This is a genomic window from Butyricimonas sp. DFI.6.44 (genome assembly GCF_022132345.1).
Taxonomy (GTDB): Bacteria; Bacteroidota; Bacteroidia; order Bacteroidales; family Marinifilaceae; genus Butyricimonas; species Butyricimonas muris.
Window position 1 is genome coordinate 288,357 of record NZ_JAKNJD010000004.1, and the last position, 57,671, is coordinate 346,027.

Here is a 57,671-nt window from a genome sequence, read left to right on the forward strand (position 1 = left end):
TAAATAATGGTTTTGATAGTTATAAATTATTTTTGAATGACGGGCAGAAGATACCGGAGAACACGGGTATTCTGATTATTGCAGATGTGAGGCAACCCTTCGAGCAAGAGGAGTTAGATGAGATCCAGCGTTATATCGATAGGGGTGGAAATTTGATTATAGCCGGGGAGCCTGATAAACAGGAAATAATGAATCCTTTATTAGCTTCTTTGGGAGTACGGTTCATGCCGGGGCGGTTGGTACAGGAGAGCGAGGATTTCACTCAGAATCTGGTTTTCGGGAAAATTACTCGGGAAGCGGCGGATATATATTCTCGGTTTCGTTGGATGTTGCGCTGGAATTATCGGGTGCCGATGCCTGATGTCGTGGGTTTGGAATACTCTACGGATGCTGGTTTTGACGTGATGCCGATATTGGAAACGGATTCAACCGGGTGTTGGAATGAGTTGGAAACGACTGATTTCACGGAAGGTAAAGCGGTTCTCCATGCAGAAGCGGGAGAGAAAGAGCAAACGTATGCTTTGGCTCTTGCGTTGAGCCGGAAAGTAGGAGAAAAGGAACAACGGATATTCGTTATGGGAGATGCAGATTGCTTTAGTAACGGAGAATTTTTCATGAAGCGGAGAGGTGTGAACACAGAGAATCAAATTTTACCGAATTATGTGTTCTTTTGGTTATCCGGTGGAGAATATCCGATAGATACAGCTCGTCCCAATTCTCCAGATACGAAAATTTATATGGGATTGGAGGGAATCACTTGGATGAATATCGGACTCATGGGATTGTTCCCGCTTGCGTTGGCAGTTTGTGGTATTGTAATATGGGCAAAAAGAAGGAGAAAATAATATGAAAACAATCTATAAAATAGCGAAGAACGAGCTGAGTATGCTGTTCTGTTCGCCGATAGCCTGGTTAATACTTGTGATCTTTATTTTTCAAGTCGGCATGGAGTATGCGGATGTGTTGACCTCGGACTTGCAGGCTAAGGCTACCGGGTATAGTTTGATGGATGAAACAGCCAGTGTATTTTCTGGTATATGGGGGTTGTATTCTAGGGTACAAGGCTATCTTTACTTGTATATTCCTTTACTGACGATGGGTATTATGAGCCGGGAATTCAGCACGGGGTCAATAAAATTGTTGTTTTCTTCGCCTATCACGAATAAACAGATTGTATTGGGAAAGTTTTATGCCTTGATGGTTTATGCTTTATTTTTGATCGGGGGATTGATATTAACGGTACTTTTCAGTTGTATTATTATAAAATCGATTGATTTTCCGTTGGTATTATCCGGGTTGTTAGGATTGTATTTGTTGACTTGTGCCTATATTGCCATTGGGCTTTTCATGTCGAGCTTGACATCTTATCAGGTTGTTGCGGCGATGGGAACGCTTGCCGTGCTCGCTGTGTTGAATTTTATAGGTGGGGTAGGACAGGATATTGCATTGGTGCGGGATATTACCTATTGGTTGTCTATTTCCGGACGTTCAAGGGAAATGATTAACGGTTTGATATGTAGTGAGGATGTTTTATATTTTCTGATCGTGATCGTATTGTTTATCATGTTGACAATTCTACGATTGCGTTTTGACCGGAAAAAAGGTTCTCACGCCATGCGTGTCGGATGGTATACATTGGTGGTCGGTGGTGCTATGTTACTGGGATACGTGAGTTCTCGTCCGGCTTGTATGACATACTATGATACAACGGCGATGAAGTCGCAGACTTTGACCCCGAATAGTCAGGCGGTTATGGAGAAAATGAAAGGGGGATTAACGATCACGACTTACGTGAATTTGTTAGATGATAATTATTGGAATGCTTTGCCCCGTTCCGTGAATGACGATTTCAAGCGATTTAAGCAATACGTGCGGTTTAAGCCGGAGATAAAGATGAAATACGTTTATTATTACGATAAGACGGATAATCCGACTTTAGATAAACGTTTTCCGGGATTAAGCGATAAGGAACGGGCACAGGAGATTGCCAAAGGAATTAGAATGAAGTTTGATAGATTGTTATCACCGGAAGAGGTACGGAAACAGGTGGATTTGTCTTCAGAAGAAAACCGTTTCGTGAGGTTGATAGAAAGAGAGAACGGGCAAAAGACCTTCTTGCGGATTTTTAATGATATGTCAAAACATCCTTCCGAAAGCGAGATTACTGCCGCCTTAAAAAGGTTAGTTGAAGTTTCTCCCAAGGTTGCTTTTTTGATTGGTCATGGCGAACGGGATATTTACCGGGGGGGAGATGCCGATTATTCTACTTTCACGAAAAATCCGGCATTCCGTCATGCGTTGATCAATCAAGGGTTTGACACGGAATCTCTTTCTTTAGCAGATGGCAGAACGATACCCGAGGAGATCAGTATATTGGTTATAGCTGATCCACGGGAAAAATTGACCGAATGGGAAAAGAGCGAAATTAACCGTTATATTGCTTCTGGACGGCATTTGTTAATTGCGGCTAAACCGGGTAGACAAGCGATACTGAATGAAATAACGGAATCGTTTGGTGTTCATTTTACGGACGGCATTTTGGTTCATCCCAGTGAAGATTTTGCACCGGATTTAATACAGGGACGTTTTACTCTTGATGCAGAGAGTTTTTCCGGTAATTTAGCTTATTTGAGCCGGAATAATTATAAAATTACCGCTCCGGGGACGGTGGGGATTGTTTGTCGTCTGCCAGAAGGTTTCGGAATGCTTCCTTTGGTTGCAACTGATAGTGTCGGGAGTTGGAATGAAAAAGAAACAACCGATTTCGTGAATGAGGTTCTTGAATTCAATCCGGAAAAGGGAGATGAGGAATGGAATGGACAACCCATTGTGTTAGCCATGGGGCGCCATATCGGAGGAAAGGAACAGAAAATCATGATATTGGGGAATGCGGATTGTTTGAGTAATGGGGAACTGGTAAGAGCAAGAAAAGACGTGAAGTCTGCTAATTTTAATTTGATTCTTGAAACGTTCCGGTGGTTCACGAACGGGGAGTACCCTGTTAATACGAACCGTTCTTACGGAGCGGACAATGATCTTCGCATGGAATACAAGGATTTGATCTGGGTAAAGGTCGGTTTTATGGGAGTATTGCCTTTGTTGCTGGTAGCGGCGGGGATTGTCGTTTGGCTCAGACGTCGGGAAAAATAAAGAAGTATAAGGGATGTATCATATAAATCATGTAAATTTATGAAAGAACCAATCGTGAAAGTCGAGAATCTATCTCATCGCTACAGTATTCAGTGGGCTATACGAGATATAAATTTTGAGATAAATCACCACGGGGTATATGGTTTGCTTGGGTCAAACGGGGCGGGTAAATCAACCACCATGAATATCATGTGTGGTGTGTTGAAACAGACTAGCGGAAATGTTTTCATCAAAGGTATCGATTTGCGGAAAGATCCCGTGAAAGCTAAAATGCACGTGGGATTCCTTCCGCAACAACCGCCTTTGCACACCGATCTAACCGTGGAAGAATATCTGGTGCATTGTGCTTTCTTGCGTCGTCTGTCGGGAAAAGAGGTTGATCATGCCGTGCGGGAGGTCATGGGGAAATGTGGTATCTCCCACTTTAGACGTCGTTTGGTGCGTAACCTTTCCGGGGGATATCAGCAACGTCTTGGAATAGCTCAGGCAATCATTCATAATCCGGATTTTGTCGTGTTGGATGAGCCTACGAATGGGTTGGACCCGAACCAGATTGTGGAGATCCGTCACTTGGTGAAGGAGATTGCGCAAGATCGAACTGTGGTACTGTCGACACATATCTTGCCGGAAGTGCAGGCGACCTGTGATTATATTCAGATGATCGAGGAGGGGCAGATGGTATTTAGCGGAACGGTTGACGATTTTGATAACTATATTACTCCGAATTCTTTGATTGTGTCTTTGGTTGCTCCTCCGGTTTTGGATGAATTGAAGAATATTCCGGGTATTTGTGGGGCGGAAGAGTTAGGAGGACATCGTTTCCGGCTTCAGTTTATTGATGCGCAGGATATTACTGAACGAGTCGTAGAAACCAGTATGGCAAGAGGATGGCGATTGACGGAGATCAATATCGAACGTAGTTCCTTGAATGCCATATTTGCCGAGTTATCCAAAAAGTAGAACTTATAAGAAAAAAATATGAAGATGATATATAGGATTGCCCGGACGGAGATGCAAACTTTGTTTTATTCGCCCGTGGCGTGGTTGATTATTGTGATTTTCACGTTTCAAGTGGGAATGTATTTTTCCGATATATTCGGGGGAATGGTTCGGAATCAGGAATTAGGATATACATTACGGAGTGTAACGTTGAACGTGTTCTCCGGTCGGTTCGGGCTGTTCACGGAAGTGCAGCAATATCTCTATTTCTATATTCCTTTGTTGACCATGGGGTTGATGAGCCGGGAGTTGGGGAGTGGTTCCATTAAATTACTGTATTCTTCTCCGGTGACGAATATACAAATCATTTTGGGTAAGTTTTTGTCCATGATGTTTTATGGTTTGATATTGATGTTCGTCCTGTTTATTTTTGGTATTTATGGCGTTTTCACGATTAAGATGATAGATTTCCCGGTAGTTCTATCCGGATTACTGGGATTATATTTGTTGACGTGTGCTTATGCTGCTATCGGGCTTTTTATGTCGAGTTTAACTTCTTATCAAGTCGTTGCGGCAATGGGGACGTTAGCGGTATTAGCTGTGTTGAATTTTGTCGGGGGAATGTGGCAGGAGATGGAGTTCGTGCGTGATATTACTTATTGGCTGTCTATTAACGGTCGTGCGGCGGAATTTATCAATGGGTTGATTTGTAGTGAAGATGTTCTTTACTTTTTAATTGTAATCGCTCTTTTTCTCTCGTTGGCTGTATTGAGATTGAAATCCATTCGTCAAAAAAGTTCTGCAGTTATTTCTTTCGGGAAATATATGGGGGTAATTTGTCTTGCCATGTTTTTTGGGTATTTGAGTTCTCGTCCGAACTTGATGGGATTTTATGATACGACCCGTACTAAGGTGAGAACATTGACGCCTAACAGTCAGGAGATCGTGAATAAAATGGAAGGTGGGTTGACGATCACGACTTATACCAATTTGTTGGATGAGTATTACACGGTTGCTTTACCTCGTTATGTGAATCAAGATCTGGATCGTTTCAAGCAATACCGGAGATTTAAGCCTGAAATTAGAATGAAATACGTGTATTATTACGATAAGGCGAATAACCCGCAATTGGACAGGCGCTTCCCGGAACTGAACGATCGGGAACGGATGGTAAAGACGGCTAATTCATGGGATCTGGATACGAATATGTTTTTAACGCCGGAGCAGATTCGGGAACAAATAGATTTGAGTCCCGAGGGGAATCGGTTCGTGCGTCAGTTGAAGCGGGATAACGGGCAGCAAACTTTCTTGCGGATATTTGATGATATGTATCGCCATCCTTTCGAGAGTGAAATCACGGCTGCTTTCAAGCGGCTAGTGATGCAACTTCCGGTTGTCGGGTTCATTAAGGGACACGGGGAACGGGATTGTGTTCGGGAAGGTGACAGGGATTATAATCGTTTTGCCCAAGATAAACCGTTCCGGTATTCACTGATTAATCAAGGATTTGATTTTGAGGAAATAACTCTTGATAAAGATATTCCGGAACATTTGGCGATATTGGTGCTTGCCGATGTAAGGACTCCTTTCTCCGGGGAAGAAATGCAGCGACTGAACCGGTATATCGAGAAAGGTGGTAATATTTTGATTGCAGGGGAACCCCGCAGGCAGGAAATCATGAATCCGATTATCCGGTCACTAGGGGTGCAATTTATGCCGGGACGATTGGTTCACCCGAGTGAAAATTTCCAAGCTGATTTTATTATCGCCAGACCGACTTCCGAGGCGGGAGAGTTGTCTTATATTTTTAAAGATATGATCGATCGGGAAAGAGTGTTGACAATGCCCGGTTGCACGGGCTTGGAATACATGGAGGACAAAGGGTTTCATGTAACACCGCTTTTTGCCAGCGATACCGTGGGGTGTTGGAATGAAGTGGAAACAACGGATTTTGTTGATGACACGGTACGGCTTAATCCTGCTGTTGGAGAAGTGGAACGGACGTACGTCACTGCTTTGGCTCTTTCCCGGAAAGTGGGAGATAAAGAGCAAAAGATTGTCATTCTAGGCGATGCGGATTGTATCAGTAACGGGGAGATCAGTATCAGTCGTAAAAACGTCAGGGCGGCAAATTACTCGTTGGTCAGCGGGTCATTCTTCTGGATGTCCGATGAAGAAGTGCCTATTGATGTCCGGCGCCCGACGGCACCCGATAATGCTGTGAATATCGGGGATACGGGAATGTATATTTCTAAGATTGGTTTCATGGGATGTTTACCGGTAGCCTTGGCGATCTGGGCTATTTTTATCTGGGTGAGAAGACGGGGACGCTAGAGTAAACAGAAGCGAAATATTATTGTAGTGTGTTATTAAGTCTAGTGTTGCGTATAGACTTGCTTCTTGATAAGAATCGTATAAATATAAATTATTTATGCGATTCTTTTTTTGCTTATTATCACTTGATGATTTTTTCTATCTTTGTAAGCATATTAGTATTTTATAAAAGGAACATTATGGAGAAATCCTTGAGAGCATTGCAGAATGGTGACGAGAAAGCCTTTCGATTGCTATTCGATGAATTCTATACTGCACTTTGTTTGTTTGCCGAACGTTATCTTGGAGAACGGGAGGCGGCGGCTGATGTGGTACAGGAAGCTTTTGTAAAATACTGGGACCGTCACGCTGATTTTGACAATTACTATAAAATAAAGTCGTTCCTTTATGTGGTCGTTCGTCATGCTTGTTTAAATCAACTTCGAGATAGGCTCGAGAGAGTTGAGATAGAAGAGGGGATGGCTATTGAATCGGATGAATTTTTTCAAGAGCAAATGATGGAGGAAGAGGCGTATAGAGTATTTTATCGTTCTATAGAGGAATTGCCCCCGCAAATGCGGAGTGTCATTCATTATGCTCTGGAAGGATTGAAGAATTCTGAGATTGCTGAAAAAATGGGCGTATCCGGTCATGCCGTTCATGCGTATAAAAAGGAAGCGTATAAAAAACTGAAGGAGAGCATGAAAGGGCATTATTACTTGTTGGAAACCATTTTCTTTATTCTCCTGAATAGTTAATAAATAATAAAATTTCAAAGACCGACATACCCTATATCCTGTTTCTTGTGTTGTAAGGGAAAGAGTGAGATAAAAATCTTTACACGAGAAATGGATAAAATTTATTTTGATATCGCGATTTTAGTTGGGAAGTATCTGGCAGGAAATTTGACAGAGGAGGAACACGTGCGTTTGAATGATTGGCTGGTTGCTTCCGAGCGGCATAGGGAATGGTTCAGGAAAGTGACTTCAGAGGCTTACAAGCGGGAGAAAGGAAAAGTTTCCCGTGCTATAGACATAGATGCCGGATGGAAAGGTTTACAGGTAAAACGTCTTTCCGGGCGGCGTAGGATGCGATGGATTCGCTTGGGGAAATATGCCGCTGTATTGTTGCTTCCTCTACTTGTGATTGGGGTGATGTACTTGCAGCTGCACGAGAGTGGTTCTGGAATGGAGAGTGTGGAAACAATCGCATCCGGAACTCGCAAAGCTTATTTGATAATGGGCGACGGTACTTCCGTGTCCATGGAGAATCAGCAACAGCGCCTGTTGGAAGAGAAAGACGGAACTAAAATTAATGTGCAGAAAGAGCATATCACGTATGAAAACGCGATTGATAATAAAAAGAGTGCTCTAATCTATAATGAATTGGTTATCCCGCGGGGAGGGGAGTTTTCATTGACACTGTCTGACGGTACCGTCGTTTATTTAAATGCGGAATCAAAACTTCGTTTCCCCGTGCAATTTGATGGTAATAATCGAATCGTGGAACTCGAGGGAGAAGGGTACTTTCAAGTAGTTCATGACGAGAATGCCCCGTTTGTCGTGAAAACTGCCGGTATGAATATACAGGTATTAGGAACGGAATTTAATGTTTCCGCTTATACTGAAGATACTGTAATTCAAACTACTCTAGTGAGTGGTTCTGTGCGGGTTTCCTCGAATGATAGTGATAAAACAGTCGTGCTGAAACCGGGAGAACAAGTTGAATGTAGTCGTCAGGGAAATGGTTTACAAGTGAGAGATGTCGACGTGAGTAGCGTGATTGCATGGAAAGACGGGCGGCTTCGTTTTGAAGAAAAACCTTTGTGCGAGGTGATGAAGAGCGTGGCTCGTTGGTATGATGTGGAGGTCGTGTATTTGGATGAAGAGGTAAAATGGTATCCTTTCGGGTGTAATTTTAATCGTCATTCTACCATAGAGCCTTTGCTGAAAGTGTTTGAAGCCACGGGAACGGTGGAAACCCGTGTCGAGGGACGAAAGATATTCATAAAGAAACAAAAATAAAACGGAAGGTGGTGGCACACCTTCCGCTCACGGCACTTCATGTTGAAGTACTGTAATTTAAATAATAAACGTTCAAAGCTATGAAAAAAAATCATTGGTTTCCCTATCCTTGGGGAATAAAAATGAAGTATGTGTTACTGTTTTGTCGAGTAACCTTATTTCTATGTTTGTTTTGTCCCGGATTGATAATGGCACAAGAGCAGAAAAGTGTTATTAATCTCTCCATGAAGGATGCGACTTTGAAAGAGGTCATCTGGAATATCGAGAAGCAATCCGGTTTCGTGTTCGCTTACAATGCCAATGATTTGGCAAAAGTGGGCAAAGTGAGTGTGGACATTAAAGAAAAAACTGTACCGGAAGCATTGGATATTTGTTTGAAAGGTACGGGACTATCTTATGTCGTGCAAGAAAACATCATCGTGATTAAGCAAAAGGAAACGAAGGCTGCCAAGATTGAAAAAGTTACGGTTCGAGGAAAGGTCGTGGATAAGGACGGTGCGCCTCTACCCGGGGTGACTATTTTAATCAAGGGTACTACCGTGGGTGTTTCCACGAACGGGGACGGACAATACGCTATAAGTGTCGCGAAACAGGATAGCCTTGTCTTTGTGTTCTCGTTTATCGGGCTGAAGACCAAAGAAGTCAAGTGGAACGGACAGGAAACATTGAATGTGGTGTTGGAGGAAGATTCCCATGTTATGGATGAGGTGGTGGTATCGACGGGGTACAATACTGTCAACCGCAGGGATATGGTCGGTTCCTACACGAGCGTGAAAGCCGCTGATGTCATGATGCCGGCGTATAACTCGATAGACCAGATGTTGCAGGGGCAGGTCGCCGGTATGGTGGTGATGAACACGAGCTCCCGGGTGGGAACAACCCCGAAAATCAAATTGAGGGGAACAACGACTATTTTTGGAAACCAAGCCCCGTTATGGGTGGTAGACGGTATCGTACAGGAAGACCCTCTGGAGTTGGAAACCGCGGACGTTATGACTCAAGACCTGAAAGACATTGTGGGTAGTCAGATTTCTTGGTTGAACCCGATGGATATAGAAACGATTACCGTGCTGAAAGATGCTTCAGCCACGGCTGTTTACGGTTCAAAGGCTTCTAACGGGGTAATCGTGATTACCACCAAGAAAGGAAAAGCAGGCAGGTTGACCGTGAACTACACGGGCAACATGACTATTAACACTCGCCCTAATTACGGGATGTTCAATTACATGAACTCCAAGGAGCGGGTGCAGTTCTCGCAAGACGTGTATAATGCCGGAGTGTATTACATGGAAGAACCGATAACTCAGCCGTATACTTACGAGGGAGCCATGAAAATGTATTTGGCGGGTGATTTAAGTTATGATGAATTCATGAAAAGAAAGACTTTTTTGTCGACGGTGAATACGGATTGGTTCGATTTGTTAACCCGTTCGGCTGTCAGTCATAGTCATAACGTGAGTTTGGCAGGAGGTACTGAGGCGGTAACTTACAATGTTTCTTTAGGGTATAACAACACGTTGGGACAGGAAATCGGAAACTCCAACGAGAGAATGACCGGTCGGGTAGCGGTGAATATACGCTTACACGAGAAAGTGCGTTTGGATGCTAGTCTAAATGCAACTTCCAGTACAACAAAGGCTTTTGGCGAGGAAGTGAATCCGATGTCGTATGCCACGACAACGAGTCGTTCCATCCCGGCTTATGATGAAGAGGGGAATCCGGTATATTATCAAAAACGGGCAACTTATCTATACAATAGAAGTGTACAGAGTTTGAGTTACAATTTTATCAATGAACGGGATAATAGCGGCTCTACCAACAAAAATTTGCATGTATCTGCCGCCCTTAACTTCAGGTGGAATATATTGGATTGGTTGAGTTATGAATTTACCGGGGGATATACGGCCTCGAACACGAACGGGGAAACTTATAACACGGAGAGAACGTTCCGTGTGGCTTGGAGGTATCGCGGGTATGATTATGGAGCGGCGGAACCGAACAGTTCATTATTTAAAGCGGCACTTTTACCTTTCGGGGGTGTGTTGTTTACCACGGATGCCACGCAACGTGCTTATAATATCCAGAACAAAGTGTTAATATCCAAATCCTTTAACGAGGACCATCGTCTGAATGCCATGCTGGCAATGGAACTTCGTTCCTCTGCTGTTACCAACAATGCTAATAAAGTATGGGGATATATGCCCGACCGGGGAGAAACTCTGGTAAGACCCACGCCGCCGGATGAATTGCGTCCCTTGAGTAATGCTGTTTCCGGTTGGGGAATACTGGATGAAATTTATGGGACAGGATGGACGCGTACCAAGAATACGGATAATTACCTTTCTTTCTTCGCGACAGTGGCTTACTCGTTGAAAAATCGTTACGTCTTTAATTTCTCGATGCGAAATGACGAGTCCAATCGTTTCGGGCAGGACGTGAACAATCGGTTTGACCCGACATATTCTTTCGGTTTGTCTTGGAGAGTGATGGATGAGCCGTGGTTAGCGGGAATAAAGAATTGGTTAAACAACTTTAACGTTCGTGCCACCTATGGAATACAGGGAAACGCGATGACTAAATTGGGACCGGATTTGACATTAAGACAATATGGCATTCTTTCGGTTTATAACCAGCATTATTCTAAAATCTCCGGTTTGCCGAACCCGAATCTTTCTTGGGAAAAAACAAAGTCTTGGGATTGGGGTGTGGATATGACCTTGCTTAATATATTTGATGTTGTGGTTGATTATTATAGAAGAAATTCGAACGTTATTGTCACCCAAGATTTGCCTTCCGAATACGGAATGTCGAATATGAAAATGAACGGGGGAAAAATAACGAACGAAGGAGTTGAGTTCACGGTTAGCTTCACCCCGGTAAGGACTAAAGATTGGGCTTTAAGTATCGCGTTGAACTCTTCAAAAAACTGGAATAAAACAGGAAAAGAAGAATACGAAGCCACAAGAGATGAGTTACTTGCCGGTAATAGCGAGAAAATCTTGAAAAAAGGCTATCCGGTGGGAGGTTTTTGGTCTTATTCTTTTGCCGGGTTAAGCAGTGAGGATGGTCGCCCCTTGTTTAATTATCTTGATGTGCCGGAATCCGAAAGACATTCCGGGGTAGACCCGACTACTTACTTGGTGTATTCCGGTACGAAAGAACCGAATTTCACCGGGGGATTGAATTTCAGTTTACGTTGGAAGACGTTGACACTTTCATCCGGTTTCTCCCTGTTGTTAGGATGCAAAAAACGTTTGCCTTCTCCATACGCCAATATACCTAATGGAGCGAAAATCCCGGATTCGGATGTGAATTTGAGTAAGGATTTAACCAAACGTTGGAAGAAACCGGGAGATGAAAACTACACGAAAATCCCCGGATTGGTGACAACGCTGAGTAGTAATGTTGTTTTACCGAATGGTTCGGAGGAACAATGGATGAGAGTGTGGGAACAATCTGATGCTTTGGTGGCGGATGCTTCATTCTTGCGTTGCAGGCAATTGTCATTGTCTTGGCGGATTGGCGAAGATTGGTGCAAACGGATGGGGTTGAAGACGCTTTCCTTGAACGCCACGGTTTCAAATTTATTTGTTATAGCAAGCAAGCGCTTTAACGGTTTTGACCCGGAATTGGGGGATAGTGTGCATCCGAAGAATTATTCCGTGGGAATTAATATTGGATTTTAAAAATGTAGGATGATGAAAAAGTTATTGATAATATTATGCGCGGGTTTATTAGCCGCTTGTTCGGATTTCTTGGAACCCAAATCGCAAAGTGAATATATCCCGAGAGAAGCTGCCGCCTTGAATGAAATGTTATTGGGGAATGCTTATATACAAGCGGCAGGAGGGGACGAGGTCATGAATCTGTTGTTGATGTTCGACGATGATATCATGTGTTCGGATTCGGCAGGTGCGATAAACACGATGGTGATGACGGGAGATGATTTTCTGTTATTGGAGAAACTTTACGCGTGGCAGCCGGACATTTTTATACAGGAAGGTACTTTGATGTATCAATCCCCTTGGGACTGGTTCTATTCTTATATCTTGGGAGCGAATGCGGCGTTGGATTACATTGATGGAGTTTCGGGAACCGATGATGAAAAAAATATCGTGAAAGCTCAGGCTTTCGCTTTGCGCGGTTACTATTATTTCCAGTTGGTAAACATGTGGGGAGCTCCCTATAACTATGACAAGAAAGCATTGGGGGTACCTTTGAAAGTGACCAGTGCGTTGGAAGCGAAAGAACTTCCACGAAACACGGTTGAAGAAGTGTACGCTCAGATTTTGGCGGATTTGAATGAAGCCGAGAAATCATACGAGAAATTGCCCAAGGAACAACAATACCGGAAAGATTACAGAACCAGTTTACCCATGGTGCAATTATTGAAATCCAGAGTTTACCTGTACATGGAGGATTGGAAAAATGCGGCTATTTACGCGCAGAAAGTGATTGATGATTGGGATTTCATGTTGACAGACCTCAACTCTTTGCCCCAGAAAACGACGGCACAACCGTATTATAATTTTATTTCGCAAGATTGTTCGGAAGTGATTTGGGTGTTCGGGAAGATAGATAAATTTGTGAATTTAGTGAAGCAGACAATGATATTTCCCGACCCTTATAAACCGGGACAGAACTTAGAAACTAATTTCTTTAATGCTTCTTCCGGGTTGCTTGACGCTTTCAAAGCCGGGGACCTTCGGAAAGAGAATTATATCGTGCGTTCTCCTTACACCGATTCCAAAGATAACCAGCATCTTGGCGGATACGCCCCTTACGGGAAATTTGCGGTGAACTATGCCCATGAACCTATTAGCAACACGAACTTCGCTCACGCATTTCGGTTGGCGGAAGCCTATTTGAATTTGGCAGAGGCTGCTGCGTTGGATAAGGATGAGAAAACAGCTAAACAAGCATTGGAAACATTGTTGGAGAAGCGTTTTGTGCCGGGCACAGTTTCGGTGACGGAAACGGGAAACGCATTGATTGAACGTGTCCGTTTGGAAAGACGGTTGGAATTATGTTTCGAGGGACATCGTTGGTTTGACCTGCGTCGCTACGGGATGCCGGCCATCACCCACGAGTGGAAGAGTAACGGACAGGTTATCAAGCGTTACACGTTGAAAGAAAAAGACCCGTTCTACACGTGGCCTATCCCGCAGGATGTGATGGAAGATAACAGAAAGTTGGTACAAAATCCGTTACCGGAAGTAAGAAATTAAAGAGAATATGCTATGAAATGGAGATATTATTTATATAGTTTGTTAGGCAGCGTCTTGTTTTTTTCCTGCTATAATGAAGATACATTGACAGACGACGCGAATGGCGAAGATTTAGTTCGATTTGAATTCCCTCAAGGCACGAATTCGTGGGATGATGACGTGGTGGCAATCAAAGAGAAATTCAACGTGTGTATTATTTACAAGGATTTTCAAGCGTCTGATTTGAATCGGACGTGGACGGGAACTATTGGAAGCCAGACCTATTTTGGCGAGGGATTAAAGAGTGATGAACAGGCGGAGTTCATGATTAGTTTCATGAAAAACCATGTTTTTGCCTATCTGAACCCGGCGATTACTCAAAAGGTGTTTCCGATGTATTATTACATGGTTTATGATTGTCATGCTCCATTCGTGTTTGGACCTTACAATTTGAAAGCACCCATGAAAAATATTTTTGACGGGATGGATTACTGGTCGCTTTGTATGTTTTACGGGGAATCGGACCCCACGTCGGATATGTTCTATGGCAGACTTGAAACTCCGGAAACCCCGGAAGATTTTTGGGAGTGGAGAGGAGTTATCTTGTATAAAATTTTAGAGAAAGCCTATGAAAAGGGGAATATAATTATGCCGGAAGAATTTCAAGCAGGGATAGACTATAAAACAGAGGTTGAATCCGACCCGGGAACAGAGGGAAATCCCAATTATTACGCTAAACGAGGTTTCCCCGGTTCATCGGTTTCTTTCTTAAGGCTGGATGCGTTGAAGAAGATTGAATACACCAACCCGAGTAAGAACTTTTTCGCTTACATACATTTGGGTATGAGGTACACTTCGGAAGAACTGGAAGCAAAGCATCCGAAAGCAAATAATCCCTTGTTGTGGGAGAAACGTCAATATGTTCTTAATTACATGAAGACTAAATACGATTTGGATTTGGAGGCGATAGCTAAAATTCCGGCTATGAATTAATTATCAAAAAAATATTTCAAATAATGGAACTGTCTAACGTTTCTCTTGTTAGACAGTTTCCACTCTAGTATTGATTAAAAAATGTATTGTATGAATTATTGGTATGTAAATTTACTGGGACTACTCTTTTTTATTTTCCCGTGCAGCGGGAATGCTCAATCCCGGACTTCATTGCAAGATGAGGTAATCAAAGAATGGAACAACTACAGTCTTGAGGGAGCCACCGTAGAATCGATTTTAAAGCAGAGAGCGGCTGTGGAGAAAACGATTCTTGCCCGAGACAAGAAAGATGAAATGGCACGTCTTGCCAATCAAGTGAAGGCAATAAATCTGGTTGCCGATTATTATAGACAACACAGGGACGCCGGTGTGAATAAAAGTGCGTTACGGAAAGTATTGAAAGGCGTACGTTTTGATTCGCGGGAGTTTTTGGCACTTCCCAATCTTGAAAGAAACATAAATACTTATTTCAACGTGAAAGCCTTGGCGGACGGTTACGAGGCATCCCGGATTTTAGGCGATAAACGGGATGAATTGGAGTACGAAAAATACAAACAAATACTGGAATCCCGAAATTCCGATTTGATATTGTCTTATTTCGCGGGGATTAGGAGTGATTTTATTCTCAACTACACGGAAGCATTGAAAAAAGCCCGCCCCCTATTCGAGCAATATATGCCGGAGGGAGAATTAAGGCGCTTGGTGATGGATTTGTATGCCGCGAAGGAACGTTTGAGTTCGGGAAAGGATGCTCCTCTCTTTACTTTAATAGACTATAAAAGACAAGAGCACTCTCTTCAAGATTTCAGGGGTAAAATATTGATAATCGACGTGTGGGCGACTTGGTGTGGAGGATGTATCCGTAAATTACCTTATTTTATGAAAGTCGCGGAGAAGTATAAAGACCGTGCGGACGTGGAATTTATCACGATATCCATTGACGAGGAGGGCAAATTCAATCATTGGAAATACTCTTTGCCAAGATACAAATTGTTAGGAGTTAAGAATTTGATTGCCTTCCCGAAATCGACACCCTTTCAGGACGATTATGACATACACGGTATTCCCCGGTATATCATAATAGATAAAGACGGGAAAATAATTGATACCGACGTTCCCGGTCCGGGTAATGGTTTCGAAGAATTTGTGGATAAATTATTAGGTAGTTCAATTTAAGCGTACGAGATATGAATAATTGTGTAAAGAAAGGCGTTTTGCTAGTCGTTGCTGTTTTTGCTTTCATGAGCGGTTGGGGACAAGCGAACGTGTTGGAACAGCAAAAGAAAGAATTCGAACAGGGAAAACGTGATATCGATTTTTTAGCGTCTTATATCGCTAATTTAAAAGAGAGTAAAGAGCGTCAGGCACTGAGTCGGGCATTGGATTGTTATATCGTGCTCTTGCCCGAGGAACAACGGTACGCGGAACAAAGTGTACAGGACTTTATCAGTTACATCGATTATCAGGAAAGTCAGGTTTGTCTGGATTATATCAAGAATTGGGATAAACTCAGTTTGAGTGAAGAACAAGTGAAACAGATGAGTTCCAAGATGGAAGTGATGATTTTATGGCCGGTGTTTCATTGGATGACTTCTCCCGCCGGGAAAAAGCCGGCACAACCCGATTGTGAAGAAATCGTGTTATTATTGGAAAACAACAACGTGGCAGCCGTGTCCCCGACTTGTAAAACTTTGTTGGAAATGTGGCAATTATACAAGCGGAAAGATATTGATAAAATGGTGAAATTATTCGTTGGAATGCTACAATCCGGGGGGAGTGTAAGCGGGATAGTAGACATCGGTGTGATAGGTTATTTAGTGAATTATCTGTTGGAGGAAACAAACGTGTCACAGGCACAGGAAATACAATCTGCCTTGGAAAACCTCTTGAAGGACGATTCATTGGAAAGGTCTAAAGCCAGTTTACTGAAAGGATGGAATGATGATTTTACCGGTAAAATCTTGCTAGGAGAAGAATAATGAAAATAGGGATTATTTTTATCATGCTGTTGTGTATCGGGTGTTCCGGTACACAACAATACTCCTTCTCGATTCGGGGAAACGTGGAAGGAGCCAAATACGGCAAAGCATTCTTGTTGACACCCAAGGAAGAAGTCATTTGTTCCACGAAAATCGATGGAGGTGATTTTGAATTGCGGGGAACTTTGGAAGAACCCGGGCAATATGTATTGAGAGTGAACCGGCAACAATTCATGTTCTTCATGGATGGAAAGAAAATGCGAATAGAGTGCCCCTATCGCTCCTTCTCGTCCAAGTACTTGAAAGGAGCTCCGGCAAACGATTTGTCCATAGAGTACGGCAAACTCCAAGAAAAATATACGGCAAAGCAAGAGCGTTTTTTAAAAGAATATAAAAAAGCGATGGATACCGGGGAGCAAAAAGCGGCAGACGAGGCGATGACTCAAGTGCTGTTAGTTGGAGAATCAGAATTTGTCCTCACGAAAGAGTTCGTGCGTGAGCATCCCGATAATATCTTTTCGGCTTACATTTCGGAGAAAGCGGGGAGAGAGAATTACACGAAGGCAAAAGAGTTGTACGAGTTGCTGACTCCCCAGGCACAACAATGTTCATGGGGACGTCTGTTGAAACAGCATCTTGACGGTTTGGCAGTGTCCGCCGAAGGACTCGTTTGTCCGGAATTTACCGTGTCGGACGAGGATGGTAATCCGGTTACAATGAATTCCTTGAAGGGAGATATTCTCGTTCTCGACTTTTGGGCATCTTGGTGTGGTCCGTGCCGTCAGGAGATGAAAAGTTTGAGAGAACAATACAAGGAGTTCAAGGATAAAGGCGTACGTTTCGTGAGCATCTCTCTGGATGCCTCTTCGGAAAAATGGAAAGAAGCGTGCAAAGAAGAGGACATTCCTTGGCTTAGTGCTTTGGCGGATGGCGGATGGGATGATTCCGAGGTGCGAAAACTGTTCGGCATACAATCCATCCCTCACATCATACTGGTTGGCAAAGACGGGAAAATCGTGGGTAAAAACTTGCGTCGCAATCTTTTGCGAGATAAAATCATCGAGTTGTTGAACAAATAAATTGTACTCCAAATGGGAAAAAAATTATTGATACAATTTATGATTGTATGGGGAGTTTGTGTGTCCGCTTATGCACGGGAACAACAAGCTTCTGACACAAGTACAGTCGTGAAAATGAATCTCGACACCCCGGATTTGGAATCGTTGCGGGAACCCGAAATCATTCGCCTCGTGAATAGAGTCTTGGCTCTCAAGGAACCCAAGTTGGACGTGATGGGGCGTGCCACGTGGGTATTATATAACATCCGGAGCGAGCGAGTGAGAGAATGTTACGTCATGTGGGCATTAGCTGAAAAATTGGATCGAGGGGATAACACGTTTATCGAGCATATTTTCACGGATATGGATTTGTGTTCCGTGTCTGAAAAATTGATAAATAGAGCCCGGGAATTGGTAGCCTTGTACGAACCTTTGCAACCCGGAAAGGATGCCCCGGACTTTGAACTTGAGTCGAGCGACGGGAAAACCATTCGTTTGCACGATTTGCAAGGGAAACCGTTGTATATAGAAGTGTGGAAACTTGATTCTGCGAATTGCTGGAAAGATTTGGCACGTTTGGAAGAATTGAAGTCGGAACATAAAAATGTTCAGTTCGTGACGGTGGTCGTTGAACCTCTGGGCAAGAAAGAAGCTTGGAAACAATTTTTGAGGGATAACGGTCACGAGGGCAAAGGCATTCATCTCTTTGCCGACGAAAACGCTGCTTTCCGCAAGGCATATCGTATTAAGTCCATCCCCCGGTGTATATTGTTTGACGCGAAAGGGAAATTCCTAATCCCGTGGAGTGTATCACCGGGGAATGAGTATTTCCCCTATTTCCTTTCTATGTTGAAACAGCAACAGGGGAATAAAATGAAGTAATTAATGTATTAAATAAATAGAGTGATGAAAATAAAGAAATTATTCGGGAGCGTGTTGTTCATGTGTGCCGTGTTTGTGGCAGAAGCACAAACTCCTGTCGATTGGCACTTATTGTCGCCTGCCAAAGACAAAGTTTACGGGGCAGGTATTTTAGAAGCTTACCGCGAGCTGGAGAATACTACTCCCAAGCGAAAAGTGGTAGTGGCGTTAATTGACGCGGGCTTTGACGTGCAACACGAGGCTTTGGCTAACGTCTTGTGGCGAAACAAGAAAGAAGTTGCCGGGAATGGAAAAGACGACGATAAAAACGGGTATCGTGACGACCTGCATGGTTGGAATTTTCTAGCGTCCCCTGACGGTAAGTTAATCGAGAGGACTTCCGATGAAGCTTTCCGGCAGTTCTTGAAAGTAAAGGAGCGTTTCGATGAACTTCACGGGAAGGAAAGAAGTGATGAAGAAAGCAACGAATACATCGGGTATCTTAAATTTGCAAAGAACAGTCGGTTAGTATCCCTGTACACGGGAGCAAGTTTTAATTACAATATAGCTAAAGGCGTCGAAGAATTAGATCGGCTGTTACGGGAAAAATGTCCCGATCGTGAACCCACGTTGGAAGATTTTGCAGCCTTGAACCCGATAGTGCAACAATCCGGTGATACGCTTCAGAAAATCGCCTACTATACTTATAGTATAATATGGAGCTTCGGGAATCAAAATAAGAAATGGGATACCCTGTATCGAAATCGCTACAGAAGCAGTGAGGCACAGCGTCAGGAGTGTGAAAAAGCGTGGGCGGCATTGGTCGACGAGAGGAGTTTGGCGAACGATGATTTCAATACCCTGTCAAACAAATATTACGGGAATCACGACTTCCTTTCTGCTGCAGCCGACGAGGGAACAGCCGTGGCGGGCATCATTGCCGCCGCACCCGGTGTCGCCAAGGGGATAAAGGGAATTTCCGATCAAGTGGAATTGATGCTTATCCGTGCCGTCCCCTCCTCCGGTGACGCGTATGATAAGGACATAGCTTTAGCCATTCGTTACGCGGTAGAACAAGGAGCGGATATCATCAACATCAGTTTCGGGAAATACATGTTGGACAACCCGAAATGGATAGATGACGCTATTGCCTATGCCGAGAAACACGATGTATTGATTGTGCATTCCGCCGGCGATAACTATCGTGACACGGAGAAAGACCCGTATTTCCCGGTGGCACAAGGTCAGGGGCGTAAACACGCATTCTCCAATATAATCACGGTCGGAGCCTCCGATATAGAGGGAAATCCTTATATCAACAGTAATTACGGGGCAGGTAGTGTCGATGTCTTCGCTCCCGGCGTGCAATTGTACACAACGGTTCGCGGGGATAACTATCGTAAAGTGACGGGTACGAAAATAGCGGCTCCGGTAGTCACCGGTATCGCTGCCATGTTGAAATCTTATTACCCCTCGCTCAAAGCCTCACGAATAAAGGATATTTTAGTACGCACTGCCCGGCAGACGCCCTCTGCCACTGTCCCCTTCCCGCATGATCCGACCAATAGTGAAGGTGCGCCGACCGGGGGATATGACCGGTTATGTGTATCGGGAGGTATTATTGATGCCGTTGCCGCTGTTCAACTGGCACGTGAGATTTGTAAGGGAAAGTAATTAAAAATATTCAGTATGAAATTCAAACAATTATATATTAGTCTGTTGGTCGTGTGTCTTGCTTTTTCGTGTTTCACGACCAAGGCAGAAACTCCTGCCTTTTATGTAGAAGTGCCTTACACGACCATTAACGGAAAGATTATCATTGAAGTGCGGGCAGAAGGCGTCCCGGGAAAATTTATTTTTGACACGGGTGCACCTACTTATATCACCTATTCTCTGGCTCGGCGTCTTTCTTTAGACGCCACAAGCACGCAAAATATTCTGGATGCTCACAATCAGTCGATGACTTTGGAGAAGACGCAATTGAAAAGTTTGTCCATGGGGATAAAGCCGGGAATTAATATAGAAGAAATTCCGGTCACGATTATGCCCGAAGGTCATCTTATCGAACAATTCGGCGTGGATGGAATGATTGGTTGCGAGTTGTTTCCGGGGGCAGTCGTGCGTATAGATTCTCGTCAGAAAAAGATAATTATAACCGATAACATTTCCCCTTTCCGTATTAATTTGAGGAATCGTTTGCCGTTGCTCCACGTGCAAGGGCAGATACCGTTTATAGAATTGAACGTGGGAGCGGGGGTGATGGAAACGGTTATGTTCGATAGCGGTTCGGGAGCTTTCTATGAAATGACCACGGCGACCGCATCGGAAGCTCTTCGGGAGAATGCCGCCGCTTTGCAATCCAAGGGATACGGTAGTAGTGGTATCGGTATGGCGGGGGCTGCCTCTGCCGGCGAACATAATTTGATTCGTTTATTTGAGTTGCGTGTCAGCACGGGACGTTTCCGGAATATTGTCACGGAATCGATGGATGCACCGTGTTCCCGCTTGGGGTCACAATTATTGGACTACGGTACGGTGACGATTGATTACGCCTCGAGCGCTTTTTATTTTGAGCCTTTTGAATCGGCACCTCAAGATTTGTACAAGAAAAGATGGAACGTGGATTTCACCGTGGCGAATGGTCACGTCGTGATTGCTTGCGTTTGGGGAGAGCTGATGGAGAAGATTTCTCCGGGAGAACGTGTTTTGAAGATAGACGGGGAACCCGTCGGGGAGGTAAATGTCGCCGATGCCTTACAATCTTCGATAGTGAAAATTAAGAACGAGAAAGCTGTTATCACGGTTTTACGACAAGATGGAACGGAAGTTGATGTCGTTATTGAAAAGAAGTAAATAGTAGATATATTTTTAAGGGGCCGCATGAATGATTTTTAATGCGGTCTCTTTTTTTTGTACTATTTGAATCTTTTTTCTCATGACTTTCAGTAGAGATAAGTTAAATAATTATAATTAATGATGTATATTAATTATAGTTTATTGGTAGCATCTCCCATTCAACTCCCATTCAACTCCTATTCAACCCCTATTTTAAAGGTTAAAAAATAGGATTTAAATTAAAATTGAATAATATTTACATTATAGATAATTCCTGTGATATACATGATTGATAACCTTGAAATAACTGAATTGGGGAGTAATAATATTTTAACGGGAACTCAAAACTAATAGACGTTTTGATTTGGTTGCAAATTTTATTCAATCATTAAATTATTTCGCTACTTTTGAAATCTTGTGTAACGTGTATTATTATTTGTATGAGGAAAGTAGTTTGCAGTATTTTGTTTATCTGGCTATTCGTGAGTACTTATGGTCAGCGTCCGGAGGATATCCGGTGGAACCCGTCGAACGGGATGAACTTTGTGGAGTTTCTGGAAGTGTGGAAACCGGGAATGCCTGTTAATGAGGATGATAATTTTTTCATTTCACGTGTGAAACTGAAGGAGCGTTTCGAGAACGTGAAGACGCAGGTGCATCCGGAATTGAGTATGGAACGGCAGTTGTGCTGGTGGACACCCATGGGGGACGGTAAGAAACAATGGAAATCGTTTCCCCGCAACCAGTTCGAGGCGGATAATTTCAGTATGTGGCAGTACGTGGATATACACGGGAATTGGGGGGACGGTTGGTTCCGGGTTCCGGGGGTATTCAATGATGCGGCACATAAAAACGGGGTGCGTACGGGATGCGTGTTGTTTATCAACTGGGGGGAATCGGTTCGGAAGCCGGGTGACCGGGTGTACGATCTTTTCGCTAAATTGACGGAGAAAGATGAATACGGGCGTTTCAAATACGCGGAGAGGTTGATTCTGTTTTTGAAGTATTACGGGATTGACGGTATCGGTATCAACCCGGAAGGAGTGTGGAGTGCCGATATCGCTTCGGAGGTTCAGGATTTCTTTGCGGAATTGCACGTGCAGGCGAAAGTGCAGGGATTGAAGGGTTTTCATATAGATTGGTATGATAGCAATGATAATAACGGACGTTTGAGTTTCGGGCAAAACGCTTTGCAGAACCGTAACCGGGATTGGTTCCAGAAAGGGAATCGTGTGGTGTCGAATATGTTTATGCTGAATTATAATATTGATAATTGGGGAGGTAACAAGGACCCAATGGGTGAATCAGCCCGCAATGCCGTTGCCTACGGGAGAAGTTCGTATGACGTGTACGCCGGGTTCTACCTGAGAGGACGGGGGCTTTCCAGTTATGATTTTGAACCTCGTGAAGGAAAGGGATGGGAAGTGTTGAAAGACAAACCCGTGTCCGTCTGCCTGTGGGGAGAACATGAGCGGAATAATATTCATAATGCTTCCTATGAGTACGGGGAAGATTCGCTTACCGTGCAACAGACTTATTTGCGTAAACTGGAGTACTTTTTCACGGGCGGGACAAGAAATCCGGTGAACGCGCCTGCCGTGACCAACACGATTACGACGGTGAACGAGAAGGATATGCAACGTTTCCACGGGATATCGACTTTCTTTCCGGCACGAAGTGCGATACGGGAACTCCCTTTCGTGACTCGTTTTAACTTGGGGAACGGGTTTTTCTTTAACAAGGAAGGGAAGACGGTCAATACATTGGCTTGGTACAACATCGGGATGCAGGATTGGATGCCTTCTTGGCGTTGGTGGGTAACGGGACGGGACGAGTGTGTCCCGGAGGATGCCGTGCGATGTGATTTCGTGTTCGAGGATGCTTGGTTCGGGGGCTCGTGCTTGAAATTGCACGGGGCGACGGGGTATTCCAAGGTTCGTTTGTTCAAGACGGATATACCGGTTGACGGGCATGTAGAATTGGCTTTTACTTGTAAAGTGAAGGGAAGTGACGATAGCAGCTTGAAGGTGATTCTTTCGAGGGTAGGGACGGAGGCAGAGTTTATTGAAATTCCAGTAAGGCAAGAAGTGAAGCCGGGACAATGGCAGACGATAAGATGTAAGTTAGGAGATTACGGGATACAGGCGGGGGAAAGAATCGCTTGTATTGGTCTGGTGGTCGAGAATACGCCGGAAGACTACGAGGCTTTTATCGGAGAGTTGTCTTTAATCGAACCGCGGGTCAAGTATAATCCTGTACGTCCGGGTATTTTGGCAACGAAGGTTATTCGGGAATACAATGATTCTCTGGATTTTAAACTGGTATGGGATGTAATTCCCCTCGTGAATCGCGAGAAGGATATGCCCGTGATGAACGAGGCGGTGGACACATGGTATTATGAGGTGTACGTGAGGGAATCGCCTCGTGGGAAGGTTCGGTTGGTGGCGACGACTACTTCGTGGGCGGCGTACGTGTGTGGCGTGCCTGTTTTGCCCGGTGGCAAAGGACTTTGGTTTGGAGTACGGGCTGTGGCACCTGACGGAAAGCGCACGTCTAAGATTACATGGGAGAGAGTAAAATAGGAATCGTGTATCGATTTTAACGTAAATTTAACCTATCCCGCGGAGCAAGGAGGGGGATAGATGTTTATATTTGGAAATTAATTATTTTGTGTTTTATATATTATTTATTGCGAGATGAAACAAATTTACCGATTATCAATTTTGTTGTGTTTGATGATTTCGGTGATGCCGTCATTTGCCCAGAAGAAAAAGGGGGGCGGTAATACCCGAAACGAGTATGTTGTGTTGGCATCCAAAGACGTGCAGAATGATGCAGCTTGGATGCAGGTAGTGGATGCTTTGAAAAACAAGCATAAAGCGGAGGTCTTCTTTTACGAGAAAGCTCCCCGTGAGAATCTGGCCGATCTTCAACGGGTGCGTCCCCGTTACGTGGCTATAGTGGAGAAACCGGAGAACTTGGGACGTGATTACGTGATAGATATGCACCACGTGAGCCGGGAAGTCGACAATGATATTTTTGCCGATTTCTTGTGGGGTGTTATCACGGGCTATGACGCAGATGCGGCAATGAAAATGGTGAACAACAGCACGGAGCCTTTGTTGGTGAAAGATGCCGTTGCCACGATCATGGAGTTGAATAGCGCGAAATGGTTTGATAATTACGCTTGGGTTGACGATCATAGCCGTGGGCTTTGGGGCGAGAAGAAAGGTAGAGATGCGAAAGTGCAGACTGCCCAGATAGACCCGAAGACTGTTTTGAAGAAATTCACGGACTTGTACGGCGAGTATAACCCGGATTTGGTAGTGACTGCGGCTCATGCCACCGAAAGGAATTTGGAGATGCCTTTCTCTTTAGGCAATATTCTGGCGAAGAACGGAAAGCTTTACGCCAGCGATCATTATACCCGTACAACTTGGGATTTAAAGGAGAGCGGGAAGCGTAAAGTGTATTTTGCCGTGGGTAACTGTTTGATCGGAAACGTGAACAACACGAAGGAGAGTATGGCTATCGCTTGGATGAATAGCGGTAACGCCGCTACCATGATCGGCTACGTGGTAACTACTTGGCACGGTCGTAACGGTTGGGGTGGTCTGAAATATTGGGTTACCAACCCGGGACGCTATACTTTGGCTGAGGCAATATACATGAACCAACAGGATTTCCTGTACCAGCAAAACGAGTGGTATCCTTCTTTAATTAAGGAAAACTATAACTTTGACGGAAATGAATTTCAGATTGCGGGACAGAAGATTGCGGAGGCAATAAAAGGACAACCCACGAAAGATCAGATCGGTTTCTGGCATGACCGCGATGTGTTGGCGTATTATGGCGATCCGAAGTGGGAGGTACGTTTGCAGGAAGTCCCGGGAGAAACGGATTTCACGGTAACTTCCAAGGTGAAAGGAAAGAAATGTATCATCACGATCAAGACGAATGAGAATTTCAGTCTGGAACGCATGAAAGGGGATAAGTTCAAACAGGAACACGTGTTGGATTTACCCTTCAACTATTTCTTCCCCGTGCGTTTGAACAATCCTCGTCTGGCTGCCGGACAGGACTGGAAGGCTGTCGTGGACGAGAATTTTCTGATTATTTATGACCCGGATTTCAAATCGAATTCGACTTACGAAGTGGTGTTGGATATAGATAAATAAGGATTAGAGATAATTTTGTAAATGTATGGAGTGGCAAAAAATAGACCTTTTTGCCACTTCTCTTTTTAAGGGAACCGTGTCTTGTTCCTGAAGGTCGGGAATCCCTTTTCCGCGATATATACCCCGCAGATAATCAACAAGGCACCCCCGATGGCGATAAACGTGACATGCTCGTGCAAGATGACGGCGGAGGCGATGAGTGTGACAAGCGGGGTAAGATAGATGTAATTGTTTGCCCGGATACCTCCCAGTACTTTCACGGTTTTATTCCATGCGATGAAGCAGATAAAGGAGGCGACGATACCCAAGAATAGAAGGTTGCCCCACACTTGCGGTGTAGTAAACACTTCCGCATTCCAGTGTAACGGGTAGAAGTGGAACATGGGTAGTAACGTGACCAGCCCGTAGAAAAACACTTTACGGGTGATAAACACTGTCGGGTAAGTGTCCAGTTTTTTCAGTATAATCGTGTAGAACGCCCAGCATAACGCGGCGGCAAGTGTGAGTAAATCCCCGATCGGTTTTACTTGCAGTACGATGCTCCCGTTGAAAACGACAAGCACCACTCCCGCGAGAGCCACGAGGGACCCCCATGCGAATGATTTCTTCAACTTTTCCCCTCGGATAAACACGCGTGACAGTAAGGCGGTCAGGATCGGTGCCGTGCATAGTATGATTGACACGTTGGATGCCAGCGTGTAGTCGATGGCGATATTCTCTGTCACGAAATAGAGTGAACCGCCTGTGATACCGGAAGCTATGAATAATAATTCATCTTTCACGCTGTTTGCCCACAAACGGCGATGTTCCAGTGCGCAAAGAAGAATGTACGCGATAGCGAAGCGGTATAGCATGATTTCAACCGGTGTGAGTCCGTTATTTAACAGTACTTTCGTGGACACGAACGTGACTCCCCAGATGGAGATGATAAGGAAAGCGGATATATGATATAGCGTGTTAGATGTGGGTTTCATTTATTGCATAAATATTTGTATTAAATGGGTGCAAATGTATAAAAGAATATTGATTTCCCGTAATATGTGCGAAAAAATATGACGCTACTCTTTTTTGTTGTCTACATTGGGTAGTTGTAATATATTGAAAACGTGAAAAAGAATCGGATTGAGCGTTCGTGTGTGAAAAATGTTGCATCCACGGAACTTTTTCTTAACTTTGAAATGTTAAATAGAAATACCATGAAACAAATTGTTGTCGTTTGCCTGTTCACGTTGCTGGTGTGCGCTTGTGAGAGGGAAGAACATTTTATAATCGATGCCGTCTACCGTGAAATGGTAGAGGTTGATTTTCAACAGAAAGAAGCCGTGTTCGGGGAGGCTGACACGGTACTGTTCGACGTGTTTAATACCGAAATGACTCTCGCGGAGCGGGAGGCGTTGACTTTCCTCTACGCTTATTCGCCGCTCGTTGATATTTCCTTGTCGGGCGGGGAGTTCTTGCTTGATAACGTGCGTCTGGCATTCCGGGCACGTGAAGAGATGCCATGGGGAGAAAAGATACCGGAACATATTTTCCGGCATTTCGTGCTTCCGGTGCGGGGAGGTAAAGAGAATCTTGACACGGCGAGAGCGGTGTTTTTCAATGAATTGAAAGAACGGGTTGCCGCTTGCGGGAACATGGAGCGGGCGGCGTTGGAGGTGAATCACTGGTGTCACGAGAACGTGATTTATCGACCGACGAATGCGCGCACGTCTTCGCCTCTTGCCACGAGGCAGCGGGCTTACGGGCGGTGTGGGGAAGAGTCCGTGTTCGCTCTGGCGGCATTGCGTGCAGTGGGGATTCCCGCGCGGCAGATATACACGCCCCGTTGGGCGCATTGCGATGATAATCACGCGTGGATAGAGGTTTGGATAGACGGGGAATGGAAGTACTTGGGGGCATGCGAGCCGGAACCGAGGCTGAATATTGCGTGGTTTACCTTGCCCGTGCAGCGAGCGATGTACGTGGAGGCGGAAGTGTTCGGGAAATACGAGGGGGACGAGGAGATCGTGTCAACGAATGAGAACAGTTCGGCTGTAAACGTGACTTCCCGTTACACCCGTGCGGCGAGAACCGTGGTGCAGGTGAAAGACACGGCGGGGAATCCCGTGGAAAACGCTAAAGTGGAATACAAGATATTTAATTACGGGGAGTTCTATCCAGTGGTGACGCTCCATTCCGATGCGCGGGGAGAAACGCACCTGACGTTGGGAGAGGGGGATGTCGTGGTTTGGGCGAGTCGGGACGCTCGCTTCGGGGTGGTGCGGTTCCCCGTGAACGAACGGGACACGCTTGTGGTGACATTGGATAAGCGGGAGGGGGAACTTTTCTCCGCTGAATTTGAGTTGGTTCCGCCCGTGCAGCGGGATATTGAGGCGTTGACTTCGGCGGGGGAGAGAGCCGAAAATGATTGTCGTTTCGTGCGCGAGGATTCTATCCGGGATGCCTATGTTGCCACTTTTATGACACCCGGAGAGGCGCATCGCGTGGCGACGGAATTGGGCGTAGACACCGCTCGTTTTGCCCGGTATATAAATGTTGCGCGAGGCAATTACCGGGAGATAGAACGCTTGTTCCGCTTGTCGGGGGATAAGGAACGGGCGATGGCGCTGCTGGATGTCGTGGCGGAGAAAGATTTGCAGGATACCCCCGCTGACGTGTGGCTCGACCATTTGGAAGGGACGAGGGATTTCGAGGAGGATGCCCTTTTCCGGGACTACGTGTTGAACCCGCGGGTTCAGAATGAATTGATAACGGCTTTCCGGCAACCAATTCGGGCGGCGTTGGCACGTGAAGGGGTACTCTCGGGCGGGGATACTCTCGGGCGGCGTGCTATGGCGGAACGGTTGTTGCGATATATCGAGCGAACGCGAATCGTGAACTATCCCGCCAAGGTGGCTACCCCGCCTGTCGGGGTTTTGAGGGCGGGAGTGACTGATGGGCTTTCTCGGGATATTTTCTTCGTGGCGCTTTGCCGTACGGTGGGGATTCCGGCTAGATTGGGAGCAGTTTCCGGTAAGGCGGAATGTTGTTTGGACGATATGTGGTACACGGTGAATTTTGCCTCGGACCAAGCCATGCCGAAAGGGAAATTTATGCTCCATTACTCCGGAGCCCCGGTCGGGGACCCGAAATATTTCTTGAACTTCACGATCGGGAAGCTCGAGAACGGCGGGGTATGCGTGATTGACTTGGGAAGTAATGCCGATGTCGATATGGGGGCAGGTGCTTCTTACAGTAAGATATTCGCCGCTCCCGTGGAACTGGAAGCGGGTTATTACACGCTCTCTACCGGTAATAGACGGAGTGACGGGGCGGTGATGGCGGGATTGACAACCTTTCGCGTGGAAGCGGGTGAACAGACTGATGTCGAGTTGCGGATTCTTCCCGTGATGGAACGGGTGAAATTGGCGGGACACGTTGCGTTGCCCTTGGTGTTCACGCCGGAGGGGGCAATGTCACCGGGGGACATATCTTTGCCTCGGCAAGGCTACACGGCTATCGCGGTGGTGGAAGCCGATAAGGAACCGACCAATCATCTGTTGCGTGACATGGGCAGTATAAAGGACGAGTTGGAACGGTTGGGTGTCCCGCTCTATGTCGTGTTTAAAGATAAGGATAATTTGCAAAAATTCCGTCCTTCCGATTTCCGTCCGTTCCCCGCGGTGATACGCTGGGGGCATGACAGTGACGGGAAGTTGCTCCGGCGTCTGGCAGAAGGATTGCAACTCCGTGACACGGGCAATCTCCCGTTGGTAGTTCTCGTGAATGACAAGGGGGAAGTGGCTTTCATGTCAAGAGGGTATCGCGTGGGATTGGGTACACAGATTATGAACGTGATGAACCGGAAATGATGCAGATAAATATACGCGCTTTTGATGTAGAGGACGCGGAAGCGGTGTCCCGTTTAATTAGGAAAAATCTCGTGGAGGTGAATAGCCGGGATTATGACGGTGCGGTGATTGATTACATGTGTCGTTTGTTTTCTCCGGCGCACCTGCGGGAGTTGACCGCCGGACGTGTCATGTTCGTGGCGGAGGTGAATGGTGTCGTGTCGGGTACTGTCGGGTTGGAGGGGGATGAGGTTTGTGCCCTTTACGTGGCGCCGGATGCTCACGGGCAGGGGATTGGCGAGCGGTTGATGCGACATGCGGAAGAGGTCGCCTTGGAGCGGAATATTCACGTGCTGCATTTGTCGGCAAGTCTTACGGCTGTCGGTTTTTACGAGAAGATGGGATATGTCGCCCGGGAAAGGGAGGAATCCGAGTATTTCGGTCCCGCTTATCTCATGACGAAATTAATTGAAAATTGAAAACGAGAAAACGACATCTCTTTTCGAGGCTCTCTTGTTTCAACTTTCAATTGAATTCCGTACATTAGACGCCTCTTTTGTGGAATTTTGTATGTGTTAATTTATATATTATGAAAGAAAAGTCTGTTAGTGTAAAGGCTTTATTGCCTGTGTTATTCGGGTTCTTCATCATGGGATTTTGTGACGTGGTGGGAATTTCCGTCGGTTTTGTAAAGAAAGATTTTCAATTGAGTGAAACGGTGGCGAATTTTCTTCCCTCTATGGTGTTCCTGTGGTTTTTGTTGCTGGCTGTCCCTGCGGCAATACTGATGAACCGTATCGGGCGGAAACGAACCGTGTTGGTGAGTATGTTTATTACTATCGTGGGAATGTTGATTCCTTTCGTCGATTACAACATGATTACCTGTTTCGTGGCGTTTGCCCTTTTGGGAATCGGTAACACGATCCTGCAAGTGTCGTTAAACCCGCTTTTGACAAATGTCGTTAAAGGTAACGTGCTTGCCAGTTCGCTCACGGCGGGACAAGTACTTAAAGCGGTTTCCTCTTTCTGTGGACCCTTTATCGCTGCTTTTGCCGCTTCCGTACTGGGGAATTGGCAGTATCTGTTCCCGATATTCGCGGGATTGACACTCTTGTCGACGTTCTGGCTTATGGCGGTGCATATCCGGGAAGAGGCTCCGGAACAAGCGTCTTCATGGGGTGCGACGTTCGGGTTGTTGAAGGACAGGACGATTTTCCTGCTATTCCTCGGAATCGTGTTCGTGGTAGGTGTCGATGTGGGTACGAATATGGTTGCTCCCAAGTTATTGATGGAACGATGCGGTTTTACCGAGATCGAGTCCGCGGTGGGGCCGAGCACTTATTTTGCGTTCCGTACTATCGGTGCGTTTATCGGTACGTTCTTGTTGGCACGCGTGGCGGGTAACAAGTATTTCCGGGTGAATATCCTCGTGGCTATTGCCGGATTGCTCGTGTTATTCTTTGTCAGCGGACAATACGCTATCCTCGCTTTGATCGCCTTGATAGGTTTCACCTGTTCCAGTATATTCTCGCTCGTGTTCTCCATGGCTATTCAAGCACGTCCGGAGAAAGCGAACGAAATATCGGGTCTTATGGTTACCGGAATCTTCGGGGGTGCCGTGGTGCCGCCGCTTATGGGATATCTTACCGACCTGCTCGGTAGTCAGGCAGGGTCGCTTTTCGTGATCCTCGGTTGCCTCTGTTACCTGCTTTACTGCTCGTTCGGGATAAAAACTAAATAATTTTTGATTGATGATTTATGATTTTCGATTCTCATGTTGTAGTCATAAATCGTCAGTCTTAAATCATAAATATAGAAAGTTATGTACCAGTTTGATAAAAGAATAGTGATGACGTTGGATGCCGGGGGTACGAATTTCGTGTTCTCTGCCATACAGTCCAACGCGGAAATCGTGACGCCGCTCACGTTGCCTTCCAACGGGGGGGATTTGGATAAATGCCTCGCGACGATGGTCACGGGGTTCGCCGCGATCAAGGAAAAGCTACCGGAAGCCCCCGTGGCAATCAGCTTCGCTTTTCCCGGTCCGGCGGATTACGTGAACGGGATTATCGGTGATTTGAAAAACTTGCCGGCGTTTCAAGGGGGAGTGGCGTTGAAAGCCTTTTTGGAACGGGAGTTCGGTATACCCGTGTTTATTAATAATGACGGTGATCTTTTCGCTTACGGGGAGGCGTTGGCGGGAGCCTTGCCGGAGGTGAACCGGATATTGCAGGAAGTGGGCAAAAACAAGGTGTACAAGAATCTGATCGGCATCACGCTGGGAACCGGGTTCGGGGGTGGTGTCGTGCGGGATCGGGAACTGTTTCTCGGGGATAATGGTGCTGCCGCCGAGGTATGGGTACTGCGTGACAAGCGGGAACCCCGTTACGGTGTGGAAGAGGGTATCTCTATACGGGCTATTCGGCGGGGATACGCTCGTTTGTCGGGTGACACACGTGATTTGACACCGAAAGATATATTCGATATTGCCGAGGGTACGCTTGACGGGGATGCGGAGGCGGCACGTGAGGCTTTCGCCCGTTCCGGGGAAGTGCTCGGGGAAGCTATCGCCTCGATGAATGCCGTGATTGACGGTATTGTCGTGATCGGTGGCGGTATTATCGCGGCTCATAAGTATCTGATGCCTGCCGTCATGCGGGAGTTGAACGGAAGCTTGTGCATGTATGACGGCTCCCCGGTCGATCGCATGGAAATGAAGGCTTTCTTCTTGGATGACCCGGCGGATCGTGAGGCATTCCTTGCCCCGACTACCCGGCAGATTATCATTCCGGGTACGACGGAAACGGTGGATTACGATCCTGTGAAACGTGCTGCCGTGGTGATAACGAGATTGGGTACAAGCAAGGCAATCGCTTTCGGGGCGTATGCCTTTGCGTTGAATGAACTGGATAAATGAGTTTATAATGTTTATAAAGTTCATAAGGTTAATAAAGTTTATAACATGACATAAGCTTGTAAATCTTGTGAACTTTATAAACTTTTTCGTATATTTGGAATGAACAAGAATTGTAAACTAGAAGAGAGTACATGAACCCTGATTACTTTTTCTGACGTTACTTCCCGGGTAAAGTTGTCGTGATCCCGCGACCGCTCTTTTTATTTTTTATTCTGAATTTTAATTTCTAAATTATATATTTATGAACCCTGATTACTCGTTGAACCCGCACGTTCTGGCGCGGTATCTACAAAAAGAACCGAAGAATTTTACCAAGGAGGACATCATTCGTTACGTGAGAGAGAATGATATAGAGATGATAAACTTCCGCTACCCCGGGGCGGACGGACGATTGAAGACATTAAACTTTATTATTAACAGTATCGAGCATCTTGATAATATCCTTACTTGTGGCGAACGAGTGGACGGATCGAGTCTTTTCCCTTATATAGAGGCGGGTTCGAGCGACCTCTACGTGTTGCCCCGCTATCGCACGGCGTTCCTCAACCCTTTCAGCCAGATCCCGGCGGTAGATATTCTTTGCAGTTTTTACACGAAGGACGGCAAACCTCTCGAAATGTCGCCCGAGTACGCCATGCGCAAGGCTCACGAGGCGTTACGGCAGGTAACGGGTATGGAATACGAGGTGATGGGAGAGTTGGAATACTACGTGGTAACCGAGGTGGAGAGTTATTTCGATATACCAGACCAGCGCGGGTATCACGAGTCGATGCCTTTCTGCAAAGGTCAGGAGTTGCGCGAGTTGGCAATGAAGTACATCGCTTCTACCGGGGGATTGATCAAGTACGGGCATTCCGAGGTGGGTAATTTCACGCTTGACTGCCAGTCGTACGAACAGAACGAGATAGAGTTCCTGCCTACCCGTATGGAAGACGCCGCCGATCAGTTGATGATTGCCAAATGGATACTCCGCACGCTGGCACACGAGTACGGGGTAGACTTGACATTTGCCCCGAAAATTACCGTGGGTAAAGCCGGTAGCGGTTTGCACATCCACACCCGTTTGAGCAAGGACGGCAAAAATGCCATGGTAGAAAACGGTAAGTTGACGGACAATGCCTTGAAGGCGATTGCCGGGTATCTTGATCTCGCACCTTCGTTGACCGCTTTCGGGAACACGAACCCGACATCGTATCTTCGGCTAGTGCCTCATCAAGAGGCGCCCACGAATATCTGCTGGGGAGATCGCAATCGTTCCGTGCTCGTGCGCGTACCGCTCGGTTGGACTAGCGGGGCGACACACATGATGCGTGATGCCAACCCGCTGGAACGCGTGGAAGAACATGATTACAGTAACAAACAAACGGTGGAATTTCGTTGTCCGGACGGTTCGGCAGACGTTTATCTTTTGATTGCCGGACTCGCCGTTGCCGCCCGCCACGGTTTCGAGATGAAAAATGCTTTGCAATATGCCCGTGAGCGTTACGTGGACGTGAATATTTTCGACGATGCCAACAAGGCGATAGCCGATAGGTTGAGCCATTTACCTACTTCTTGTCACGAGTCGGCACTCTGTCTTGAACAACAGCGCACCGTTTACGAGGAATATGGCGTGTTCGCTCCCGCTCTGATTGATGGTCTGATCGCCTCGCTTCGAAAATTCAACGATGCAGATCTCCGTGAACAACTCAAAAACGAGGATATCTCCGTGGAGGAATTGGTAGAGAAATATTATTATTGCGGGTAGAGGAGGAAAGGTAAAAACTAAAAGCTAAAAGTTGAGAATAGGAATATACTTTTAGCTTTTAGTTTTTTATCTTTTAACTTAATTCAGTCCGCTACGTTCCAGCAAAGCATCAACCGTCGGTTCTTGACCGCGGAAACGCTTGTAGAGTGTCATCGGGTTCTCGGAAGCACCTTTTTCCAGTACTTCACGGCGGAACGATTCGGCAGTGGCACGGTCGAAAATACCGTGTTGTTTGAAATGCGCGAACGCGTCGGCATCAAGTACCTCTGCCCATTTGTAACCGTAGTAACCGGCAGCGTATCCACCGGCAAAGATATGGCCGAAGGCGGGACAGAACGCGGTACCTTTCACGATAGGCATAATCTCCGTGCGTCCCATGGCACGTTGCTCGAAGTCAACGAGAGGCTCGGTAACAGGAGCGGTGATCGTGTGCCATGCCATATCCACCATACCGAAACTCAACTGGCGTTCGCTGGCGTATCCCGACTGGAAATTGGACGAACGTTTGATCTTGTCGATATATTCCTGCGGGATGGTTTCCCCGGTCTGGTAGTGGGTTGCCCATGTGTCCAGCCACTCTTTTTCAAGCGCGTAGTTTTCCATGAATTGCGAGGGCAGTTCCACGAAGTCGCGGGATACCCCGTCCATGGAAGTCGAACCGTAAGTACATTTGCCGAAGATGCCGTGTAATGCATGTCCGAACTCGTGGAGGAAAGTGGTTACCTCGTTGAAGGTCAAGAGTGACGGCAGCGTGTCTGTGGGTTGTGTGAAGTTCATCACGAGTGACACGAGAGGACGCTGGTCTTTGCCGTCCACCATCTTTTGCCCGCGGAAAGCGGTCATCCATGCACCGCCGCCCTTGCTTGCTCGCGGGAAAAAGTCCGTGTAAAGCACGGCGAGGAACGAGCCGTCATTATCGTATACCTCGTAAGTCTTCACCTCGGGGTGGTAGAGCGGAATATTAGTCACTTCCTTGAACGTGATACCGTAAAGACGGGTAGCGAGGTCGAATACACCTCGTTGCACGTTTTCCAGTTTGAAATAGGGGCGCAACATCTCGTCATCGAGAGCGTATTTATCTTGCATCAATTTATTGGAATAGTATGCCCAATCCCAACGTTGCAATTCACCTTTCAACCCCTTGGCGCGGGCGTAAGCTTCCACTTCCGCTTTATCTTGCAGCGCATGGCGGTGCGATGCCTCGTGCAATTGATCGATAAAGTTATTCACGATAGTCGGGGTGTTTGCCATCCGGTCGGTGAGGGCATAGTCGGCGTAGGTCGGGTATCCCAGCAATTTCGCTTTTTCCAGTCGTAGCGCTGCGATACGTTTTACCACTTCCTCGTTGTTATGTTCGTTGTTGCGGTATGCACGGGAGGCGTTGGCACGGTACATTTTCTCGCGCAGGTCGCGATTGTCGGCGTATTTCATGAAAGGTCCCATGCTCGGGTAATGGAGGGTAAATATCCAGCCTTCTTTGCCGCGCTGTTTGGCGGTCATGGCTGCCATTTCCTTCACTCCGTCGGGAAGTCCCGCGAGGTCTTTCGCGTCGGTCACGTGCAACTCGAAATCATTGGTTTCCGCCAGTTCGTTTTTATCGAACGTGAGGCTTAGTTTCGACAGTTCCACGGATATTTCCTTGAACCGTTCCTTGGCATCGCCTTCGAGATTCGCGCCGCCGTCGATAAACGCTTTCCACGTGTTCTCCAGCAAGGTCGTTTGTTCCGTGTTAAGATTCAACTTCTCTTTCTGCTCGTGTACTTGTTTCACGCGGGCGAAAAGAGCGGGGTTCATGTATATGGCGTTGCCGTGAGCGGTGAGTTTGGGCGATACGTTCTGCGCGATATCCTGCATCACGCTGTCCGTCAGGCAGGCGTTCAGGTTGAAAAATATACCTGCCACGTCACCCAACCGCTTGCCGGCACCGTCCAGTGCCACGATGGTATTCTCGAATGTCGGCGCTTCTTTCGAGTTGGCGATGCGGTCGATATCCCGTTGTGCTTCCTCGATGGCAGCGTCAAAAGCGGGTTCGTAATGCTCCGCTTTGATCTTGTCAAAAGGGGGCGTCTGGTGGGGTGTGGCGAAGTCCGCCAACAGCGGGTTATCGTTCGTCTTTCCGCAAGATGCCACAAGTAAAATGATTGCAGCCATAGATAATGTTTTTCTCATGTTATATTATATTTGTTATTACTCGAATTTCGGGCACGAAGTTACGAAATAATTGAAAATTGAAAATGGAGAATTGAAAATGATTTACAATGTTTCCAGAACTACCCTCAAAAAGAGGTTTAGATTGAAGACCTTATTATTATATATATTTAATCATTCAATCTAAAATAGAGCCTTGGCTCGCGGGAGTTTTTTTACCGGACGAGAAAAATAACAGGTCTCGTGCCTGTATAAGCATAAAAAATTGTATATTTGCCATATAACAACTAAAAAGAGAAGGTTATGTCAGCTTTTGTCAATCTTTTTATCCACTTTCTTGTATAATTTCCTTGCATATCCGACGGTCAATTATGGATAAATCCTATCCGGATATGTAGGGAATCACGGGATCGGCAATCTGGTTATTTTCCCCTTGAATACTATTTTAGGCTCCACGACGAAGGGGATGATTGAAACTGTAATATCTATGGCAAGACTATCGTTCTTGATAGTTCCTTCATGCGTGTAGGACATTTTGCGAGAACCGACGCTGACGTTGCCATTTCCCTTTAAGCTAAAGATGCCGTTAGTAGAGGTAATGGTTGCCGTTGCTGCGTCTACCGTGATGCCGCGCACGGGCATAGTGAAGTCTACCAGCTTGAGGGCGAGCGTTCCGTTCGTGTCCGCCTGTATCTCGATACCGCAGGGAATGGGACCTTCCGGTATCATGCCTTTGGCTTCAGGGGGCACCATCGCTTTCACGTGGTCGGGCAGCACGATGGTTGCTTCGCCGCGGTACACCCCGGGCAGCTTATTGATATCACCGGTACGGCGATCGGAACAGCTATTACAGGAGGTAAACAAAACGGGTACCGATACGAAAACAACCAGCAAGATAGTAAAGAAAATGTTCTTGTTCATGAACTATGGATTTATTTTTGTATTTTCGAGCGCTAAAAATAGAAACTTTTAGACGAAAAACCATCAGGATTATGAAATTTATAGGACAACTTATTCTCGTTTTGTTTGTTACCGCCGGGATGGCAGGTGTTGTATCAGCGGGAGCCAAGGACAAAAAAGATCACGGGGCAGCCGTTGCCGGAACGTACGACGGGAAGGCATACATTGAGATCATGCAGCGGGAATTGCCGTTGAAATTAGAATTGAAACGGATACACCGTGATAGCGTGATCGTCGAGGTGACGGACTTCGTGCTGCCCACGGGACAGAAGTTCAGCTATCGTTCTGCGGGAGTATCCGTGAAACCGGAAGTGAAAGACGGCAAAACGGTGTACAAGTTGAACATTTCTTTTACCTATAATTATAATAGTATGCCGATGCGCGTAACTGCCACGGGAACGATCACCGACGGGGAACTGAATTCAACGGTGAAAGCGGTTATCATGGACGCCATGGAAACGAAAGTAACCTATAAAGCGAAGTGTACGACAAAGTAGTGAAAAGGCACGCGTACTGGATTTAGGGGATACGGCTAATGATACATCAGGAGGAAAAGATAATTCGTTACTTGAAAGAAAAAAACGCGGAATGCGTGAAGATGATATTTGATAATTATTATCAAGTATTGTGCTTGTTCGCTTTGCGTTTCGTGCATTCTTTCGAGGATGGGGAGGATGTGGTGCAGGAGGTGTTGGTAAACTTCTGGGAGAAGAAAAGAGGAACCGTGTTCGAGGGTTCCTTGAAGTCGTATTTGTTCGGGGCAGTACAAAAAGAAGCGCTATATATGATACGTCAGTCGGGGCGTCTGGTTTTCGAGGAAATCGGGAATTACTCGGATGTATTGCTTGACGAGGTATCTGTCGAACGTGAAGAAGATATTAACGCCCGTCGGGAGAAATTACAAAAAGAAATACAGCGATTGCCGGAGAAATGCCGGGAAGTATTCATCGCTATCGTGTTGGAAGGCTTGAGTTACAAAGAGGTTGCCGATAAACTGGGTGTTTCTGTCAATACCGTCAAAACGCATTACGCAAGAGCATTGAAACAATTGCGTGATAACCTCGATACGATTATCCTGTTGATTTTACTACGGCTAAGAAAATTGGTGATGTCCTGAGCTTTTCCCTATGCCTCCGCTTCATTACACCTATTCTTCTCTCTATCTTCATTAATTGTAATTAATGAATAAAACTTTTGTAATCCTATTGTTATTCTATTTTAATAGAATGACAATAGAATAACAGTGCTTGTAATTAAGGTGTAACACCTTGTTATATAAGGCAAAACACATTCTTGGCGAGAAATAATATTAAGTATAGAATATTCGTTAATGACGAAGATATTCAAATAAAAAAAATGTGTCCGGAGTATGAATTTTGTATCCCGTTAAATGTTTGATTCAGAATGATTAATAGCCGTTGAGATTTTTTTTACGAAAAAACTTCGTTTTCCTTTCACCCATATTCGTTAAAAGTGCAGTATGTAAGAAACGAAGGAGAGATATGCAGGAAAACATACATCAATGGATAGCTGACTACACGGAAGGTTCTATCAGCCGGGAAGATTTTAAGAGGCTGGAGGCGTGGATTGAGCAGACGCCGGAAAACAAGGTTATTTTCGAGGATAGCCTTCGGGTGTACAGGGAAGCACACGGGATCGGTTTTATGGATAGGATGGATCGGGAACGTTCATGGAAAGTGTTGGAACGTAAATTGAAACGACGTGACCGGGTAAGAATGATTCGGGTTATGGCGGCGGCTTCGGTATTGCTTGCCGTTATGATCGGGACGTGGTTATTGCTGCCCGTAAAACAAAGAACGATGGTGATTCCGGTTGCGGAAGTTATTCCCGGGAATGCTTCCGTGATACTGCACATGGCTGACGGGAAGAGTGTTAACCTGAAAAACGAAGAGGCGTTGGGATTGGTGGAGAAGGACGGTACGGAGATTACCAAGGATACTGCGAGTGCGCTCGTTTATCATGTAAACGAGAAAGTTGCCAAAAGCGTGTTGCATACCGTGGAAGTACCGGTTGGCGGGGAATTTGATCTAACCTTGGCTGACGGTACGCGGGTGTGGTTGAATTCCGACACGAAGTTCCGTTTTCCGACCTATTTCTCGGGGGAAACACGAGAGGTGTACGTGGAGGGCGAAGCCTATTTTGTCGTGAGTAAAGACGCGGAGCATCCCTTTATCGTGCACACGGGTGGAGCCCGGGTGAAGGTATTGGGTACGGAATTTAATTTATGCGCTTACCCGGAAGAGAGAGTCGTTACGACACTGGCGAAAGGGAAGGTGGAGGTTGCCGACGGAACGTGTAAAGTCTGTCTTCAGCCGGGAGAACAGGCGGTATACAACAAGAGCGTGAATAATATAGAGGTGCGTAAGGTGGATGCTGCGCTTTATTCATCGTGGTTGAAAGGCGTGTTCGAGTTCGAAAATATGTCCTTGCGGGAGATCGGGAAACAATTATCCCGCTGGTATGGTGTTATTTTCGAGTTCGATGACGTGGGGATCGGGGATCGGCGTTTCACGGGGGGAATAAAGAAATATATCCCCCTGTACCAATCCCTCGATATACTGGAAAAGACGACGAACGTGATGTTCAGGATAAAGGATAACGTGATACAGGTACAATCGAAGTAATAAAGTGAGGACGGGTGATAAAAAGCGGAGAATGGTACCAGCATCCCCCGCTCACGTGTAACTCGTTCCTCTTAACTGATAAAAGTCAAGTTGGAATAACGTAAAATTGATTTGCAAAATTATGGAAAAAAGGCGAATTATTCGCTGTCTCCTGCGACAAACTCGAGATGGTAACTCTTTTTTGATTATGAAACTAACAATTGTTTTGACAATTCTCCTGTCTATTAGTGCTTTTGGAGAAGTGGCTTCCCAGAACGTGAGTCTGAAATGCGAGAATGTCTTGTTGAGAGAGGTATTTAAATCGTTGAAACAGCAAACAGGTTACCTGTTCGTGTTCAACGAGGAGGAATTGGACAAAGCGGCCCGGGTAAGCGTGAGTATCAACAATTCCACCTTGGCGAAAGCCTTGGATAGGGTGTTACGGGGATTGCCTTACACGTACGAGATTATTGACGATATGGTGGTGATAAAACCCGCCCCGGTGAAGACGACCGCGCGTGATTCCGTGGGGCGGAAAGTAGAGGTGAAAGGTGTGGTGAAGGATTGCAAAGGCGAACTGTTGCCGGGTGTTACCGTGTTGATCAAGGGAACGGCTATCGGCGTGGCAACGAACGTGAACGGGGAGTACACGATAGCGTTAGATCCCAAGAAACAGTCCTTGTTGTTTTCCTTTATTGGGATGAGAACCAAGGAAGTGGTTTGGGACGGACAGAAAAGACTGGATGTCGTGCTGGACGACGACTGTGTTAGCATGGACGAAGTTGTGGTGACCGGCTACCAGACAATCGACAAACGGAAGTTGACAAGTTCGATTTCTTCCCTGACGGACAAAGATCTGGATTTTAGGGGTGCGTTGACGGTAGACCAGATGTTGGAAGGAAAGGTTCCCGGGTTACTTGCGATGACGTTGAGTACCATGCCGGGAGCCGCTACCAAGATGCGTTTGCGGGGAAGCAGCACGTTCACGGGAACACGCGAGCCATTGTGGGTAATCGACGGGATTATTTACGAGAATCCGGTGCCCCTCTCCGCCGACGAGATTAATAGCTGGGATAATATTAATCTGATCGGTAACGCTATCACGGGTTTGAACCCGCAGGATATCGAGCGTATCGACGTGTTGAAAGATGCTTCTGCCACGGCTATTTACGGTACCCGTGCGGCGAACGGCGTGATCGTGGTGACGACGAAGACGGGAAAGGTCGGTAAGACTTCTTTGAGCTATAATTTTAACGCAGGCTTCATGCGACGCCCGACCTATGACGATTTCGAGTTGATGAACTCGAAGGAACGCGTGGAGGTTTCCCGCGAGATTATGGACAGGGGATTGTATTTCGAGTACACGCCCCAGCGCATGGGATACGAGGGGTTGATGATGGACTACTGGGACAAGAAAATATCTTTCGCCGAGTTCCAACAAGGGGTTTCCGAGATGGAAGGACGCAACACGGATTGGTTCGGGGCATTGTTCCGTAACTCTTTCAGCCAGTCGCATGATATCAGTCTTTCCGGCGGTAACGAGAATACCCGGTATTATTTCTCTTTTGGCTATTCCAGTAATAAAGGTACCGAACGGGGGACTGACTTGCAGCGGTTAACCGCCCGCATGAATTTATCGACTCGTCTGCGGGATAATATTCTGTTGGATATACGTTTGAGCGGTTCGTTGCAGGACGCGGATTACAATCCCGGTGATTATTCCGCTTTCGACGAGGCATACTACACGAACCGGACGATCCCGGTGCGAAATGCTGACGGGTCTCTGTATTACGTGGACAGGAATGTGAACGTGAATCGTACGGCAAACACGAACGTGTACGCCGGGTATAATATACTGAACGAGTTCGCTAATGGCGGTAACAATATCGTGAACAAGAGTTTGAATCTGACGGCTTCCTTGAATTGGGAGATTCTGCCTAATCTGCGCTACATGGGAACGGTGGGATTGACGACGACGACAAACCTCACTGAGGAATGGATGGGAGAGAAGAGTTTTTACGTGGCTGATTTGCGCGGGTGGGATTACGGCGAGAGACCCGCAGGTGACGTGCCACCGAAGAATATCATAGATGGCGGCGTGTATTCCAATAGTTCGATGAACCAGTACGATTGGACGGTGCGTAACCAGTTGAATTATAATTTCACGATAAAGGAGATACATCATTTTAACGTAGATTTCGGACAGGAAGCGAAGTCCACGATCTACAAGGGAACGGCAAGCGGGCAGTTCCCGGGATATATGAACGAGCAGGGAAAAACGTTCAGTCGTTTTCCTGTGGTGCAGAACGGGGTGGACTACGAGTACACGCAAGCTCTGAAATACTGGTTCTTGCAGAGTGGCGGCGTATTCCCCACGATCACCGACCGTAGGGAAAATGCCTTGTCCTTTTACGCGACGATGACTTACACGTTCAAGAACCTGTACTCCCTGAACTTCAATATCCGTAACGACGGTTCCAACCGTTTCGGGCAATACAAGAACGAGAAGTTCAATCCTGTGTGGTCAGTTTCCGGTCGTTGGAACATCAATGACGAATCTTTCATGAATTGTTCGTGGATCGAGACGCTGGCTCTTCGCGGTTCATACGGTTATCGCGGTAACGTGCCGAACGCCAGCCCTTACATGGTTATCGATACCCCGCGGAAACAAACGGCTTCCGGGGAGTTGGGTGCGCTGGTACAATCTTTCCCGAACGCCAACCTGAAGTGGGAGAAGACGTCGACGGTGAATATCGGTTTGGATTGGTCGTTCCTGCACGGGCGGATCAGTGGCGCGTTGGAATATTATTATAGCAAATCGGTGGACTTGATCACGGATCGCCCGGTTTCTCTCGTGAACGGGATGACTTCCTTGAAAATCAATGACGGTTCGGCGATGAACAAGGGGATTGATTTCAATATTTCCACGAGAAATATAGACACGGAGAATTTTAAATGGCGGACTACCCTGTCCTTCTCCCACACGAAGAATACCGTGATGCGGGGAGCGGAAGTGATCGAGGGAAGTGTCAACACGTATAGTAATTACGTGAGTGGTTCGGTGGTGAAAAAAGGGGTGTCGGTGGACGGGTTTTATTCGTACCAGTTCGACTGTTTGGACGAGTACGGATTACCGCGTTTCAAGAACTTGACGGGTAATTCGTCCAACATGACGAAAGAAGAGTTCTTGAGCCATATATTCACTTATTCCGGTACGCGTACCCCGTCGGCATTCGGTAGTTTCTCCACGGAATTTATGTACAAGCGTCTTTCCTTGCGGGCTGAATTCTCTTATAAATTCGGCTACAAGGTGCGTATGTTGAGGCTTTACAAGGACAACGGGAATATCTTGCCTTACCCGGAGGATAACATGAATAAAGTGATGGCGAAGCGTTGGAGAACTTCTGGCGATGAAGCGATCACGAATATTCCGGCTCTCTCGAACGCGACCTTGAGTATCCCAGGAGCGGATACTTACCCGAGCGAGGCGGAGGCTTATATGTACACGATGGTAGATGTTCCGTTCCGGAGTGCTGCGGGACCGCAAACGAATGCGGGGTGGTACATGTATGATTATTCGGATTTGCGGGTGGCTAAAGGCGACCATATCCGTGTGCGGGCGATCTCCTTGGGGTATAGTTTGAAAGGTGACTGGATGAAAAAAGCGGGTATCAATGGTTTGCGCATGGATTTTCAAGTACAGAATATCGGGGTGATCGTGTTCGACAAGAAACTGAAAGGACAAGACCCGGATCAAGTGCAATCTATCGGTATGCCGACTTTACCGACGTATAATCTAAGTGTGAACGTGAATTTCTAACCGATAATAAGAGTTTATGAAAAGGGTATATATATATTTATTGATGGGTATTCTTTTGGCTTCCGCTTGTAGTGATTTCCTGAAGGAAGAAGATAAAGATCAGGTTATCCCGCGTACCGTGGAGCATTTCTTGCAGACCTTGCACCGGGTGGCTTTTATCCAGAACATGACGAATTACACGACGGAGTTCATGACTGACGATATCGAGGAGAACCGGAAGACCTCGACGAACGAGAAGAATTTGTACAAGAGCCTGTATACCTGGCAGAGGGATGTCGAGATGGATGGGAACGGGGATAAATCGACCGTAAATCAATCTTGGGAAATATTGTATCGTCTGGTGCTGTTCACTAATTACGTGATGGAGAATATTGATAAGGCGATAGGGGAAGATAACGAGAAAGCTTTCGTTCGGGGTGAGGCGTATTTCGTTCGGGCTCGTTCTTATTTCGAGCTGGTGAACTTGTATGCCAAGCATTACGATGCTGCCACCGCCGCATCTGAACTTGGAGTGCCGAAACGCTTGGGCACGGGAGTCGAGGAAACATACACGCGTGCCTCTGTCGCCGAGATTTATAATCTGATCGAATCGGATTTGAAAACTGCTATACGGGAGTTTGAGAAAAGCGGGTTGAAGAAGTCCTTGTGGCACCCGAACGCCATGACCGCGAAGTTGTTATTGTCAAGGGTGTATCTCTATAAATGCGATTGGGATAATTGTATAGATTATACTACACAGGTTATCAACACGACGGGTGGAATGTTGTGGAATCTAAAAGAACACCAAGGTACTTTCGTGAACACGACGAATCCCGAGATATTACATGTTTACGGAGATCCGAGTTCTCTCGTCGGGTCGGGCGATTTGGCAACGCCACATATTTACGGTTCCACGAATGTTACTTACGGTGTGTCTTCCGATATGATGGCTACATTCTTGCAGGGCGATTTGCGTGCCGACCAATACGTCAAGACGGTCATGGGGATGGGGATTCCTGCGAAATGGCTGGGGGGATTCACGGATTTGGGAGGCTTTAATTTCCGAGTGTCCGAGGCGTACTTGAACCGTGCAGAGGCGTATGCTGCGAAGGATATGGATGCCGAGGCTTACGAGGACGTGAAGAAGTTGGTCGAAAACCGGGTGAAGGACATGAGCGTGCTCTCGATACCTTCCAAGGGGTTGGAGCTGAAACGGTTTATCTTTAACGAACGCCGCCGGGAACTGTGTTACGAGGGACATCGCTGGTATGACTTGAAACGGACGAAGTTGTTTGCCAAACAGATTGACCACAAGTTCACGCTGGTGAATAGTACCGGCGGAATCACGGGTACGGAAATTTATATGCTGACACCCAACGATCCCAATTACGTGTACCCGATTCCCCAAGCGGAGATGGATCGTAACGGGGCGATGGAGCAAAACGGACGCGTGGAGAAACTGCCGATAAAAGAGGACTATTAAACGGATAATTGAAAAAGATGATGAAAAGATATAGCTTGTGTTTATTGATCGGAATATTGTGTACGTTCTGGTCATGCAGTGATGACGAGGATGTTACGCCTTCGTTGAAGGACGAGGACCGATTGGAAGCGTTAATCGATAAGTCGAACGCCGATATAATGGCTTTCAAGGAAAAATACGGAACGTATATATTGTACCAGTTCGATCTGTTGCGGGACTTTGCCTACCAGTTCGAGCAAGCGAGCTCTTGGCGGGAAGCGAAATTGACTTATCTGGAAAAAGAAGATGTACCGGGTGCCGTGGCTTTTCTGGAGGAACATTTCTTTAATTGCTACCGGGATACGGTGAAGTTGAATATGTTGCCTCGCAAGTTTTTAATTTGTAGTAAGGTGTACGGCGGTGTTTTGGGAATTTCAAACTCGGACGGGGGAAAAACTGGTTTGCATGACGCTGTGGTGAACATGAACAGTTTCACGGTAGCCCGACTCGACCGGGTTACACTGGCAGCCATGTCCGTGGAAAGGCAGAACGAATTCGTGCGGCAGATACATTATATGTTCTTGGGCGGGTATATCGTGAACGTGAAACGGAATATCTTCGTGGAAAACTTGTTCTTTGACCCTGCGGCTAAATTGTACGGGACGAGAGTCGAGCGGGAAAAGGGAGAGATACTACCGGATGAATATTACATGAGCCGCGGTTTCTTCCCGATCACGGATAAAGAACAGTATTATTACCCGCTCCAGATGGAGGATTTGAGCACGTTCGTGGAGCATCTGGTGAAGATGGATGAAGAAACAAAAGAAACGGTATGGGAGGAATCCGTCATGCGGACTAAAATGCAGTATGTTGCTAGAAGTTTAAAAGCTATTGGGGTTGATATTGTTAAGATAAACCCGCTGGCAGAGGATTTTTTATAAAGAATAGAATAGTGTAACTTAATTGAAGTACCAACTTAAAATGAATGAATTATGAAAAAGTGGAAAAATTATTTATTGTCAATCTTGGCTGTAGCCGGTTGTGTTGCTTGTTCGGATGATGATCCCGGGATGCCTCCCGTTATTGATGGAAACGACGTGAGTCTCGAGATTAAAAGGGATACGGCAGATGTTTACAGGATTAGCTTGCCGATCACCTCTGAAGAAGGTTTGGCTAAGGTGTCATTGATTGATAACGCAACGAACAAAACGATCAATGAACAAACTTCTTTCTCTAACCCGAACAATCATACTTATACCTATGATTTCGACCTTACCCCGTACACGGACAACACGATAGTGATGTTGACCTTGAAAATAGAGGATCAAGCCGGACAGATCGTGAACAAGAAAATCACGTTGACGGTGAAGAAGTTTTCGGAACTGGATGTGCGGTTTGCGGCAGAAGGGACGATTACGACTCAATTTGAGGATTGTAACTTGAAGGTAACTGTGGTACGCGGAATGATACCGTTGAAAGAGATTCAAGTGTATGTAGATACTAAGTTGTCAAGTTCTTTTGACTTAACTCTTGAAGCAGAACAGTCAAAATATGACTTTAACGTGCTTGTTGAAGGCTTGGAGATGGATGATAACACGGTGAAAGTTGTGGTAATTGACGAAAAGGAGCAAGAATTTGCCAAAGAGATAACCGTGAAACGTATAGCGGCAAAGACATGGGGTGATCTGTATGCCGCACTATATGATCCAAATCCGGCTTGGCAGGGAATGATGGCTTCTGAGATATCCTTTAATGACACGAAGCCTGGCGATCTACCCGGTACGGATAAATTGTATCGGATATCGATCTATCCGGCAATGGATAACGGTACGACGGCCGATTTTGAATATGACGGAAACAAAATCACGAAAATGACAATTCGTAGAGTTGATTCAGGAATGGGGTCATTCGATGAACTGAGTGTTGATGCTGTGTATGTTTATAGCTATAATGAAGACGGAGAATTGGTAAAAGTAGTTTATACTGATGAAAATAATGATACGAGAGATTATATTACTGATGTAATTTATGAAAGTGGAAATATAAAGAGTTATAAGATCGACGGGACGGAATACACCCCGACCTATCTGGAGAAGAACGGAACTCTTGTTCGAGTTGATTATCAGGATGCTGATTTGTCAGGTAAGACTTACGGATTTGCCACAGGAAAGGATTTACAACCTAATTCTCTGTTTATAACCGGTTTGCCTGCTGTGGTGCCGGGAACGATTGGCGGAATTGATTTCAATTATTTCTATAATCGCTATTTATTTGATACGTTAAGTGAAGGAGCTTCTGTTCTTATTGATTATGACGTTACATCGATTATGGATGGTCGTCAAGTCGTGGAATGGGTTCAAGACGGACAGGAAATGACGATGAAATACATTTTTAACGATTAGATTTTTTCACGGAAGCGAGTCAAAAGTCTTTTTACTTTAACAACTCCCTCGCTTTGCATTGCTGACCGAGGGAGTTTGAATAGACTTTTGGCATGCTTTCGTGAAATATAATAGTTTACTATATGAAAAACTTATATTATTTATCTCTTCTTCTCTTTTGCGTGGCTTGTGGCCCGAAAGCGCCGACAAACGAGCAATTGAAGGATCTATGCAGGAATGCGGCGTTTGCCGTGGCAGATCAGCAGGAAGAAGCTGGTAAAAGCAAAGCCTTTCAGGAGGTTGTCGAGAAGGGTGTAAAAGAATTTGATATAAACAAGATTGCACCGGAACAGATTCATTTTGTCTTCCAAGAGGGAGGGATTCCTTTAAATAGATATTTAAGGGATTGGTTGGCTCCGGTGTTGGAACAAAAAGCAAAATTGGAGGGCAGGGAAGGTGCTGAATATACTTTTTATCGTTGGAGATATCTGCCTTCGGCTGATAATTATAGCGAAGGTAAGGAAATGGAAAGAACGGCTTACAAGGCTGTCGTGACACATCCCTTGATGGCGGATTTCTTGTTGAGTAATAATGAAGCCATGACAGACGTGATAAACGGTGCTACCCGATTGAAAGCTGATACTTGGGTAGAACTGGGGATATTTGATCATATAAAATCCTTACTGGATTTGGCACTGTCGGACGAGTCTGTTTTCGCTTCGATGGGTGTGTTTAATACTGCTTTCACGGCGGAAAAACTCTCTGCCGGGGAAAAAGACGAAATTCGGCAAAAAGTGTTGAAGCAATATACAAACCTGTTAGATAATGAACATTATGCCAAGGGAAGAAGGCGTGTACGGGTGGAAGAAGCGATTCAGTATCTGCAAGGTCCTTATGCCACGGGTACTTTAGTGGGTAACAAAGCCCCGAGGCTGGATATTATCTGGATCAGTAGGGGAAAAGAAAAGAGCCTCGATGATTTGAAAGGAAAAGTGGTCGTGTTGGATTTCTGGGCTACAAAATGTGCTCCCTGCGTGAGTATATTCCCGAATATGCGGGAATTGGAAAAGAGGTACGCGAAATATCCGGTGGAAATTATCGGGGTGACTTCTATCATGGGCTATCACGTGGATATGAAACACGGCAAGACAATCAAGACGGAAGGAAAACCCGATTACGAGATAGAGTTGATGCAGGCGTTAATGAAAGACATGGAGATCTCGTGGCGGGTGGCTTTTACCGAACAGAACGTGATGAATATGGATTATGGAGTGACAAGTATTCCCCATATCGTGATTCTTGATGCGGAGGGGAACGTGAGATATAACGGAACGGATCCGTTTGAAGCCCCGTATCACAAGGCTGAAAAGATAGATGCGTTGTTGAAGGAAGCCGGGTTGCGTTACCCGTCAAGCCCGATGGAAACAGTAGATTATAGTAAAAATCAAAACGAATCGTTATGAGAATATATTTGTTTTTCCTGTTGTTCGTGGCGACCGTTTGGGGATGCGGTGATACCCCGAAAAAGGTGGAGTTGAAAGACTTGGTTTTCAAGTGTATGATTTCCGAGCCTCAAGAAGGAGAGAAGTTGCTCGTTACAATTAACGAGCGGGAACAGGCTTTCGATGTGCCGGCAAACGGAATTGTCGAAATAAAAGTTCCGCGTATCGCCCCTCAATATTCAGGAATTACTTACGGGCGCAAATATTACCCGCTTTATCTGGCAGGGGGAGAACCGGTTATTATGGCGTTTTCTGGGAATGCAACCAACTGGAAAAGAACTTTTTCCGGTAATTGTAAGGAGATCAACGAGTATTTGTCTTCTGCCATAGCCCCTTTGGAATCTTCCAGTTTCTTGCGAGATGAAGAGGAATTGAAGAAGGAATCGGAAAAAGTGTTGGCAAGGAATATCAAGAATTTGGAAAGTAAAGTGTTACCGGAAGATTTCGTGAAAACAGAGAGAGAACGTTTGCGTTATTACGTGTACGGTTCGTGGAACACGTATCGCATGAATCATCGGTGGATGGCGGGTGACGAGAATTTCGAGCCTTCGGAAGTTTATTACGCGACCATGCGGGAATTGGCTAAAGAAAATACGGATTTGGTCGGGTTGAAGACTTATCGCCGTTTCGTGCAGAAAGCCGTGGAAGTTATGGCGGGTAAAGGCGAATCCGATATAACGCCGGATAAACTGATCGATCGGGAAGTGAAGTATATTATTGATAATTACAAGGATTCGACGTTGTTGAGTGATCTGATACATCATTATATTTTTGACTACGTGTCCGACCACGGTGCGGGAGAGAAGGAAGAGTTGGTAACGTATTACAAACAATACGTGAAAGACAAGAAGTTACTGGAGGATTTCGATCAGGTATGTGCAACTTGGAGTAGATTGAAACCGGGAGATCCTTCACCGGAATTTAATTTCGCGGACGCGAAGGGAGATTTTGTATCATTGGAATCGTTGCGGGGCAAGTTCGTGTATATTGATCTTTGGGCATCATGGTGTGGTCCTTGTCGGCGGGAAATCCCCTATTTGAAAGCATTGGAGAAGAAATTCGAGGGGAAGCCGATCACTTTTGTCAGCATCTCGTGTGATAATGACGCGGAAGCTTGGCGCAAAGCCATGGAAGAAGAAAACGTATCGGGAATCCAATTACACATGAACGGAGATCTGGCGTTCGCGAAGGCTTACGTGGTAAGCGGTATCCCTCGTTTTATCCTGCTCGATAAAGAAGGGCGAATCGTGGATGCGCATATGACGATGCCCTCTGACCCGAACACGGAGAAAACTCTTCAAAGTTTTTTGGAGATGAAGTGATATTATTACTTGGACTTTTTCGAGATAGGAAAAGTCAGAATATTTATATGTAGAATGAGTTATATTGTATTCATTTAAAAATTCAATTATGAGAAAATTATTTATCGCGTTATTAATTGCATTCGTGTTTGGTGCTTGTCAAACGAAGAAGGAAGTTGCGGTCGATGTGGTGGTGAAGGACAAGGCTTACGAGGGAGCAGGATTTTATTTATCTAAAATGGATACCGTGTTACAGTTGAATGCGGAAGGGAAAGGGAGTGTTATCTTAACGGTTGACGAACCGCAATATGCCGTTTTCCAGTATAAATGGAAAAATGTACCGGTTTACCTTGAACCGGGGAAAAACTTGTCTGTGACTTGGGACATGACCCCGTCCGGGTTGATGGTGTCCTTTGACGGCGAGGGGGGAGTGAAGAGTAATTTTATTAACGGGAACGAGTTGGATATTCCCAAGATCGGAGATTTCGGTTTGCCCGAGGATGAATTTCTTGCGAAACTGGATCAATACATGGAAGACAATTACAAGGCGTTGGAAAGCAAGGGATTTGATAAAAATTTCGTCGAGAAAGAGAAATACCGTATCCGCTACAACGTGAACGGAATCATGTGGCAATATGCTCGGAGGGGTAATCCTTCGGACGAGTTTTATAACAAGATGAAATCCATGATGGAGGAGCAGGAATGGTTGCTGCAATTGAGTGGTTATACAAATTACATGCAAGGGGTTATAGAAGTTCTTTCCAATCGCGGTGTTGATCTGATGAACGCTCCAGATGAAGAGATCGTGATGAATGAATTGAATTATGTTTTGCAGAATATCAAGAACCCGAAAATTAAAGAATATTTAGTGGGTTCATTTGCCATAGATTATATTGACAGAGAAGGGATCTCCAAAGCCGACGGCGTGAAAAAGATATTTGAGGAAACGGTGACCGATCCACTGATCAAGCAAGCCTTTGCCAAGATATACGAGGAAGGTACCTCTATCACGAAAGGAAATAAAGCCCCGGATTTCAAGTATTTGGATATTAACGGGAAAGAAGTTAAATTGTCAGATTTGAAAGGCAATCTCGTGTATATCGATATTTGGGCTACCTGGTGTGGTCCATGCCGGGAAGAAATTCCTCATTTGCAAAAACTGGAAGAGGCATTCAAGGGAACGAAAGTTCGTTTCGTGAGTATCTCGACAGATAAAGACAAAGCGAAATGGGAAGAAACCGTGAAGGGCGAGAAATTAGGTGGGATACAACTCCACACGGGAGGTGATGAAGCGTTTACGAGTGCTTTCCGCGTGAAAGGGATTCCTCATTTCATCTTGATTGACCCGGAAGGCAGGATTCTTGAAGCGAACATGAGCCGTCCCTCCGAATCGAAGACGGTTGAGTATTTGAGAATGTACGCTGAACCCGAGGAATAGTTTTTCGTGTATTATATATAGTGTGTTAAGGGTATTTCTAGTAAAAAGAAATACCCTTTATTTGTGAAATAAAAATTTAATAATATATTTGTATTACTATTGGAATGGATATACATGGTAAGTGACAGACAGATTATCGAATTACTAAAGGCGGGAAAACGTGAAGGCATGGGAGTCTTGTTTGACCGCTATTATAAACCGTTGGTCGTGTTTGCTGACGGGTTATTGCATGATTTGTCTGCGGCGGAGGATGTTGTCCAAGAACAATTGGTGAAACTATGGGAAGAAGCTCTTTACGAGCGGATACATGAACGGGCATTGAGTACTTTTCTTTTCACTATGGTTAAAAATACTTGTACCAATCAGTTGCTTCGGCGGGGTATAAAGACTGAGCTGCTTGCTTTGCCTCATTATCAGATAGCTCAGGAGGAAGCCCATGAACTTGATCCTGAGGTCATCCGTGTGGTTCGGAAAGCGTTGGATACTTTGCCGGAGAAGACTCGTGGCGTGGTGGAGTGCGTCATGCTGAGGGGACGTATGTATAAAGAAGCGGCGGAGGAATTGGGTGTGTCGGTCAATACTGTGAAAACACTATTAAAAGTTGGGTTAAAAGAATTGCGTATATTATTGAAAGAGCAACGGGAAATGATATTTTTATTTATTTCTCGTTTAAATAAGGTTTTTTCCCGTTAGTATTACAATGTCGGAAAGAAATCACCCAATATTATCATTAATTGCTATAGAACAAGTATTTACATTACAAAAGATATGTGAGATAAATGACTATAAATTTATTTTACATGGGAAAAATGTCATTTTAGTGAAAAAAAAGTATGTTTTTATTCACCCATGAAAGTAAAAATCTTGTTTAACTAATAAATATAAACAAGAAAGTGCATGAAGATGGTTGATGATATATTCCAAGATATTCAGGCTTGCTGGGGTGGAAACGCCACGGATGAGCAGGTGAAGCGGGTGCGGGAATGGATGGAAGCGGGCGTGGAGAATCGGCAGGAATACGAGCGTTTGTCTCGGCTTTATTACCGGTTGGGGTACACGAGGCGTTGGGATGAAATTGATGAACAAACAGAGAGGAGTCGTTTGATGGGGCGTTTGTCAAAGTTGAGAATGCGGCGAATGGGGCGTTACATTTGGAATGGAGTTGCGGTAGCTTGTGTGGTGGTTGGTGTGACGGTTTTCTTGTGGACAAGGGAAACTACTCCGATAAAATTGCCTTCTTTGAATTTGGCGAAGGTGCTGTCCGGTAGTTCCAAGGCGACGTTGGTGCTGGATGACGGACGGATGATCCCGTTGACGGCGGATACTTCTTTTCGGATACAGGTTGCGGGGGCGATGGTGAAAGAAGATCTAGTTGCGGGATTAAAATATGAGATTTCGGATAGTTTGAGAGAAGTGTTGAAGCGTCAGCCCGTGGGGTATAATAAATTGGTTGTTCCTCGTGGTGGGGAATACATCATGACTCTTGCCGACGGTACACGGGTGTGGTTGAATGCTGAAACGGAGATGAAATACCCGGTTGTTTTCGGGAAAGATACGCGGGAGGTTTACGTGAAAGGAGAGGCTTATTTCGAGGTAGCAAAGGATACTGCGTGTCCTTTTATCGTGTACGCTTCGGGTGTGGCAACCCGGGTGTTGGGAACTTCTTTTAACGTGATGGCTTATGAGGGGGAAGAGCGGGTGGAGGTTACTCTTGTGACCGGAAAAGTCGAGGTTGGGAATGTGGATGGTAAATGTTCTTTAGCTTCCGGGTGGCAGGCGGTAGTCGAACAAGGAACGCACCGGATTACCCGAAGGGAAGTAAATGTGGCGGCATATACCTCGTGGCGGAACGGGTTGTTTGATTTCAGGGAAATGACGTTGGAAGAGTTGGTCATGAAGTTGAGTCGTTGGTATGACGTGGATTTCGTTTTCGAGAATGATGATGCACGGGACAAACGTTTCACGGGAGCCGTGAAGAGAAATAACACTCTGGAATTCATGCTTCATTTTATAGAGAAAACTTCAAACGTGTACTTTAAGGTGGATAAAGGAATAATTCGAATTTACGAGAAATAAAAAAAGACCGTCAGGTGTTCGTACCACCTTTCGGTCTGGATCAAGTTTGGTAACTTAAAAAACAAATGTATGAAAAAAAATCCATTAATGGGGTTCGTTTTGTGGAAAAACGAACGCTGGAAATTATTTTTGGTTATGCGATTAGTTATTGTATTTCTGTTTTGTTTCATGTTAGGAGGGTATGCTAACAGCAATGCGCAATATCGTCTGAACGTGAAAATGGGGGAAACGACTTTTGACGAGTTGTTTCAGGAGATTCGTAAGCAAACCGGTTGCATCGTAATGTATAACAGTGATGTGCTGGATAAGAACGCTAAGGTTGAGGCGAATTTTGGGGGAATCGAATTGACCGAGTTGTTGAATAAGGTACTAACCGGCAAGGGATTGACTTTCGAGATCAACAAGGAGTTCGTGATTTTGATGAAAGTCCCACAGAAAACCGAGGAACAGAAGAGAATCACGATCACCGGAATCGTGAAAGATAAACGGGGTGATCGGTTGACTGGGGTTACGGTGTTGGTCAAGGGAACGTCTATCGGGGTGGTGACGGATACGTTGGGAAAATACAAGATCACCCTGCCCGAACGCAAAGATCTCGTGTTGGTGTATTCCTTTATCGGTATGCAGAGCCAGGAGGTGAAGATAACCGACCAAAGGGAGGTAAACGTGGTACTGGAAGAAGAGAAGGTGAACTTGGAGGATGTCGTGGTAACGGGGTATGCCACGGTGAAAAAATCCAGCTTTACCGGTAATTCGGTGAAAGTGAATAAGGAAGATTTATTGAAGGTAGCTTCCAGCAATGTCGTGGATGTTTTGCAGGTGTTCGACCCTTCCTTGCGAATCATGCGTAATAACGAGATGGGGTCAGACCCGAACACATTGCCGGAGTTTTATATCCGCGGGCGTTCCGGTATCGGTGTAATGGAGTTGGATAAAGGTGATGTGTCGAAGTCGGCTTTGTCGAATAACCCGAATGCTCCTGTGTTTATCATGGACGGTTTCGAGGTGACGATCGAGAAAGTGTATGACCTAGACCCGAATCGTATCGAGAGTATCACGATATTGAAAGATGCGGCTGCCACGGCGATGTATGGCTCACGGGGAGCGAACGGGGTGATCGTGATCGAAACAATAGCACCTAAAGCGGGAAGACTGCAAGTGGATTATAGTTTCAACGGGGCGTTGACGGTTCCCGACTTGTCGGACTATAACCTGATGAATGCTTCGGAGAAACTGGAAGCTGAGCGTTTGGCGGGGTTATTCGAGAGCGATGATGTGGATAAATATTATACGCTACAAAGCGAGTATCTCACGAAGTTGAACAACGTGCTGAAAGGTGTGGATACCGATTGGATTTCGCAACCCTTGCGCAACGAGGTTAACCACAAGCATAGCCTCTACGTGGTGGGAGGAAACGAGAATATTCGTTTCGGCGTAGACCTGAGGTATGATAATCAGAACGGGGTGATGAAGGGGTCCGTGAGAAACCGGAAAGGAGCGGGGCTTTCGTTGGATTACCGGATAGGTGGTTTTCAGATCCGGAATTATATCACTTATGATGTGGTGAAGGCGAAAAATTCTCCTTACGGGGTGTTCAGCGATTACACGAAGAAATTGCCGTATGATCCAATGAAGGACGAGAATGGCAATTGGTTGAAATCAACTAAGTTTTGGCATTCCGCCGCACAGAATTATGACAATCCGTTGTATGAAGCTGAATTATTGAAGAGTTTTGACAAGAACGGGTATGACGAGTTGACGAATAATTTTAGTCTGAATTGGTATGGGGATAGCGGTTTGCAGGTGAAGGGACAGTTCTCCGTGACCAAACGGGATTACTGGACGAAAACTTTTGTTGACCCGTTGTCGGCTAAATTCGGTGACGAGAGCGAAACGTTGAGGGGATCGCTGATCGAAACGACCACGAAAGAATTGTCGATGAACTTGAATCTATTGCTTACTTACGTGAAGACAATCGATAAGCATAGTATGAATCTGACTTTGGGATTGAACACGGTGGAGAATAAGCATAGCTATTTCAGTGCTTCCTATCTGGGTTTCCCCTCGGGTACGTTGAACACACCGAGTTACGCGGAACAAATCGTGACGAAACCCGGCGTATCGGACAATCATACCCGTTTGTTCGGTTCGTTCGCCACGTTGAATTACACCTATAATAATGTTTATCTTCTCGATGCCTCTTTTCGTTTGGATGGTTCTTCCGAGTTCGGTACGGACAAAAAATACGCTCCCTTCTATTCTATTGGGGTGGGTATGAACATTCATAATTACGAATTCATGAAGAATCAAAATATCGTGAGCCAGCTACGCCTGACGGCAACTCACGGGCAATTGGGAAAGACGAACTTCCCTCCATATGCAGCCAAACATACTTACAGGATTTCTGATAACTACTATATCACGGGTAACGGGATTTATCTCTATTACATGGGAAATGACAAGTTGAAATGGGAGAAGACGATCTCTAACGAGGTGAAGATGGATTTGGGATTTGTCAATGATGCTATTTTGTTGAAAGCAGCGTGGTATGACAAGAAGACGGTCGACTTGATTACCGACGTGACCTTACCGGCTTCTACCGGGTTTATCGTGTACAAGGATAATTTGGGTGAGGTGAGGAACCGGGGGATAGAACTTGATGTGAAGGCGGTTCTGTACAGGAGTAAAGACGTGTACGTTTCGGTATTCGGTAATTTGGCGCACAATAAGAACAAGATCCTAAAAATTTCCGAGTCGCTGAAAGCCTATAATGATCGGGTAGACCAGAAATATGAAGGGTATGACGAGAGTGTATTCAGCCAACAAGATCCGCAGTATAGTAAACCGTTTATGAAATACGTGGAGGGTGGTTCTTTGACTTCTATTTTCGGGATGAAGTCTTTCGGCATCAACCCGAGTGACGGGCAGGAACTTTACGTGAAACGGGATGGGACGGTGACTTCGGAATGGGAGTCGCGGGAACAAGTGATTCTTGGTGACACGGAGGCGGATGCGCAGGGGGCTTTCGGGCTGAATGTACAATATAAATCGTTCTCTTTATTTACCTCTTTTCTCTACGAATTCGGGGGACAGGCATACAATTCCACACTAGTGGAGAAAGTGGAAAATGTGGATATTTACAATATGAATGCAGACAAACGCGTGTTGACCGAGCGTTGGCAGAAGCCGGGAGATGTGACTCGTCTGAAGGCGATTCAGGATCGTGCGTTGACTACTCGTCCAACTTCCCGTTTCGTGCAAAACTATAACGTGTTGAACTTTAATTCACTGACAGTACAATATGATTTCAACACGTCGCTGGTTAGCAAGATCGGGCTTAGTATGTTACGTTTGTCATTCAACATGAAGGATATTGCTAACTTTTCCAGCGTGAAACAGGAGCGTGGATTGAGTTATCCCTACGCGAGGACGTTTAACTTTACCTTAAATGCAAGTTTTTAAAACAGGTGATTATGAAAAAAGTAAGTTATATATTATGGACATTACTGTTGGCAGCGTTATTGTCGGGCTGTAACAAGTGGTTGGATATCGAGCCGGAAAATCAAGCAAATGATAATAAAGTCTTCAAGGATTACGTGGGATTTCGCAATGCTTTGAACGGGATATACGAGATGTTGTCACAGCAGGAATTGTACGGGCGGGAGATGACATGGGGTTTCGTGAGTGCTTTGGCTCAGACGTATGACGACACGGATTTGCAGAAGTCTTATCCGGGATTGGAAACTTATAACTATGGAATGGAAAAGAACAAGTCTGTGATTTCCACGATATGGTCGAAAAGTTATAATGCGATTGCGAATTGTAACAAGCTGATCGCGGAGATCGAACCGAAAGATTCCACTTTTTTCCCAAACGGGAGGATTGAAAAAAACATGATTCTCGGGGAAGCTCTGGCATTACGTGGATTCCTTCATTTCGATATGTTACG

39 protein-coding genes (2 of these 39 cut by a window edge) are annotated in these 57,671 nt (G+C 45.7%); 36 read left to right on the forward strand and 3 right to left on the reverse strand.

Going from position 1 to position 57,671, the window contains the following annotated elements:
• The 17 genes from L0M98_RS07695 to L0M98_RS07775 all read left to right on the forward strand — a co-directional run.
• Nucleotides 1-845, forward strand: partial view of a Gldg family protein gene (locus L0M98_RS07695; protein WP_227215316.1) — the 3' end only. 1,456 nt of this gene lie to the left of the window's left edge; 845 of the gene's 2,301 nt are visible here — the last part of the coding sequence; the start codon falls outside the window, past its left edge; the stop codon is at nucleotides 843-845.
• A gap of 1 nt (nucleotide 846) precedes the next feature.
• The gene (locus L0M98_RS07700) at nucleotides 847-3,150 is read left to right on the forward strand and encodes a Gldg family protein (protein WP_227215315.1); all 2,304 of its coding nucleotides are present in this window, start codon (nucleotides 847-849) and stop codon (nucleotides 3,148-3,150) included.
• Between the two features lie 39 nt (nucleotides 3,151-3,189).
• On the forward strand, nucleotides 3,190-4,110 hold the full coding sequence (locus L0M98_RS07705; RefSeq protein ID WP_099290343.1) for an ABC transporter ATP-binding protein: 921 nt from the start codon (nucleotides 3,190-3,192) through the stop codon (nucleotides 4,108-4,110).
• Between the two features lie 18 nt (nucleotides 4,111-4,128).
• On the forward strand, nucleotides 4,129-6,423 hold the full coding sequence (locus tag L0M98_RS07710) for a Gldg family protein (RefSeq protein WP_099290344.1): 2,295 nt from the start codon (nucleotides 4,129-4,131) through the stop codon (nucleotides 6,421-6,423).
• 179 nt (nucleotides 6,424-6,602) lie between these two features.
• Entirely contained in the window at nucleotides 6,603-7,160 is a 558-nt protein-coding gene (locus tag L0M98_RS07715) for an RNA polymerase sigma factor (RefSeq protein ID WP_099290345.1), read from the forward strand.
• A gap of 90 nt (nucleotides 7,161-7,250) precedes the next feature.
• Nucleotides 7,251-8,426, forward strand: a complete 1,176-nt coding sequence (locus tag L0M98_RS07720) for a FecR family protein (protein ID WP_227215314.1) — start codon at nucleotides 7,251-7,253, stop codon at nucleotides 8,424-8,426.
• A 188-nt stretch (nucleotides 8,427-8,614) separates the two neighbouring features.
• On the forward strand, nucleotides 8,615-12,112 hold the full coding sequence (locus tag L0M98_RS07725) for a SusC/RagA family TonB-linked outer membrane protein (RefSeq protein ID WP_370645621.1): 3,498 nt from the start codon (nucleotides 8,615-8,617) through the stop codon (nucleotides 12,110-12,112).
• A 12-nt stretch (nucleotides 12,113-12,124) separates the two neighbouring features.
• Nucleotides 12,125-13,654 (forward strand): RagB/SusD family nutrient uptake outer membrane protein, encoded by a 1,530-nt coding sequence (locus L0M98_RS07730; protein WP_227215462.1) that lies wholly within the window; start codon nucleotides 12,125-12,127, stop codon nucleotides 13,652-13,654.
• A gap of 12 nt (nucleotides 13,655-13,666) precedes the next feature.
• A complete protein-coding gene (locus L0M98_RS07735; RefSeq protein WP_227215313.1) occupies nucleotides 13,667-14,626 on the forward strand; it encodes a hypothetical protein in 960 nt (319 codons plus the stop codon).
• Between the two features lie 90 nt (nucleotides 14,627-14,716).
• Nucleotides 14,717-15,802: a TlpA family protein disulfide reductase gene (locus L0M98_RS07740; RefSeq protein ID WP_227215312.1), complete on the forward strand. Its 1,086-nt coding sequence runs from the start codon at nucleotides 14,717-14,719 to the stop codon at nucleotides 15,800-15,802.
• Between the two features lie 11 nt (nucleotides 15,803-15,813).
• Complete coding sequence (locus L0M98_RS07745; RefSeq protein ID WP_227215311.1) at nucleotides 15,814-16,605, forward strand: hypothetical protein; 792 nt, start codon at nucleotides 15,814-15,816, stop codon at nucleotides 16,603-16,605.
• Nucleotides 16,605-17,684: a TlpA disulfide reductase family protein gene (locus L0M98_RS07750; RefSeq protein ID WP_227215310.1), complete on the forward strand. Its 1,080-nt coding sequence runs from the start codon at nucleotides 16,605-16,607 to the stop codon at nucleotides 17,682-17,684. The genes L0M98_RS07745 and L0M98_RS07750 overlap by 1 nt, the downstream gene beginning before the upstream one ends.
• A gap of 12 nt (nucleotides 17,685-17,696) precedes the next feature.
• Nucleotides 17,697-18,545: a TlpA family protein disulfide reductase gene (locus tag L0M98_RS07755; protein ID WP_227215309.1), complete on the forward strand. Its 849-nt coding sequence runs from the start codon at nucleotides 17,697-17,699 to the stop codon at nucleotides 18,543-18,545.
• Between the two features lie 24 nt (nucleotides 18,546-18,569).
• Nucleotides 18,570-20,198 (forward strand): S8 family serine peptidase, encoded by a 1,629-nt coding sequence (locus L0M98_RS07760; protein ID WP_227215308.1) that lies wholly within the window; start codon nucleotides 18,570-18,572, stop codon nucleotides 20,196-20,198.
• Nucleotides 20,199-20,213: 15 nt separating this feature from the next.
• Nucleotides 20,214-21,377 carry a retropepsin-like aspartic protease gene (locus tag L0M98_RS07765; protein ID WP_227215307.1) on the forward strand — a complete coding sequence of 388 codons (1,164 nt, stop codon included), beginning with the start codon at nucleotides 20,214-20,216 and terminating at the stop codon, nucleotides 21,375-21,377.
• A gap of 422 nt (nucleotides 21,378-21,799) precedes the next feature.
• Nucleotides 21,800-23,941 (forward strand): endo-beta-N-acetylglucosaminidase, encoded by a 2,142-nt coding sequence (locus L0M98_RS07770; RefSeq protein ID WP_227215306.1) that lies wholly within the window; start codon nucleotides 21,800-21,802, stop codon nucleotides 23,939-23,941.
• Between the two features lie 114 nt (nucleotides 23,942-24,055).
• Nucleotides 24,056-25,537, forward strand: a complete 1,482-nt coding sequence (locus L0M98_RS07775) for a hypothetical protein (protein WP_227215305.1) — start codon at nucleotides 24,056-24,058, stop codon at nucleotides 25,535-25,537.
• Nucleotides 25,538-25,602: 65 nt separating this feature from the next.
• Here L0M98_RS07775 and L0M98_RS07780 read toward each other — a convergent pair whose 3' ends face one another.
• Nucleotides 25,603-26,511: a DMT family transporter gene (locus L0M98_RS07780; RefSeq protein WP_227215304.1), complete on the reverse strand. Its 909-nt coding sequence runs from the start codon at nucleotides 26,509-26,511 to the stop codon at nucleotides 25,603-25,605.
• Nucleotides 26,512-26,733: 222 nt separating this feature from the next.
• On the opposite strand from L0M98_RS07780, the gene L0M98_RS07785 reads away from it, so the two are divergent.
• From L0M98_RS07785 to L0M98_RS07805, 5 genes are all read left to right on the forward strand, one after another.
• Entirely contained in the window at nucleotides 26,734-29,388 is a 2,655-nt protein-coding gene (locus L0M98_RS07785) for a transglutaminase domain-containing protein (protein WP_227215303.1), read from the forward strand.
• Nucleotides 29,385-29,846 (forward strand): GNAT family N-acetyltransferase, encoded by a 462-nt coding sequence (locus L0M98_RS07790; protein ID WP_227215302.1) that lies wholly within the window; start codon nucleotides 29,385-29,387, stop codon nucleotides 29,844-29,846. Before L0M98_RS07785 ends, L0M98_RS07790 begins: the two co-directional genes overlap by 4 nt.
• A 110-nt stretch (nucleotides 29,847-29,956) precedes the next feature.
• The gene (locus tag L0M98_RS07795; protein ID WP_227215301.1) at nucleotides 29,957-31,108 is read left to right on the forward strand and encodes an MFS transporter; all 1,152 of its coding nucleotides are present in this window, start codon (nucleotides 29,957-29,959) and stop codon (nucleotides 31,106-31,108) included.
• 81 nt (nucleotides 31,109-31,189) lie between these two features.
• Nucleotides 31,190-32,284 carry an ROK family protein gene (locus L0M98_RS07800; protein ID WP_227215300.1) on the forward strand — a complete coding sequence of 365 codons (1,095 nt, stop codon included), beginning with the start codon at nucleotides 31,190-31,192 and terminating at the stop codon, nucleotides 32,282-32,284.
• Between the two features lie 241 nt (nucleotides 32,285-32,525).
• Nucleotides 32,526-34,031: a glutamine synthetase family protein gene (locus L0M98_RS07805; protein WP_227215299.1), complete on the forward strand. Its 1,506-nt coding sequence runs from the start codon at nucleotides 32,526-32,528 to the stop codon at nucleotides 34,029-34,031.
• Between the two features lie 78 nt (nucleotides 34,032-34,109).
• Here L0M98_RS07805 and L0M98_RS07810 read toward each other — a convergent pair whose 3' ends face one another.
• Both L0M98_RS07810 and L0M98_RS07815 read right to left on the reverse strand, forming a co-directional pair.
• Entirely contained in the window at nucleotides 34,110-36,200 is a 2,091-nt protein-coding gene (locus tag L0M98_RS07810) for a M3 family metallopeptidase (RefSeq protein ID WP_227215298.1), read from the reverse strand.
• 381 nt (nucleotides 36,201-36,581) lie between these two features.
• Nucleotides 36,582-37,100 carry a calycin-like domain-containing protein gene (locus tag L0M98_RS07815; RefSeq protein ID WP_227215297.1) on the reverse strand — a complete coding sequence of 173 codons (519 nt, stop codon included), beginning with the start codon at nucleotides 37,098-37,100 and terminating at the stop codon, nucleotides 36,582-36,584.
• Nucleotides 37,101-37,171: 71 nt separating this feature from the next.
• Here L0M98_RS07815 and L0M98_RS07820 point away from each other — a divergent pair, with 71 nt between their 5' ends.
• The 14 genes from L0M98_RS07820 to L0M98_RS07885 all read left to right on the forward strand — a co-directional run.
• Nucleotides 37,172-37,636, forward strand: a complete 465-nt coding sequence (locus L0M98_RS07820; protein WP_099290372.1) for a hypothetical protein — start codon at nucleotides 37,172-37,174, stop codon at nucleotides 37,634-37,636.
• 38 nt (nucleotides 37,637-37,674) lie between these two features.
• The gene (locus L0M98_RS07825) at nucleotides 37,675-38,256 is read left to right on the forward strand and encodes an RNA polymerase sigma factor (RefSeq protein ID WP_237961681.1); all 582 of its coding nucleotides are present in this window, start codon (nucleotides 37,675-37,677) and stop codon (nucleotides 38,254-38,256) included.
• Between the two features lie 385 nt (nucleotides 38,257-38,641).
• Nucleotides 38,642-39,784, forward strand: coding sequence for a FecR family protein (locus tag L0M98_RS07830; RefSeq protein WP_227215296.1), 1,143 nt, complete (start codon nucleotides 38,642-38,644; stop codon nucleotides 39,782-39,784).
• A gap of 187 nt (nucleotides 39,785-39,971) precedes the next feature.
• Nucleotides 39,972-43,583: a SusC/RagA family TonB-linked outer membrane protein gene (locus tag L0M98_RS07835; RefSeq protein WP_227215295.1), complete on the forward strand. Its 3,612-nt coding sequence runs from the start codon at nucleotides 39,972-39,974 to the stop codon at nucleotides 43,581-43,583.
• A 16-nt stretch (nucleotides 43,584-43,599) separates the two neighbouring features.
• Entirely contained in the window at nucleotides 43,600-45,045 is a 1,446-nt protein-coding gene (locus tag L0M98_RS07840; RefSeq protein WP_227215294.1) for a RagB/SusD family nutrient uptake outer membrane protein, read from the forward strand.
• A gap of 17 nt (nucleotides 45,046-45,062) precedes the next feature.
• A complete protein-coding gene (locus L0M98_RS07845; RefSeq protein ID WP_227215293.1) occupies nucleotides 45,063-45,965 on the forward strand; it encodes a hypothetical protein in 903 nt (300 codons plus the stop codon).
• A 51-nt stretch (nucleotides 45,966-46,016) separates the two neighbouring features.
• Entirely contained in the window at nucleotides 46,017-47,426 is a 1,410-nt protein-coding gene (locus L0M98_RS07850) for a hypothetical protein (RefSeq protein ID WP_099290378.1), read from the forward strand.
• Nucleotides 47,427-47,548: 122 nt separating this feature from the next.
• On the forward strand, nucleotides 47,549-48,868 hold the full coding sequence (locus L0M98_RS07855; RefSeq protein WP_099290379.1) for a TlpA disulfide reductase family protein: 1,320 nt from the start codon (nucleotides 47,549-47,551) through the stop codon (nucleotides 48,866-48,868).
• A complete protein-coding gene (locus tag L0M98_RS07860; protein WP_227215292.1) occupies nucleotides 48,865-50,229 on the forward strand; it encodes a TlpA family protein disulfide reductase in 1,365 nt (454 codons plus the stop codon). The genes L0M98_RS07855 and L0M98_RS07860 overlap by 4 nt, the downstream gene beginning before the upstream one ends.
• Nucleotides 50,230-50,317: 88 nt before the next feature.
• The gene (locus tag L0M98_RS07865; protein ID WP_227215291.1) at nucleotides 50,318-51,646 is read left to right on the forward strand and encodes a TlpA family protein disulfide reductase; all 1,329 of its coding nucleotides are present in this window, start codon (nucleotides 50,318-50,320) and stop codon (nucleotides 51,644-51,646) included.
• Between the two features lie 114 nt (nucleotides 51,647-51,760).
• Nucleotides 51,761-52,339, forward strand: a complete 579-nt coding sequence (locus L0M98_RS07870; RefSeq protein WP_227215290.1) for an RNA polymerase sigma factor — start codon at nucleotides 51,761-51,763, stop codon at nucleotides 52,337-52,339.
• A gap of 204 nt (nucleotides 52,340-52,543) precedes the next feature.
• Nucleotides 52,544-53,722, forward strand: coding sequence for a FecR family protein (locus L0M98_RS07875; RefSeq protein ID WP_227215289.1), 1,179 nt, complete (start codon nucleotides 52,544-52,546; stop codon nucleotides 53,720-53,722).
• Between the two features lie 69 nt (nucleotides 53,723-53,791).
• The gene (locus L0M98_RS07880) at nucleotides 53,792-57,184 is read left to right on the forward strand and encodes a SusC/RagA family TonB-linked outer membrane protein (protein ID WP_227215288.1); all 3,393 of its coding nucleotides are present in this window, start codon (nucleotides 53,792-53,794) and stop codon (nucleotides 57,182-57,184) included.
• An 11-nt stretch (nucleotides 57,185-57,195) separates the two neighbouring features.
• A protein-coding gene (locus L0M98_RS07885; RefSeq protein ID WP_227215287.1) for a RagB/SusD family nutrient uptake outer membrane protein crosses the window boundary here: on the forward strand, nucleotides 57,196-57,671 show its beginning. 1,003 nt of this gene lie beyond the right edge of the window; 476 of the gene's 1,479 nt are visible here — the first part of the coding sequence; its start codon is at nucleotides 57,196-57,198; the stop codon falls past the right edge of the window.

Coding starts and splice junctions, on each gene's coding strand:
- L0M98_RS07705 (WP_099290343.1), top strand. CDS start 3,190: ATGAAAGAACCAATCGTGAAAGTCGAGAATCTATCTCATCGCTACAGT.
- L0M98_RS07815 (WP_227215297.1), bottom strand. CDS start 37,100: ATGAACAAGAACATTTTCTTTACTATCTTGCTGGTTGTTTTCGTATCG.
- L0M98_RS07820 (WP_099290372.1), top strand. CDS start 37,172: ATGAAATTTATAGGACAACTTATTCTCGTTTTGTTTGTTACCGCCGGG.
- L0M98_RS07750 (WP_227215310.1), top strand. CDS start 16,605: ATGAAAATAGGGATTATTTTTATCATGCTGTTGTGTATCGGGTGTTCC.
- L0M98_RS07790 (WP_227215302.1), top strand. CDS start 29,385: ATGATGCAGATAAATATACGCGCTTTTGATGTAGAGGACGCGGAAGCG.
- L0M98_RS07720 (WP_227215314.1), top strand. CDS start 7,251: ATGGATAAAATTTATTTTGATATCGCGATTTTAGTTGGGAAGTATCTG.
- L0M98_RS07795 (WP_227215301.1), top strand. CDS start 29,957: ATGAAAGAAAAGTCTGTTAGTGTAAAGGCTTTATTGCCTGTGTTATTC.
- L0M98_RS07775 (WP_227215305.1), top strand. CDS start 24,056: ATGAAACAAATTTACCGATTATCAATTTTGTTGTGTTTGATGATTTCG.
- L0M98_RS07870 (WP_227215290.1), top strand. CDS start 51,761: ATGGTAAGTGACAGACAGATTATCGAATTACTAAAGGCGGGAAAACGT.
- L0M98_RS07860 (WP_227215292.1), top strand. CDS start 48,865: ATGAGAATATATTTGTTTTTCCTGTTGTTCGTGGCGACCGTTTGGGGA.
- L0M98_RS07865 (WP_227215291.1), top strand. CDS start 50,318: ATGAGAAAATTATTTATCGCGTTATTAATTGCATTCGTGTTTGGTGCT.
- L0M98_RS07785 (WP_227215303.1), top strand. CDS start 26,734: ATGAAACAAATTGTTGTCGTTTGCCTGTTCACGTTGCTGGTGTGCGCT.
- L0M98_RS07845 (WP_227215293.1), top strand. CDS start 45,063: ATGATGAAAAGATATAGCTTGTGTTTATTGATCGGAATATTGTGTACG.
- L0M98_RS07760 (WP_227215308.1), top strand. CDS start 18,570: ATGAAAATAAAGAAATTATTCGGGAGCGTGTTGTTCATGTGTGCCGTG.
- L0M98_RS07745 (WP_227215311.1), top strand. CDS start 15,814: ATGAATAATTGTGTAAAGAAAGGCGTTTTGCTAGTCGTTGCTGTTTTT.
- L0M98_RS07740 (WP_227215312.1), top strand. CDS start 14,717: ATGAATTATTGGTATGTAAATTTACTGGGACTACTCTTTTTTATTTTC.
- L0M98_RS07730 (WP_227215462.1), top strand. CDS start 12,125: ATGAAAAAGTTATTGATAATATTATGCGCGGGTTTATTAGCCGCTTGT.
- L0M98_RS07880 (WP_227215288.1), top strand. CDS start 53,792: ATGAAAAAAAATCCATTAATGGGGTTCGTTTTGTGGAAAAACGAACGC.
- L0M98_RS07800 (WP_227215300.1), top strand. CDS start 31,190: ATGTACCAGTTTGATAAAAGAATAGTGATGACGTTGGATGCCGGGGGT.
- L0M98_RS07770 (WP_227215306.1), top strand. CDS start 21,800: ATGAGGAAAGTAGTTTGCAGTATTTTGTTTATCTGGCTATTCGTGAGT.
- L0M98_RS07840 (WP_227215294.1), top strand. CDS start 43,600: ATGAAAAGGGTATATATATATTTATTGATGGGTATTCTTTTGGCTTCC.
- L0M98_RS07805 (WP_227215299.1), top strand. CDS start 32,526: ATGAACCCTGATTACTCGTTGAACCCGCACGTTCTGGCGCGGTATCTA.
- L0M98_RS07725 (WP_370645621.1), top strand. CDS start 8,615: ATGGCACAAGAGCAGAAAAGTGTTATTAATCTCTCCATGAAGGATGCG.
- L0M98_RS07835 (WP_227215295.1), top strand. CDS start 39,972: ATGAAACTAACAATTGTTTTGACAATTCTCCTGTCTATTAGTGCTTTT.
- L0M98_RS07855 (WP_099290379.1), top strand. CDS start 47,549: ATGAAAAACTTATATTATTTATCTCTTCTTCTCTTTTGCGTGGCTTGT.
- L0M98_RS07875 (WP_227215289.1), top strand. CDS start 52,544: ATGAAGATGGTTGATGATATATTCCAAGATATTCAGGCTTGCTGGGGT.
- L0M98_RS07700 (WP_227215315.1), top strand. CDS start 847: ATGAAAACAATCTATAAAATAGCGAAGAACGAGCTGAGTATGCTGTTC.
- L0M98_RS07810 (WP_227215298.1), bottom strand. CDS start 36,200: ATGAGAAAAACATTATCTATGGCTGCAATCATTTTACTTGTGGCATCT.
- L0M98_RS07825 (WP_237961681.1), top strand. CDS start 37,675: ATGATACATCAGGAGGAAAAGATAATTCGTTACTTGAAAGAAAAAAAC.
- L0M98_RS07780 (WP_227215304.1), bottom strand. CDS start 26,511: ATGAAACCCACATCTAACACGCTATATCATATATCCGCTTTCCTTATC.
- L0M98_RS07755 (WP_227215309.1), top strand. CDS start 17,697: ATGGGAAAAAAATTATTGATACAATTTATGATTGTATGGGGAGTTTGT.
- L0M98_RS07850 (WP_099290378.1), top strand. CDS start 46,017: ATGAAAAAGTGGAAAAATTATTTATTGTCAATCTTGGCTGTAGCCGGT.
- L0M98_RS07830 (WP_227215296.1), top strand. CDS start 38,642: ATGCAGGAAAACATACATCAATGGATAGCTGACTACACGGAAGGTTCT.
- L0M98_RS07765 (WP_227215307.1), top strand. CDS start 20,214: ATGAAATTCAAACAATTATATATTAGTCTGTTGGTCGTGTGTCTTGCT.
- L0M98_RS07735 (WP_227215313.1), top strand. CDS start 13,667: ATGAAATGGAGATATTATTTATATAGTTTGTTAGGCAGCGTCTTGTTT.
- L0M98_RS07710 (WP_099290344.1), top strand. CDS start 4,129: ATGAAGATGATATATAGGATTGCCCGGACGGAGATGCAAACTTTGTTT.
- L0M98_RS07715 (WP_099290345.1), top strand. CDS start 6,603: ATGGAGAAATCCTTGAGAGCATTGCAGAATGGTGACGAGAAAGCCTTT.